Source organism: Zhongshania guokunii, assembly GCF_040892635.1.
Lineage (GTDB): Bacteria > Pseudomonadota > Gammaproteobacteria > Pseudomonadales > Spongiibacteraceae > Spongiibacter > Spongiibacter guokunii.
Genome location: NZ_JBFRYA010000001.1, coordinates 403,701 through 461,371 on the forward strand (window position 1 = coordinate 403,701; position 57,671 = coordinate 461,371).

Below are 57,671 nucleotides of genomic sequence, written 5' to 3' on the forward strand. Positions count from 1 at the left end.
ATCTCAGTAGCGCGAAAATAAGGGGTTACAACAAAGCGTGAATCTTTGTCGCCTTCGCGCTCAAAGCGACTGTAAAACCGTAGGCTTTTACTATTGCGAAAGGCTTCGGGATTAGGGTTTTCGCGCTTGCGGCTACTATCTTTATAGGAATCTTTGCCAATTAAATAGCCCGCGGTTTCTTGGTTCAGGTTGCTTGCTGCCAGTAGGGACTGAATAGACCATGTGTCGCCACGATAGTTATGACGCAAATTCAATTTTTGTTGATCAAAGCCAGAGTCATCTTTGTAGCCGTCGTCGTGGTTACCTTGAGCGCTCAGGCGGTAGCCGTGTTTGCCACTGGTGTCGCTGTGGCTGAATTTTACGCGGCCGTATTCATGAGGGCCGCCCTCAAGGGAAAAATGGGTTTCCGGCTCAGCGCTAGGTGCGGCGCTAATAACGTCGATCACGCCGTTTAAGGCATTGGAACCGTGAACTGCGGTGCCTGGGCCGCGAATAACTTCTATGCGCTCGGCTTGCTCGGCGTTTACGTCAAAGAGACCGTTAACATTGCAAAAGCCTGGTGCGCGCAGCGGAATGCCATCTTCGGCAAAATAAAATGCTCCACAGCTGCCGGTGCCGGTGAGTACCGCCGAACGAATCGCGGTGAGGTGTTCCTGGCCGTTGCCGCGACTAACCCACACGCCGGGAGTTTGGCTGAGAATTTCGCTGATATGGGTGTGGCCCATATTATCGATGTCTTGCTTGTCGATAATACTGATTGCTACGCTCTGCTCCTTAAGCTGTTTTTCGATGCGGTTGGCGGTGACCGATACAATTTCTGGATCGGCTTTCGCATCGTGTTCTGTAGCCAAACTGACGCTGGTAAATGCACTAAGCGTTAATAATAAATAAGAAGTGGATTTAGTTGTCATTCGAAAGCTTGTCCTGTAGCTGCTGCGCGGGTGTTTATATGGTGCGTAAAAGCATCGTTTGCGTAGCTTTGTCGGGAAGTATCACAATAGCATTCACCGCGAGTGGGTGGCTGTCGCACTTTGCCTTGCTTACTTACAACGTCCGGCACTATGCTATCGTTACACGATTCAGTTGGTGCGCAAGAGTGTAAAGGCAGTAGGGCGTCTTGGAAAGTGTTGGCGTGTTGTTAGCTAGCAATTAAATTTAGCGATAAGAAAGGCTGTGGCGGTTTTCCCGTTTGGAAAACCTAGTCTTGGGGGTGCTGATATTTAAAAATATCAAGATTTTCTAAAGATGGTACCAGTGGGCGGACTCGAACCGCCACTCCCGAAGGAACCAGATTTTGAATCTAGCGTGTCTACCAATTTCACCACACTGGCATGTGATTGGGGCGCGATTATAGCAAGCTTTTTCGTGGCGTCAATCGACCATTACAGTTTTCTTAATATATCTCGAAATACAGGGCTTATTTACTGAAATTTGGTCGGCGGTGGAGTCCATCGCCAATTTCCGCTAATCTTGCGCCCTTTCTATTGAATACCGACATTATGCAGCGCAGCGATTTCCATTTTGAGCTTCCCGAAGCACTTATTGCCTATCATCCCATGCCTGAGCGTGACGGTAGTCGTTTATTAGTGCTCGGCAGCGGCGGGCAGTGTGAGCACCAGCAATTTAAATCTTTGCCAGATTATCTTCGCGCAGGGGATTTGCTGGTCTTTAATAACACCCGCGTTATTCCCGCGCGTTTATTTGCCTGTAAAGAAAGTGGCGGACGGGTTGAGATTTTAATTGAGCGGATTGTTGATGAGCGGCGCGCCTTAGCGCACGTGCGGGCGAGTAAGGCGCCGAAGGCGGGTGCGAAGTTGCTGTTGGCCGCTAACAATGAAGCGGCAGCGGGCAGCGATGTGGTTGTCGTGCAAGGCCGTCAAGGCGCGTTATTTGAACTGGAGTTTGCCGAGCCAATACTGGCGGTTTTAAATCGCTTGGGCCATATGCCTCTGCCTCCCTATATAGAGAGGGAAGATGCCGCTGAAGATCGCGAGCGCTATCAGACCGTTTACGCGAGTCGCGATGGCGCCGTTGCTGCACCTACCGCCGGTCTGCATTTTACCGAAGCCTTGATTCAGCAGTGTGTTGATAAAGGGGTCGAGATTGCGTTCGTGACTCTTCATGTTGGTGCCGGTACGTTTCAACCGGTGCGGGCAGATGATATTCGCGATCATCAGATGCACGCCGAATATATTGAGGTGGATGAGGCCGTTTGTGGGCAAGTGCGCGCGACGCGCGCGCGTGGCGGCAGAGTAGTGGCGGTGGGTACGACGAGTGTGCGCAGCTTAGAGTCAGCTTCGCAGTCAGGCGAGATCGCCGCGTTTGCGGGTGATAGTCGAATTTTTATCTACCCAGGCTATCGTTTTAAAAGTGTTGATCTAATGATTACCAATTTTCACCTGCCAGAGTCAACGCTGATTATGTTGGTTAGTGCGTTTGCTGGGCAACAGGCGGTACTGGCCGCGTATGATGAGGCTGTGCAGCAGCAGTACCGATTTTTTAGCTATGGCGATGCCATGCTGGTGTACCCCGCCTGCGACGCCGCGACAACAGGAAGCAAAGTATGAGCGAGTGCCGGATGAAGTTTGAGCTAGATACCACCGATGGTCTGGCGCGGCGAGGACGTTTGGATTTTCCGAGGGGTGTGGTCGAAACCCCAGCGTTTATGCCAGTGGGTACCTACGGTACGGTAAAAGGCATGTTGCCGCGGGATATCCATGAGATCGGTGCCGATATTATTTTGGGCAATACCTTTCATCTTAGCTTGCGACCAGGTACCGAGGTGGTTAAAGCGCACGGTAGCCTGCACGATTTTATCGGCTGGAAGGGGCCGATACTAACCGATTCCGGCGGCTTTCAGGTGTGGAGCTTGGGTAAGTTGCGCAAGATCACTGAAGCTGGCGTGTCGTTCAAATCGCCAGTCGACGGCAGCAGTGTTTGTCTTGATCCGGAAACCTCGATGCAGATTCAGCGCGATTTGGGTTCTGATATTGTGATGATTTTTGATGAGTGCACACCGTACCCTGCAACCGAGGCCGAGGCGCGCACTTCAATGGAGTTGTCACTGCGTTGGGGTGCGCGCAGTAAGGCCGCGCACGCAGGCAATGACGCGGCGCTGTTCGGAATAATACAGGGCGGCATGTACCCTGAGTTGCGCAGGGAATCCCTCGCGGGTTTGGCTGAAGTGGGTTTTGACGGTTATGCCATTGGTGGTCTGTCAGTTGGCGAGCCTAAAGATGAGATGCTGAAGGTGCTGGACTCCCTTGCCGATCATTTGCCCACCGATAAACCGCGCTACTTAATGGGCGTGGGCAAGCCTTCGGATATTCTCGAAGCCGTTATGCGCGGCGTGGATATGTTCGACTGCGTAATGCCGACCCGCAACGCGCGCAATGGTCATTTGTTTACCTCTACTGGGGTGATTAAAATTCGCAATGCGGCGCATAAGACCAGCATCGCGCCACTGGATGCGAACTGTGATTGCTATACTTGCCAAAACTTCAGTCGCGCTTATTTACACCATTTGGATAAGTGCAAAGAGATACTCGGTGCGCAATTGAACACCATTCATAATTTACGCTATTACCAAAATCACATGGCGGGGATTCGCCTCGCGATTGAAGAAGGGCGCTTAGCGCAATTTGCGGCGGAGTATTACGCTAGCCAAGAGGTGCGGCCCGACCAGGCTGAGCAGGTCGTTGGGGTTCAGGCAGATACTGATGATGAGCCCAATGCTTAAATTGGTGTTTTTTGTGCCGGCTAGCCACCTCGATGAGGTGAAGCAAGCGGTATTCGCGGCAGGTGCTGGCCAGCAGGGCAATTACGAGCACTGTTGCTGGCAGGTGTTGGGGCAGGGCCAGTTTCGGCCGATGGTCGGGAGCTCGCCCTTTTTAGGCGAACTGGGTAGTCTTGAGTCTGTTGCTGAGTACCGAGTGGAAACCCTTTGTTCGGCCGGCAGCGCGAGTGCTGTGAAGGCGGCGCTGGTGGCGGCGCACCCTTATGAAGAGCCTGCTTATGAGTTTTCTGCACTTGTTGAAATCTAAGTTGAGTTTTGTCGCTTGCGCGTCGGTGTTAAGCTGTTGTCAGGCTGGCGAGAATGAAAGGAATTGCAATGTTATATGAACTGGGTGAGCGCCGAGTGCGACTAGAGGGTGACGGTCATTTTGTCGCTGACAATGCCACTGTTATTGGTTCGGTGGTGCTCAAAGACGAGGCCAGCATCTGGTTTAATGTAGTCATTCGTGGCGATGTAGATCAGATTGTGGTCGGCGCGCGCAGCAATATTCAGGATGGTTCGGTGCTGCATGTCGACGGCGGTTTTCCAATGCATATTGGCGACGACGTGACCGTAGGACATAAAGTTATGTTGCACGGCTGTACGATTGGCGACGGTAGTTTGATCGGTATTAACTCAGTGATTTTAAACGGCGCCAAAATTGGTAAGGGCTGTTTAATTGGCGCAAATTCGCTGGTTACCGAAGGTGCAGTTATTCCCGATGGCGCCTTGGTTATGGGTGCGCCAGCGAAGGTTAAGCGTTTGTTGACTGAGGAGGAGCAGGCGGCATTGATCCTCTCCGCAGCGCATTACGTTGAGAATGGTCAGCGTTTTAATGCCGGTTTACGTCCGCAAATGACGCCAGAAAAATGAGTGTCAAAATTAAAGAAAAGCCGGTCGCCTCTCCTTGTGTGTCGGTGTGCGCGTTGGATGAAGAAGACATTTGCATGGGCTGCTATCGCAGCTTGCGCGAAATTGGTGATTGGTCGGAGTTGAATAATGCCGCTAAGCGCGAGGTGATTGTGCTTGCTAGTCAGCGCTGCCGCGCGCGCTACGGTAGTTAGCGCGGCGTTATTGCTTGGCGGCGCTTAGTGACGTGCTTTGGGTTTAACGTAAGCGCGTACCGATTGAATAAGGTTGCCTTTCATTTCGATTATTTCAAAGCGGTAGCGGCCGATAGACACGCCAACTGATGCCTCGGGGAAGGACTCTAACTTCTCAAGCAGCAAACCATTGAGGGTCTTGGGGCCATCGGTGGGTAGCTCCCACTTCATGCTTTTATTTATATCGCGAATTGTGGTGGTACCGTCGACTAAATAACTGCCGTCGGCCTGATGAATGATGTCTTCGGTGTCGGTGCTGAGGTTAGACGTAAACTCGCCGACAATCTCTTCAAGCAAGTCTTCTAAGGTCACAATACCCTGCATGACTCCGTATTCGTCAACTACAATGCCGAGTCGACGTTTCTGTTTCTGAAAATTAAACAACTGGGTATTTAGTGGCGTGCCTTCTGGAATGAAGTAGGGGTCGCGAACCGCCTGTAATAGCGCGTCGCGTTGCACCCGGCCCTGCTCGTCAACGCTGCTGATAATGTCGCGCTGGTGCAGAATGCCAACAATGTTATCGATGTCGTTCTGGTAAACCGGGATGCGGGTGAATTCGGCGTCGCGCAATTTACGAATAATGGCGTCGGTATTGGCGTCGATATCAATGCCGAATACTTCGTTGCGGGGAATCATAATATCGTCGACGGTGATCTGTTCGAGATCGAGGATGTTCATCAGCATCCCTTTGTGATGCTTGGGTATGAGATGGCCGGCCTCGCCAACGATGGTGCGCAATTCATCTAGGCCGATGTGTTCCGAGCCATCATTCTTTTCAATGCGGGTTAGGCGCAATACAAAGTGGGTTACATGGCTGACCAGCCAAATCACCGGAAACAATAAGGCTTTCAAGGGCAGTAAAACGTGGCTGACGGTGTAGGCAACGGCTTCAGATTTATAGGCGGCAATGGTCTTGGGGATGATCTCCGCAAATATTAAAAATACCAAGGTTAGCAGTATTGAGGCTGGCACTACGGCGTTGTCGCCGTACATGCGAATCGCAAGAATGGTGGCTATCGAGGCGGCTAAATTATTGACCAGATTGTTGCCAATCAGGATCGTGCTGATCAGGCTGTCGGGTTCTTCAAGCAGTTTGGATGCGCGCTTGGCGCCGCGATGACCGGATTTGGCACGATGACGCAGACGATATCTGTTGAGGGACATCATTCCAGTTTCGGAGCCGGAAAAGAATCCGGACAGAATGATCAGTGCAGCTAATATGCCAAAGAGAAGACCCAGCGGTGCCTCGTTCAAAAAGCCCAGAACCCCTTAATATGAAATGAGTGCCAATCTTGAAGAAAAATGTGGGGCACGACAAGCGTAATCTCAGCTTCGGTATTAATGAATGATTAGCGAGAGAGCAATCTTGGTGCCAAGGTAGCCCAGCAATAAGCAGGCAAAGGCCCATAGCGTCCAGCGTATGGCGATATTGCCGCGCCATCCAAGGGCGGCGCGACCCCATAATAAAATTGCAAGTAACACCCAAGACAATACTGAAAACACTGTTTTATGAAGAAGGTGTTGAGCGAGGATGTCGTCTACGTAGACTGTGCCGGTAGTAATGGCCAAGCTTAAAAGTACGAACCCTGCCCAAATTAATTCAAACAGCATGGCTTCCATGGTTTGCAGGGGGGGTAAAATACTGGGGAGTCCTTTTAAGCGGTGGTCGCGGAGCATTCTGTTTTGCAGGGCGAGTACAATGGCTTGCACTGCGGCAATAGTGAGCATGCTGTAGGCGAGTATCGACAGCAGGATGTGGCTTAATACTCCAAGGGTCTGGTGATCTAGTAATTGTTGTTTACTTGGTATCAGTAATTCTGCGATCAGACTAATTGCGGCAAGAGGGTAGAGTGCAATCAATAAATTGTGCAGCGGCCTGCGCAGGCTGGCGCTGAGGGTAATAAGGCAAATAAGCCAGGTAATAAGAGATAAAACCTGTATGACACCGAGGTCCATGCCAGCCGGGGTCGAAATGGCGGTAAACGCAGCAAGAGCATGGCACAGGGTGGCGAGCAGGCCTGGCGCTAGGCTGCGGTAGCTGATTGGCGAATTAATTAAGCGGTATTGAATTCCCGCGGCAACAAGATAGAGCGTGATGGCTGCGATGCTGCTGTATAGATTCATAGGTTCGGTATGGCCAATATGTCGTTGATGTGTGCACTGAGCGTTGGGTCTGTCTTGAGACTCGGTTATACTGCTGCGCTATCGTGTAAAGCCTGCGTATTTCTAGGTGCACAAGTGAATAGGATTGTAAGCGGGTTCACGCAAGAATGTCGACTCGAACCGCGATTTCCTTATGCTACCGGCAGAATCTAAGAGATTGAGAGAGTTTAAGCATGTTTGAGAATTTAACGGAACGCTTATCGCAAACCCTGCGCCATGTTACTGGGCAGGCGCGCTTGACCGATGACAATATTAGCGAGGCCATGCGCGACGTGCGAATGGCGCTGCTAGAAGCAGATGTTGCTCTGCCGGTAGTAAAAGATTTTGTTGAGGCGGTGCGCAGCCGCGCGGTGGGCCAGGAGGTGAGCAAAAGCTTAAGCCCCGGTCAGATGTTTATTAAGATCGTTCAGCAAGAGCTGGAGCAGATTATGGGGCTTAAAAATGAAGCCCTTAATTTAGCGACCCAGCCGCCGGCGGTTATTTTAATGGCGGGTTTGCAGGGTGCGGGTAAAACGACCTCGGTAGCCAAGTTAGCCAGGTTTTTGCAAGAGAAGCACAAGAAGAAAGTATTGGTGGTTAGTGCCGATATTTATCGGCCGGCTGCAATTAAGCAGTTAGAAACCTTGGCTGCCGACGTGGGTGCTGGTTTTTTCCCAAGCAATATTGATCAGAAGCCGGTCGCAATTGCGCAAGCGGCGATTGCTGAAGCTAAGCTGCGTTTTTATGATGTGCTTATTGTGGATACTGCCGGTCGCCTTCATATCGATACTGATATGATGACCGAGATCAAGGACCTTCACGCCGCGATAAAGCCGGTGGAAACCTTGTTTGTGGTCGATGCGATGACCGGCCAAGACGCTGCCAATACCGCCAAGGCCTTTGGCGAGGCGTTGCCCCTCACGGGGGTTATTCTGACCAAGGCGGATGCTGATAGCCGCGGTGGCGCGGCATTGTCGGTGCGCCATATTACAGGCAAGCCAATTAAATTCATGGGGGTTGGCGAAAAAATCGATGCCCTCGACCCTTTCTACCCTGATCGTATTGCTTCGCGCATCCTTGGTATGGGCGATATTCTGTCGCTGATCGATGAGGCAGAATCGAAGCTCGACAAAGATAAAGCCGAAAAACTGGCCAAGAAGCTTAAGAAAGGTAAGAAGTTTGATCTGGAAGATCTTCGCGACCAGCTTCAGCAAATGCAAAATATGGGCGGTATGAAAGGTTTGCTCGATAAATTGCCTGGCATGGGCAATATGGCGCAAATGGCTCAAAGCCAGATGGATACCAAAATGTTTACCCGTATGGAGGCTATTATCAACTCGATGACTCCAGCGGAGCGTCGCAATCCAGATTTACTTAATGGCTCGCGCAAGCGTCGTATTACTGTTGGTTCTGGTACCGAGATTCAGGATCTGAACCGTTTGCTTAAGCAGCACAAGCAGATGGCTAAGATGATGAAGAAAATGGGGCAGAAGGGTGGTATGACCAATATGATGCGAGGCATGGGCGGAATGATGCCCCCAGGTGGTGGTCGTTTTCCCGGGATGTAAACTGTCTTTTGTGGGGTGAGTTGTTCGCTGTGGCTAATTCAGATTTTATGCTGGTGCGGCAGTACTTCTACATTTTGCTTCACAAAAGTGATTCAATATACTGAAATTATTGTATTTATTAGGTTTTTGTAAGGTCTGAGTGTTGGTGGCTTAGCAGTAATTATGTTTAGGGTGCTGCGCTCAGAAGAAAAACTGCGCTAAGTGTTTCATATATCGCTTATTTCCCTTATAATTCCGCGCCTTTATGGCTTCGGCCAGTAAATGCTTCGAATTTTTCGATAAGCAGGCGTTTGTTGCCTGCCCAAATGCTAGGAAATGGAACAAGAATGGTCATTATTCGTTTGGCACGTGGTGGTTCTAAAAAACGCCCATTTTATCATCTGACAGTTACTGACAGCCGCACTTCACGCGACGGTCGTTTTATTGAGCGCGTTGGTTTCTTCAACCCGGTTGCCCGTGGTAATGAAGAGCGTTTGCGTGTCGATAATGCGCGCGTTGAGCATTGGGTGTCTAAGGGCGCACAACTGTCTGACCGCGTTGCAAAGTTGCTGAAAGACGCACCTGCTGCAGCTTAAATGTCAGCGCTTGCCCCGCAAGGCCGGGTGATAATCGCTAAGATTACAGCGGTTTACGGGGTAAAAGGATGGGTGAAGATACATTCATTCACCGATCCCTTAAGTAATTTTTTTGGCTACAGTGATGTTTACTTTTGCAAGTCTGGAAAGTGGCAGCGCGCCGAGTTTGACGAGTGTCGGCCTCACGGCAAAGGCATCGTCGGCCACTTGGTGGGTGTAGATGACCGCGATGCAGCTGCTGCATTCTGTGGTTTAGAGCTGGCTGTAGCTGGAGACGCCTTACCGGCATTAGAAGAAGACGATTTTTATTGGCATCAGTTGATTGGCCTCAAGGTTAATACGCTGCTGTCCTCCGGTGAAAGCTGTTTGCTGGGTGAGGTGGATCACCTCCTTGAAACAGGTGCCAACGATGTGCTGGTGGTACGTAAGTGCGCGGGCAGTATCGACGATAAGGAACGTTTGATTCCTTATGTGCCGGGACAGTTTGTAAAAAATATCGATCTTGATGCCAAGGTGATATCGGTGGACTGGGACCCTGAGTTCTAATTTTAGGGGCTTAGGTTTGCTGGTAAGGGTGCTGGGCCAACAGGGCTGGGCCATAAAGGCTGAGTCATAGGGGACAGTGTCGTGGAAATATCGGTGATTAGCCTGTTTCCCGAGATGTTTGCCGCAGTGCGCGATTACGGCGTTACGGGGCGAGCAGTTCAGAACGGATTGCTAAGTATAACGTGTTGTAATCCGCGGGATTTCACCACAGATCGTCATCAGACTGTGGATGACCGGCCCTATGGGGGCGGCCCTGGTATGGTGATGAAGACTGAGCCTCTGCAGCAAGCAATTGCGCTCGCAAAGGCTTCGGTAGCGCCAGGCGCGACAGTGATTTATCTGTCACCGCAGGGGCGACCGCTAACGCAAGCCGGACTGGCTGAGTTGGCGGCAAAGCCTTCGCTAATATTGTTAGCGGGGCGTTATGAGGGTGTCGATGAGCGCCTGATTGACAGCGAAGTCGACGAAGAGTGGTCGATTGGCGATTACGTATTAAGTGGCGGTGAGTTGGCTGCCATGGTGATGATCGATGGTTTAAGTCGTTTGTTGCCAGGTGTTCTCGGACACCATTTGTCGGCAGAGCAAGATTCCTTTGCTGAAGGTTTGCTGGATTGTCCGCACTACACGCGGCCTGAGCACTACCGCGATATGGCGGTGCCAGACGTGTTGTTAAGTGGCAATCATGAAGCGATACGACGCTGGCGGCTGAAACAGTCGCTAGGTCGGACATGGTTACGGCGCAGAGATTTACTTGAAAAAGTAGAGCTTGGCGACGAACAAAATAAACTGCTGGCGGAATTTATCCGTGAGCTTGACGATTAATTGACATCTAGCTGCGAAGCTACAAACCTTTGAATTTAGGAGCATGCCATGAGCACCAACAAAATTATTGCCGAACTGGAAGCAGAGCAGGCCACCAAAGAGCTGCCGGAATTCAGCCCCGGTGACACCGTTGTCGTTCAGGTTAAAGTCAAGGAAGGTGCCCGTGAGCGTCTTCAGGCTTTCGAAGGCGTTGTTATTGGCATTCGTAATCGTGCCCTGAACTCTGCTTTTACCGTACGTAAAATCTCCCACGGTGTTGGTGTAGAGCGTACTTTCCAGACTTACAGCCCGCTGATTGAAAGCATTCAAGTTAAGCGTCGCGGTGACGTTCGCCAAGCAAAACTGTACTACCTGCGTGAGCTGAGCGGCCGTGCAGCACGTATCAAAGAGAAGTTGGGCGCCAAAGCTTAATTTTTTCTTTGTTCCGCAAAAAGGCAGCCATTGGCTGCCTTTTTTGTTTTAGCTGATCAGAATCCTCTGTACCGAATAATCTTGCCGACGCATTATCTCCTGTAGTTATTTTGCGCTAGACGAATCTTTTTAATGCCACGTTACGTTTTTACAACATTTTTGATAAATCATGGCGCTCGCTTGCCTGTCGTGCAATTATTATTGGCTTGCTGTTATTGGCATGGTGCGCGGATGTATATTGCATCGCAGGCGTAGATTAATGCGTGTGCGTAGTGATTATCCTAGTGCTTAAATGGACCGAAGCTGCCGCGAGAGGCTGAACTTGTAAGCTGGGTGATGCTCTTAAGATCTAGTTTGGCAGTACTAAGAAGTTATTTTGGAGATCTTGTTTGAATAATTTAATGAAATACATAGTTGGTCGGTCGCTGCGCGCTTTAGTTTTGGCGGGCGTAATATTACCCCTGAGTCATGCTCAGGCAGCAAGCGTTGTGGTAGATAAGGCAGCTGAGGCGGCAATTAAGGCGTCCTTTAAAGCCACTAGACCGGATATTGTGATTAGCAATGTTGAGGCCAGTCCGGAATTGCCTGGGGTTTATTTGGTTACCATGCAAAATGGCCCAAAAGTCTACGCCAGCGCCGATGGCAAATATTTTATTGTTGGCGATATGTTTGAAATCAGCGCTGCAGGTATTGAGAGCGTTGCAGAGAAGAAGCTCGCTCCTCAGCGCAAGGAATGGCTGAGTGACGTTAAGCGTGAGGATATGATTATTTTTAGTCCCAAGGGCGAGCCTAAGGGAGTGATTTATGTGTTTACCGATGTTGATTGCGGTTATTGCCAAAAGCTACACCAAGAAGTGCCGCAGTTAAATGCTGCAGGAATCGAAGTGCGGTATTTGGCTTATCCGCGAGCGGGCTTGGGAACGCCAACCTACGATAAAATGGTATCAGCCTGGTGTGCAGATGATCGCAAGGCGGCAATGGATACATTGAAGACGGGTGGTGTGGTTGCGCCTAAGAAATGTGACAACCCGATAGCGGCGCAATACCAGTTAGGTGCGGCCATGGGGGTGACCGGCACGCCGGCCATTGTTTTGGAAAGCGGTAGTTTAATACCGGGTTATAAACCCGCTGCACAACTTATACCGATGGCGACACGCTAGGTAGGCTGTATCGGTCCGCATTAAGCTGCAGTTTGCCTTGATTAACGCAAGCTGCAGGTTCACATCGCATCAAAGCCGCGGTTGAATTCTGCCGGTAAATAGTCCGCGGCGATGCGTGGCGGCGGTACTCGGTAGCGATTCAGTTCATCCCAAGTTAATAGTGAATAATAGTCGCGAATATTGCGCACATAGCGAGCGGCTTCGTCGCCTCGCGCATAGCCGTAGCGGGTGGGTTTATACCATTTCCGTTGGCGGAGCAGAGGCAGTCTTTCGCGTACATCATTCCATAAATTGGGGTTGCCACCATTGGCCTCAGTAATAACTCTGGCGTCTTCCACGTGACCTAGGCCGATATTATAAGCTGCTAATGCAAACCAACTGCGATCTGAAGGTTCTATGCCGCTAGGTAGCCTACTCAGCAATTTTTTGTAGTAGCGAGCGCCGCCTCTTAGGCTTTGCATCGGATCAAGGCGGTTGTCGACGTTTAGTTCTTCAGCGGTAGCGCGGGTTAGCATCATCATACCTCTGACCCCTGTCGGTGATCTTGCTTCAGCGTCCCAGTGTGATTCTTGATAGCTAATGGCGGCGAGTAAGCGCCAGTCTAAATCGTATTCAATAGCCACTTGCTCGATCATGCCTTTTACTTCAGGGAGGCGTTCTTCTTTGAGCTGTAAAAAAGTTTGAGTGCTAATAAATGTGCGGCGCTCATTAAAGGTAAAATGCCGCTCGATTAGGCGGGCTAGCTTGCCATTGTCGGTCACTATCTTAAAAAAATCGGCGATGGCTTTGGTCAAGCCGGCGTTGCCGTGCGTTGCTTGGATAGCCCAAGCTAATTTGCGGGGTTTACCTGCGCTAAAGCCAATACGAAAACTGGGGTAAAAGGCGCGGTTTGCATAAAACTCGCTGGAGTTGATGATGGTGGCGTCAATCTGGCCGTCGGCAAGTTGCTCTAGTAAGTCTATCGTTTCGAAGTCGCGGCTTTCTGCCCACGTTAAATTGGGGTATTCCTGTTTTAGCTCCTTAAGCACATTGACGTGGGCGGTATTGCCTAAAACCCGGATTTGCTTGCCAATTAAATCTGCGGCGCTACTTATGGGCTCGTTTAGATCGCGGTTGTAGATGATGAACTGTTTAATACTTAAATAGCTGGGGCCAAAGACTAAGGTTTCTTGGCGTTCTGGGGTGATGCTTAAGCCAGCGGCTGCGATATCGGCGCTGCCTTCGGCGAGTCCAGTAAATACTTCATCGAGGCCTACTACAGGGATCATTTCGAGTTTAACCCCTAGGTGATCGGCGAAAGCCCTGGCTAATTGGTACTCAAACCCCGCTGGAGCACCCTGGCTTTCGTAGTAGGTGGTGGCGCCGTTGCGTGTTAATACCCGCAATACACCATCTTTGCGAATTTGTTGGAGTTTGTCGCTATTTTCACTGCAGTGTGTAAATAAACCGATAAAAAGCACTGACAGCAGTGCGCGCAGTAGAAATCGTCGTGTTTTGGGGCAATCTGGCAAGTGTGCTGCTCCGATAATATGGGGCTCGATTGTATCGCTTAGCGATTGATCGCACCATAAAGAGTATTTGGGATAAAATTTCCTGCGTATTTCCTTTACAATGGCCGGCTTCAATCCATTCGATCAAGGTTGTCGCCCCGAATGCTCATTATTCCAGGTGCTCCGGCGCTTTCAGATTTTCGCATAGCTAAATTAGTGGCCAGTTTGACAGGTGATATTCCGAGCCTGCGCGGACTGAGCGCTCAATATATTCACTTGGTAGATACCGCGGTGGCGCTCGATAGTGAGCGTACTGCAGTACTAAGCCAACTCTTACAATATGGGCCGCGCGCCGAATTTGTAGAGGGTGATGGCCTGAGCTTCTTTGTGGTGCCGCGGCCCGGCACCATTTCGCCGTGGTCGAGTAAGGCCAGCGATATTGCCCGCAACTGCGGGCTCGATATGATCGCCCGTATTGAGCGGGGGGTTTTGTATCGGGTCGATCTTGCTACGCCCCTGCAGAAAGAGGAGCGCAAGGCACTACTTGCCGCAATTCACGACCGTATGGTTGAGTCGGTATTGGCCAGTCCTGACGAGGCGCAGGCTTTGTTCAGTCGGCAGAGCCCTAAACCCATGCAGGCGGTTGATGTGCTTAGCGGCGGGCGTGAGGCCTTAGCGGTGGCCAATAGCGAATTAGGCTTGGCCTTGGCCGAGGATGAAATCGACTATTTGCTGGAAAGCTTCCTGCAATTGGGGCGCAATCCAAGCGATGTTGAATTGATGATGTTCGCGCAGGCGAACTCAGAGCATTGCCGGCACAAAATATTCAACGCTAGCTGGACTATTGATGGTGAAGAGCAATCCCATTCTTTGTTTGGCATGATTAAAAACACCTTCGAGCTTGGCGGCGAAGACGTATTAAGTGCCTACTCAGACAATGCTGCCGTAGTTAAAGGCCATCGCGCCGGTCGTTTTTACCCAGAACCTGGCAGTGCTGAATACCGCTATCACGAGGAAGATATTCATCTTCTGATGAAGGTGGAAACTCATAATCACCCAACTGCGATTTCGCCTTTTTCAGGCGCAGGCACTGGTTCGGGTGGTGAAATTCGCGACGAGGGCGCGGTGGGCCGTGGTTCTAAGCCCAAGGTCGGGCTCTCTGGCTTCAGTGTTTCCAATTTACGGGTACCGGGTTACGAGCAGCCTTGGGAAGCGGACTACGGCAAGCCCAGTCGCATTGTTTCTGCGCTCGATATTATGCTGGAAGGCCCCATTGGTGGCGCTGCCTTTAATAATGAATTTGGTCGGCCTAATCTATGCGGCTACTTCCGCAGCTTTGAAGAAAATGCCCTTGGCGCCAATGGCCAAGAGCGGCGTGGCTACCACAAGCCCATTATGATTGCAGGCGGCTACGGCAATGTTAAAGCCGAACATGTTATTAAAACTGAATTCCCCGCCGGCTATAAGTTAATCGCCTTGGGCGGCCCAGCCATGCTGATTGGTTTGGGTGGTGGTGCGGCGTCGTCGATGAGTAGCGGCGCCTCTACCGAAGATCTCGACTTCGCCTCAGTACAGCGTCAAAACCCAGAAATGGAACGCCGCTGCCAAGAGGTGATTGATCGCTGCTGGGCCATGGGTGAGGGCAACCCGATTGCCTTTATTCACGATGTTGGCGCCGGTGGTTTGTCTAACGCCTTTCCTGAACTGGTTAAAGACGGGGGCTGCGGCGGTGATTTTGATCTACGCAAAGTGCCGAATGACGAGCCGGGTATGTCGCCACTCGAAATTTGGTGTAATGAATCCCAAGAACGCTATGTGATGGCGATTGCGCCCAAAGATTTAGCGACCTTTGAAGAAATTTGCGCCCGTGAGCGGGCCGCTTACGCGGTCGTCGGTGAATCCACCAGCGATAAGCGCCTGCGCCTTGGCGATACCTATTTTGACAATAATCCCGTTGATCTGCCGATGTCGATACTATTTGGCAAGCCGCCAAAGATGAACCGGGAATTTAATCGCCAAAAGCTAAGCTTACCGAGTTTTGATCCCGCGGCTATTAAAGCAGATGAAGCCTTGGATCGCTTGCTGGCACTGCCGACCATCGCCAGTAAAAGCTTTTTGATCACCATTGGCGATCGCTCAATTACCGGTCAGGTTCATCGCGACCAAATGGTTGGTCCCTGGCAGGTGCCCGTTGCGGACTGCGCAGTAACCACGGTGAGTTACGACTCCTATGCCGGCGAAGCCATGGCGATGGGCGAGCGCACGCCGCTAGCCCTGATTAATGGCCCTGCGTCTGGTCGGATGGCGGTGGCCGAAGCCATCACCAATATTTCTGCCACGCGCATTGAAAAGCTGTCAGATATAAAACTGTCGGCCAACTGGATGTGTGCGGCGGGTTACGGCGGCGAAGACGAAGTGCTGTTTGATACCGTAAAAGCGGTCGGCATGGAGTTTTGCCCAGCCTTGGGAATTACTATTCCGGTTGGCAAAGACTCCATGTCAATGCGCACCACTTGGCGTGACGATGAGGCCGACAAAGCCATTACCGCGCCAATGTCCTTAATTATCACCGCATTTAGTCCGGTGAGTGATGTGCGCAAGACGGTTACCCCGCAATTGCGTACTGATTTGGGCGATACCGCTTTACTGCTGGTCGATCTCGGCGCAGGCAAGCAGCGCCTCGGTGGTTCTTGCTTGGCGCAGGTTTATCAGCAGATTGGTGATACCGCACCGGATATTGACGACCCTAAATTGCTATCGGGCTTCTTTAACGCCGTGCAGCAATTGCTCGAAGACCAAAAAATAATTGCCTACCACGACCGTTCCGACGGTGGCGCAGCAATCACTCTGCTGGAAATGGCCTTTGCTGGCCACTGCGGCTTGGATGTGGATTTGGGCTCAGCGGGCTCTGTTCACGGCGCCTTATTTGCAGAAGAGGCCGGTGCGGTACTCCAAGTTAAGGCGAGTGATCTTAGCGCTGTAATGGCGGTATTTGCGGAGCACGGTCTAGGTGATCTTGTTCAAAATATCGGTCGTGCGGTGGCGGGCAATGACGTGCAGATGCGTTTTGCAGGCAAGGACGTATTGCGCGGCCAACGTTTAGAGCTGCATCGCAAGTGGCAGGAGCTTAGCTACCGCATGCAAGCGCTGCGGGATAATTCTGAATGTGCACAGCAAGAGTTTGATGGTCTTGTTGAAGCAGATCCAGGTTTGAGTAGCAAGCTCAGCTTTGATGCGCAGCTCGATATTGCCGCGCCTTATATTAAAACTGGGGTGCGGCCACGGGTAGCAATTCTGCGTGAGCAGGGTGTTAATGGCCAAATGGAGATGGCAGCGGCCTTTGATCGCGCTGGCTTTAGCGCGGTTGATGTGCACATGAGCGATATTCTCAGTGGCCGAGTGAGCTTGGCCGACTTTAAGGGCTTGGCTGCGTGCGGTGGTTTCTCTTACGGTGACGTGCTGGGCGCGGGCGAGGGCTGGGCAAAAACCATATTGTTTAATGCGCGGGCGCGTGATGAATTTGCCGCCTATTTCCAGCGTGAAGATACCTTCTCGCTGGGTGTTTGCAACGGCTGCCAAATGATGTCGAATTTGCATTCGCTGATTCCTGGGGCTGAATTTTGGCCGCGTTTTGTGCGCAACCGCTCAGAACAGTTCGAGGCGCGGGTTGCGCAGCTTGAAATTCCAGAATCACCCTCCATATTACTGGCGGGCATGGCGGGTTCGCATATGCCTGTTGCGATTGCTCACGGTGAGGGTCGGGCGGAGTTTGCCGATGCAGCTCAGCTCGCTAATTTGCAGCAGGCGGGCAAGGTCGCTCTGAATTATATCGACAACAATTTGGCAGTAACCGAGCAGTATCCTGCGAACCCTAATGGTTCACCAGCTGGTATTGCTGGCGCGAGTAGCGCCGATGGTCGCGTTACGATAATGATGCCGCATCCAGAGCGGGTGTTCCGCACGGTTCAGAATTCTTGGATTGCCGATAACTCAGTGGAAGACAGTGGCTGGATGCGCCTATTCCGCAATGCTCGGGTTTGGGTTGATTGAGTTAATTTTTAAAGAGAGCCGGTTTTTACCGGCTTTCTTATAAGTGTTTAAGTTGGGGTGTTAGGGGTGTGTCGCCCAGTGTTAAACGGACACCGTCGCAACAGGCGGTTTTGGTGGAAATACAATGTTAAATAAATATCCGCTCTGGAAAAATCTGCTTATTGTGGCGGTTTTGGGCTTTGGTTTGCTTTATGCAGTACCTAATTTATATCGTCCAGATCCCGCATTGCAGATCTCTGGGGAAAGCAGTGGTGTGGTTATTGATCAAGCTCAAATGGAGCGCTTGTCGGCGGCCTTGGAAGCTAGTGGCATAAAACACTTTGGCGAGAAGGCCAATGAATCAGGTAAAAGTGGTCTGATTCGTTTATATGACGCAGAAGTGCAGCTGAGTGCGCAGCGCGTGGTACAGCGCGCCTTGGGCGATGGTTATATTGTGGCCTTAAATTTGGCTTCCAACACGCCAGAGTGGCTGAGTAATCTTGGTGCGCAAGCTATGAAGCTCGGTCTTGATTTGAGCGGCGGTGTGCACTTCTTACTCGAGGTCGATACCGATTCAGCCATCGCGACTAGGCTTGAACACTACAACTCAGGCATTAAAAAGAAATTGCGTGAAGAAGGTGTGCGCGGTTTTATCAGCTTGGGTGACGACGGCGTTATTAAGGGTAAGTTTACCTCGGAAGAGCTTCGTGATTCTGCGCTTTCCTTAATTCGTAAAGAATACTCAGAATTAACTGGTCAGCGTCTGGATTCGCCGGCAGGGGATAGTTCGTTTTATCTCAGCGCTTTGATTAGTGAAGCAAAGCGTAAAGAGATTGAAGATTACGCCGTGGGTCAAAACTTAACGACCTTGCGTAATCGGGTGAATGAGCTTGGTGTGTCTGAGCCCTTGGTGCAGCGTCAGGGTCGCAATCGCATTGTAGTTGAATTACCTGGTATTCAGGATACAGCAGAAGCTAAGCGTATTTTGGGTAAAACAGCCAATCTCGATTTCAGATTAGAAGCCCGTTACGATGCGCCGGTGTCAGATCGCGAGCAATTTGAGTTTCGCAACCCTGGCCCTGGCGAACCGAGCGCGTGGCTAGAGCGCGATGTGGTGATTACCGGTGAGCGTGTTGCCAACGCGCAGGCCAGTTTTGACCAAAACGGTATGCCGCAGGTAAGTATTACTCTCGACAGTGAAGGCGGCACCTTGATGCACCGCATGACTCGCCACAATATCAACCGCCGTTTAGGGGTGTTGTTTATTGAGCGCAAGAGTCGTACTCATTACCAGATGGATGCTGACGGTAAAGAGCAGATCGTTAAAGTGCCTTACGACGAGAAGAAAATTATAAGCCTTGCGACGATTAAAGATGCTTTAGGTGTGCAATTTCGGATTACCGGTTTAGACGCGCCGGGTGAAGCAGCCGAGTTGTCCTTATTGCTGCGCGCCGGTGCACTTGCGGCGCCGATCGACTTTGTTGAAGAGCGTACGGTTGGGCCTTCTTTGGGTGCAGAGAACATTGCCCAAGGTTTTAACGCGGTAAAGATCGGCCTGGGTATGGTTGCTGTCTTTATGGTGGTTTACTACCGAGTGTTTGGTCTTATAGCCGTCGCCGCGCTGGGCTTTAATATTGTCTTGCTCACAGCTTGTATGTCACTTCTTGGTGCTACGCTGACCTTGCCGGGTATTGCTGGTATTGTTCTAACGGTGGGTATGGCGGTAGACGCTAATGTGCTGATTTTCTCTCGAATACGAGAAGAGTTAAAAGCGGGGCTATCTGTGCAGCATGCGATTGAAGCCGGCTATGGCCGCGCCTTCGTCACTATTATGGACTCTAATATTACCACTCTGCTGGTAGCGGTAATTCTGTATGCCGTAGGTACTGGACCGGTGCGCGGTTTCGCGGTGACCTTGTCGCTGGGGATAATCACCTCCATGTTTACTGCGATTATGGGTACACGGGCTATTGTGAACATGCTTTACGGCGGTCGTCGCGTCACTAAGCTGGCGATCTAGGGGAAATACATGTCTGAGAATACAAAAATTATTGATTTTATGGGCCTGCGTAAGCTCGCCACTGTACTTTCTATTAGTCTTGTCTTGGTAGCTGTTGGTTTACTTGCTTTCAAGGGTTTGAATTTTGGCTTGGATTTTACCGGCGGCACTTTAATAGAGGTTATTTACGAAGAGCCCGTCGCCCTACCGGAAGTGCGGGATCAGCTTAAAACAGCTGGTTACGATAACGCGGTGGTAGTTAACTTTGGTTCCGATACCGATGTTTTGGTGCGCTTGCCACAGGGTATGAGCCCGACTTTAGGGGAAGAGGTTCTAAAAGTACTGAAAGCTGGTACTGCTGGCGAGATTGATTTGCGCCGCATTGAATTTGTCGGCCCGCAAGTGGGTGAGGAGCTTCGGGAGCAGGGTGGTTTAGCCGTACTGTTGGCTTTGGTGGTGGTGTTAATCTACGTTGCGATGCGCTTCCAGATTAAGTTTTCACTCGGTGCGGTAGCTGCTTTGGGTCATGATGTCATCATAACCTTGGGTGTATTCGCTTTAGTGGGCTGGGATTTCGATCTCACCGTATTGGCGGCCGTTCTTGCGGTAATTGGTTATTCCTTAAATGACTCGATTGTTGTTGCTGACCGAATTCGTGAAAACCTGCGAAAGCTGCGCAAACATGACGCGACGGAGGTTATCAATATTTCTTTAACCGAAACCCTAGATCGCACCTTGGTAACGTCTGGCACCACCTTATTGGTATTGGTTGCTCTAGCGGTGGTTGGTGGCGAAATGATCCACAGCTTCGCCTTGGCGCTGCTGGTTGGTATTGGCGTGGGTACCTATTCTTCGATCTATATTGTGGCCAGCTTATTAGTGACCATGAATATCAGTCAGGACGATTTGATCGTGCAGGAGAAGGAAGGGGCAGAGGTGGATGATTTGCCATAAAGGCGCTTAATGCTGCACGGGAGACGGGAGACGCTAGGGCAGGTCTTTTGCCTCTCTCGTCTCCCGTCAAGCCTCTCCCGAGGCTAGCGCAATTTCTCTAAATGCGGACGCACTGCCTGCAGCAATCCCTTCAAGCACTTAGGGTTGGCAGCAACGATATTGCCACTTTCAAAGTAATTGCCGCCGCCGCTGAAATCGCTGACCAAACCACCGGCTTCGCGTACGAGCAGAATACCAGCTGCAATATCCCATTTACTCAGACCAATCTCCCAAAAGCCATCGAGGCGACCGGCAGCGACATAGGCTAGGTCGAGTGATGCCGCACCGGCACGGCGGACGCCCGCCGTTTCAGCGGCTACCGCTTCAAGGCTGGCCATGTAAGCGGGCAGGTGCTGAGCGTTATGGGCTTTAAAGGGGATACCAGTGCCGATTAGGGCGCCTTCTAGGCCGGGGTTCATGGTGACCCGCACGCGGCGGCCATTGAGCTGGGCGCCGCGACCACGGCTGGCGGTAAATTCTTCGCGTCGAATGGGGTCGAGAATCACTGCGTGTTCAATCTGGCCTTGGAATACACAGGCAATTGAAATAGCAAAGTGGGGAATGCCGCGCACGAAGTTGGTGGTGCCGTCGATCGGGTCGATAATCCACTGGTAGTCGCTGTCGGCATTACCTGAGGCGCCAGACTCTTCGCCCAGAAAACCGTGCTCGGGATAGGCTTTTTGCAGGTGATAAATGATTTCCTGCTCGGCCTTGCGGTCGATTTCAGTCACAAAATCATTTTCGCCCTTGGACTCAATTTGGACGCGGTCGAGTTGTTCAGAGGCGCGCGAAATGAGGTCTCCCGCTTTACGGGCGGCGCGCAATGCGATATTCAGCATGGGTTGCATAGTACTAAGGCCTTGAATGTGCAAGCAATTGGAGCCGCATTATAACAGAGAGTCGGCGCGCGACGGAGGCCTAATTTCATTGTTTCGCTATGGCCTTCCTGTTAGACTGACGTCCCATCTCAAGGGGCAAAGAAGCACCGCTTTTTCCAGCCCTATATCTTATCGCACTATTCAAAAAGGCATGACATGGCGCGTTTTATATTCGTCACCGGCGGTGTTGTTTCGTCTCTCGGTAAAGGCATCGCTTCAGCATCGCTGGGCGCTATTCTCGAGGCTCGCGGCCTCAAAGTGACTATGTTGAAACTGGACCCCTATATTAATGTAGATCCAGGTACCATGAGTCCATTTCAGCACGGCGAGGTGTTTGTCACCGAAGACGGCGCAGAAACAGACCTTGATCTCGGTCACTACGAGCGCTTTGTGCGCGCTAAAATGGCCAAAGGTAATAACTTTACCGCTGGTCGAGTGTATGAAACCGTATTGCGCAAAGAGCGTCGCGGCGATTATCTCGGCGGCACCGTACAGGTAATTCCCCATATTACCGATGAAATTAAGCGCCGTGTGCTAGCTGGTGCCGGTGATGCGGATATCGCGATTGTTGAAATTGGCGGCACGGTTGGTGACATCGAAGGCTTACCGTTCTTTGAAGCTGCGCGTCAGCTAAAAGTAGAATTGGGCGCCAAACGCTCAATGCTGATGCACCTTACCTTGGTCCCCTATATTGCCACAGCAGGCGAAACCAAAACCAAGCCCACCCAGCACTCGGTAAAAGAGCTGCGGTCCATCGGCTTGCAACCTGACATCTTGCTGTGCCGCTCAGATCATGAAATTGATCAGAGTAGCCGTCATAAAATCGCTCTGTTTACCAATGTGGAGTCTCGTGCGGTCATCCCGTTGAGAGATGTTGACTCAATTTATCGTATTCCTTCTTTGTTAGCTGCTGAGGGCTTAGATGAGCTCGTAGTTGAACGTTTCGGATTAGACTGTCCGCCAGCGGATCTTACCGAGTGGGATACTGTTATTGAAGGTGACCTCCATCAAGATCAAACCGTGACGATTGCCATGGTTGGTAAGTACATGGAGCTGCTTGATGCGTATAAATCGCTTAACGAAGCGCTGAAACACGCTGGAATCCACAGCCGCACAAAGGTTGCCGTTCGTTATATCGACTCAGAAACGATTGAGAAAGAAGGCTTAGGCGTTCTTGACGGCGTCGACGGTATTCTGGTTCCCGGTGGCTTTGGTAACCGTGGCGTGGAAGGCAAGATTCTCACCGTGCAGTACGCCAGAGAAAAGAAGATCCCTTACTTGGGGATCTGTTTAGGTATGCAAGTCGCGGTAATTGAATTTGCCCGTAATGTCTTGGGTATTAGCGGCGCGAATAGCACCGAATTTGATGAGAAATGCAGTGACCCAGTAATTGGTTTAATTACCGAGTGGGTAACGGCAGAAGGCGGCGTTGAGCAGCGCAATCAAGATACCGACCTAGGTGGCAGTATGCGTCTAGGTGCGCAACAGTGTCACCTTGTTGAAGGTTCTGCGGTTAGCGCAGTTTACGGTAGCGAGTTGATTACTGAACGTCATCGCCACCGCTATGAAGTGAACAATAAATACGTAGAGAATATGCAAGCTAATGGCTTAAAAGTTGGTGGCTGGTCTGCCGACAAGAGCTTGGTAGAGGTGGTGGAAATACCAGATCACCCTTGGTTTATCGCCTGCCAATTTCACCCGGAATTTACTTCTACACCACGTGATGGGCATCCCTTGTTTAGCGGTTTTGTAAACGCAGCATTTGCCCATAGCAAAGCGTAATACACGGTTGGACAGTGTGTTGATCGGAATTGGGATTTAGGAAATACGTAGATGAAAGATAAAGTAGTAAGTGTTGCCGGTATTGATGTGGCGAATGATAAGCCCTTTGTTTTATTTGGCGGCATGAACGTGCTTGAATCCCGCGATATGGCCATGTCGGTTGCTGAGCATTATGTGACTGTTTGCGCAGAGCTGGGTATTCCCTATGTTTTTAAAGCGTCTTTCGATAAAGCCAATCGCTCGTCTGTACATTCCTACCGCGGTCCAGGCATGGATGAAGGCCTGAAAATTTTTCAGGAAATTAAGCAGACCTTTAATATTCCAGTGATTACCGACGTACATGAAATTTATCAGGCTGGCCCTGTCGCTGAAGTGTGTGACGTTATTCAGTTACCCGCTTTCCTCGCTAGACAAACGGACTTGGTGGCGGCGATGGCGGCCACCGATGCAGTTATTAATATTAAAAAGCCGCAGTTTTTAAGCCCCGCACAAATGAAGAATATTGTCGAAAAATTTGCCGAATGCGGTAACGACAAAATTATGCTGTGCGAGCGCGGCAGTAATTTTGGCTACGACAATCTGGTTGTCGATATGCTTGGTTTTAAAATTATGCGCGATGTCAGCGGTGGTGCGCCGCTGATTTTTGACGTTACCCACGCACTGCAGTGCCGCGACCCGATGGGCGCGGCGTCGGGCGGACGTCGCAATCAAGTTGCAGAGCTGGGTCGCTCGGGCATGGCTTTGGGTATCGCTGGTTTGTTCCTCGAGGCTCATCCCAATCCCGATCAAGCCAAATGTGATGGCCCCAGCGCACTGCCTTTGTCTGCGCTTAAAGGCTTCCTAGAACATATGAAGGCAGTGGATGATGTTGTGAAATCCTTGCCGACCCTCGATATTCAATAGATTTTTAATTTTATAAAGACTGACACGGAGAAAACTCACATGGCAGAGATTGTCGATATTAAGGCGTATGAGATCCTGGATTCTCGCGGTAACCCCACCGTTGAAGCGGATGTTGTACTAGCATCTGGCGCTGTAGGTAGTGCTTGTGCACCCTCCGGGGCATCGACGGGATCTCGCGAAGCCCTAGAGTTGCGCGATGGCGACGCCAGCCGTTACCTAGGCAAAGGCGTGCTTAAAGCCGTTGCCAATATCAACACCACGATTCGTGATTTGTTGCTGGGTATGGACGCTGAAGATCAGCGCGCTATCGACAATGCCATGATTAAAGCAGATGGTACCGAGACCAAATCTAATTTGGGCGCCAATGCCATTTTGGCCGTGTCTCTCGCCGCTGCAAAAGCGGTAGCGATTGAGAAGGGCATTCCTTTGTATCAGCGTATTGCTCAAATCAATGGCACCGAAGGCCAGTACACCATGCCCGTACCAATGATGAATATCATTAACGGTGGCGAGCACGCTGACAATAATGTCGATATTCAAGAGTTTATGATTCAGCCCGTTGGCGCGCCGACCTTTGCTGAAGCCCTGCGTCAGGGTGCGGAAATTTTCCACTCTCTGAAAAAAGTATTAGTTGCCCGCGGCCTGAGCACTTCAGTGGGCGATGAGGGCGGTTTTGCGCCGAACCTGCCATCGAATGAAGCTGCACTTGAAGCGATTGCCGAGGCCGTTGCCAACGCCGGTTATGAATTGGGCAAAGACATCACTTTGGCGCTGGATTGTGCCTCTTCTGAGTTTTACAAAAACGGCAAATATGTATTGAGTGGTGAAGGCAAAGAATTCGATGCCGAGGGCTTTGCGAGTTATTTAGACGAACTGAGCCAAAAATACCCAATTATCTCCATTGAAGATGGCATGGACGAAAGCGATTGGGATGGCTGGGCAACCTTGACTCGCAAAGTTGGCGACCGTGTGCAGTTGGTCGGCGACGACTTGTTTGTAACCAATACCAAAATTCTAAAACGTGGCATTGATAACAAAATTGCTAACTCAATTCTGATTAAATTCAACCAGATTGGTTCGCTGACTGAAACCTTGGACGCGATCAAAATGGCCAAGGATGCAGGTTACACAGCGGTTATTTCTCATCGCTCGGGCGAAACTGAAGACACTACCATTGCTGATCTGGCTGTGGCGACGTCTGCGGGCCAAATTAAAACCGGTTCACTGTGCCGTTCAGATCGCGTCGCTAAATACAATCGTTTGCTGCGTATCGAAGCTGAGTTGGGCGCGGCATACCGAGGCCGCGACGAATTCCGCGCCTAGTTATTCTCTGGGCAGCGAACGCTGCCCCTTGAATTAAATTGCGGGTATTGGGGACCAGTATGGGTGTGAGTGAGATGGCAGCACGATGACGCGCCGGCGACTGCTTTTATTACTGCTGGTCATTCTGGTTTTGCTGCAATTTAGGTTGTGGACGGGCACTGGTAGCTGGGAGCAAATTACCAGCTTGCGACGTGATATTGCCCAGCAGAAAAAGGTTAATGAAGATCTTAATTTGCGCAATGAACGGCTTTACGGCGAAGTGCGCAGTTTAAAAAACGATCTTGATAGTATTGAAGAGCGCGCCCGGAATGATATGGGCCTAATTAAAAGCAATGAGACTTTTTATCTCATAGTTGAAGAATAGTTGAAAAATAATAATAGCGCGCATACAGACAAACGGTTTTATCATGGCGATTAATAAAGCGCCCGCTACAGGGCTTTGGGCAGTGGTGCCCGCCGCTGGTCAGGGCACTCGCTTTGGTGCGGAACTTCCTAAACAATACCTTAAACTCAATGGCAAAGCCGTTATTGAGCACAGTCTCGACGCTTTGCTGGGCTGCTGCGAAATTCGTGGTGTGGCTGTTGCGCTAAAAGCAGACGATCCAATATTTGCGGAATTAGCCTGCGCTACTAATCCCATAGTGCGGCGGATTACCGGCGGTGCCGAGCGTGCCGAGTCGGTTGAGCTAGCCTTGGCTAGCTTGAGTGAAGCGCAGGATGGCGACTGGATATTAGTTCACGATGCAGCAAGACCCTGCCTAAGTCAGCGGGATATACAAATGCTGCTAGCTAAAGGGCGCGCGCATCCGGTAGGTGCATTGTTGGCTGCGCCGGTGGTGGATACCATGAAGCGTGCTACAGACCAAACTGAGGTTGCCGAAACTGTCGATAGACAAGTGTTATGGCGGGCGCTTACGCCCCAGTTGTTTCGCTATGGTGCGCTGCGTGACGCGCTTAAATACTGCCGTGAACAGGGTTTGCCGGTTACTGATGAAGCCTCGGCTATGGAGCACTGCGGCTTGCAGCCACTACTGGTGCAGGGCAGTCATCGCAATATTAAAATCACCTATCCTGATGATCTGTTGATCGCCGAGGTTTTTTTGGCAGGAGCCAATAATGACTAAGATTCGTATTGGCCACGGCTATGATGTACATCAATTGGCAGCGGGCGAGGGTATTCATCTCTGTGGTGTGTGGATTCCCTGTTCATATCAGCTAGTTGCCCATTCGGATGGCGATGTCGCCCTCCATGCGCTCTGTGACGCCTTGCTTGGCGCCTTGGCGTTGGGCGATATTGGCAAACATTTTCCCGACACCGATCCGCGCTATAAAGGTGCTGATAGCACTGAGCTACTTGCCCACTGCTATCAGCTAATTCGAGCGGAAGGCTACGCACTGGGCAATGCGGATATAACGATTGCCGCGCAAAAACCTAAGCTCGCTAGTTTTATTCCCGCCATGCGCGCCTCGATTGCCAAGGTCTTGAAATTAGACATGGGCCAGATTAGCGTGAAAGCGACCACCACCGAAAAATTAGGTTTTGTTGGTCGCAGCGAAGGTATTGCGGTTGATGCGGTGGTGTTATTGGAGCGTAGTAATGTTGCCTGAATGGCCCCGTGTGCTTGGCACTCCGCTGGTAAACGGGGTATTAAAAGCCCAGCCGGAAGATTTTGTGGTGGAGGAAGTTTTCCCCGTAGAGTTTAGTGGCGACGGCGAATTTGACTGGTTGTGGATAGAAAAACGCGGCGACAATACCGAGTATGTGGCCAAGCAATTGGCGCGTTTAGCCGGAGTACAGCCCAAGGCGGTAACGTATTCTGGGCAGAAAGATCGTCATGCGGTCACGCGCCAGTGGTTTTGCGTACATCTGCCAGGTAAAAACTTCCCTGCTTGGGAGGTGCCAGAGTCCGAAACTTGGAAAATTCTGCGCAAGGGGCGTCACCGCCAAAAGCTGCGTTTAGGCAGTCATCGTTATAACCATTTCACCCTGTGTTTAAGCGATTTAGCAGGTGATATCGACGATCTTAATCAGCGCTTGTCGATGGTACTTGTACAGGGCTTCCCTAATTACTTTGGTGAGCAGCGCTTTGGTCATCACGGCGGCAATATCGATGCCTGTCGGCAATGGTTTGCCGGCGAGATAAAACCGGCGCGCTTTGAGCGCAGCATGTATTTATCGGCGGCGCGGTCATTGCTGTTTAACGAGGTGCTGGCCCAGCGGGTGCTTGATGGCAGTTGGAATACGGGGCTAGACGGCGATGTGTATGCCCTGCGTGACAGTGGCAGTGTGTTTAGCGCTGAGCGCGACAATGAAACCATCGCCCGCTTGGCCAGCGGCGATATTCAAGCCACTGGGCCATTGTTCGGCAAGGCAGGACGTATAGTGGTAAATGGCCTAGCTGCGGAACGAGAGGAGACCGTGTATGCGCAGTATCCCTATTTCTGCACTGGCCTACTTAAACATGGTTTAAGCCTTGAGCGGCGGGCCCTGCGCTTGATAGCTAAAGATTTTCAATGGCAGTTTACAGGTAATAAGTCGCTGGAGCTGAGCTTTTCCCTGCCAAGGGGCTGCTTCGCCACAGCGCTTGTGCGAGAATTAATCAGCTACCCACTGGCGAGTTAGAGGCGGCGTGCGAGTCGTTGTTCATTAAAGTTAACAGAGAAAACTGGGTGACAATCTTAAATTTGCAAGGCATCGGGATGACATCCCAGAGAACTCGGGATCGCTTAATCGATCGTTTAACTGAGCGCGGTATAACAGATAACGCAGTTCTTAATGTCATTCGGGGTACACCCAGGCACATTTTTCTCGATGAGGCATTGTCCCATCGTGCCTATGAAGATAGCTCGCTCCCAATCGGCTTTCAGCAAACTCTTTCGCAACCCTATATTGTTGCTCGTATGACTGAGTTGTTACTGGCAAGTGGCCCGCGAGAGCGGGTTTTGGAGGTCGGTACCGGCTCTGGCTACCAAACCGCGATATTGGCGCAATTGGTTGGCCGAGTATTTAGTGTTGAGCGAATTCGACCGCTGCAAGAAAAGGCCCGTCAGCGCCTGCGGCAACTGGGTTTAAATAATGTTCAGCTGCGTCACGCCGATGGTGGTATGGGCTGGAAAGATCGCGGCCCCTTTGATGCTATTTTATCTGCAGCAGCACCAGCCGAAGTTCCTCAGGAATTACTCGAGCAATTGGCCATGGGCGGCCGCTTAGTGATTCCCATTGGCCCGCAAGGCAAGCAGCAAGCCCTCTATGTTTACGATAAAACCGAAGAGGGTATTCAACAACAAATGATCGAGCCGGTACTTTTTGTACCGCTACTTTCTGGTTTACTGTCGTAATTGTAAAAACTCGCGCTTTTAGTGCCGCTGTTTCAAGTAATAGGATGTTGTATGAAGGGATTTTATCCTGCGGTTTATCTTCGCGGAATGGCCATGGGCGCGGCCGATTTAGTGCCCGGTGTGTCTGGCGGTACTATCGCATTTATCACTGGTATTTACGATGAGCTCATTGAGAGTCTGAAATCCTGTAATTTAGAATCACTTGTATTATTGTTCAAGTCGGGCCCCGTCGCATTTTGGCAGTATATCAACGGCAGTTTCCTAATTAGCCTGATGCTGGGAATAGTAACCAGCGTGCTGTCTTTGGCGCGGGTTATTTCATTTGCGCTAGATGAATACCCGGTGCCTTTGGCCGCGCTTTTTTTTGGTTTAATTCTGGCTTCGGCGCTGATTGTTTATCGGCAAATCCCCGGTGCCGGCAAGCAGTTGCTTTGGCTATTTTTTGGATTGGGCTTTGCAATTTTGATTGGTGAAATTCGGCCTGCCGAAATTGCCGCTACGCCGTTAAATTTGTTTTTATCTGGTGCACTGGCAATCTGTGCCATGATTTTGCCGGGAATTTCCGGTAGTTTTATTTTATTGCTACTTGGCATGTACCAGCCAGTGATAGATGCGGTGAAAAGCATCGATATTGTTGCTTTGCTTAGTTTCGTAGCGGGCTGTGGGGTGGGCTTAATGCTATTTGTGCGGTTACTGTCGTGGTTGATGCATCATCATCGAGGCCCGCTACTAGCCGCTTTAAGCGGTATTCTTGTAGGGTCCTTGAGTATTATTTGGCCGTGGAAACTCGACGGAGAAGGGCAGTTACTTAGTGAGTCTCTTGCGTCTGGCTGGCAGAATGTATTGCCTTGGGACTACGCTCAAAAAGCGGATCCTCAGCTAATGCTCTCGCTGGGTTTGGCTGCTTGTGGTGTGGTTTTAGTGTTGCTCATAGAGCGATTTGCCAAAAAAGCCTAACTTTTTAAGACTATTTTTTTCTATAGCATAGACTTTAAAGCTCATATTGTGCTCAAAACCAAAGTGACATCGCGCTCAGCGCCCGTGAAAGACTGAGTCAAAACGGTATAGGAAGCTTACCCTAAACGAAAAAAGGCTTAACCTTGTGGATTGTCGGCCCTGAATATGAAGAGTAAGTTACTGCGACTCTTGTGCTTTTACTGCTTGATTTGTGGTTTGGTTTCTTGCTCAAGCAATGGCGGTTTCGCGCCTGTCTCAGATCGTTATAACCCTGCTGAGCGCACCCCTCCATATTATATAGTTAGTGCTGGCGATACCTTGTTCTCCATAGCTTGGCGTTATGGTTTCGAGCTTAAAGGGTTAGCGACCGCTAACGATATTGCTTCTCCGTACACAATTTATCCTGGCCAAGCTATCCTGTTACAGGAGAGTAGCCAGGCCCCTGTCAAGCAGCGCGCCCAAGCTAAAGCGCCTGCGGCGCCGGCGCCACGGACAGCGCCTGCAGTTGCTCAAAAACCGTCGATTGCTGTGCAAAAAAACGTATCCTTGCGAACAAATGAACGTTGGCGCTGGCCGGTCAATGGCCGAGTAGTGCGTCCTTTTGTGGCAACTGGGCAGGCGCATAAAGGTATTGATATAAAAGGTAAAATGGGAGAGCCTGTACATGCATCACGCAGTGGCGTAGTGGTATATGCGGGCAGTGGGTTAGTCGGTTATGGCAACCTACTGATACTCAAACATTCTGATCGCTATTTAAGTGCTTACGGGCATAATCGACGTTTAACGGTAAAGGAGGGTGATAAAGTTAAAGTGGGTCAGGTGATTGCAGAGTTGGGAGATAGCGGCACTGATTCAGTTAAATTGCATTTTGAAGTTCGTGTAGAAGGAAAACCGGTTGATCCTTTAAAGTTGCTGCCGCGGCGCTAAATTTACAGACCCGGAAGACACTTGGAGTATCACTTAGTCGAGTAATAACAAACCAAATAAGGATTCGACGATGCGGGTATATGAGAATGACGATCACCGCTCAAGTGTGATCGATGTGTTAGTGAGTGATAATAATAACGATGACGACCGCGAGCATGCTGTTGCCAAAGACAAGGCTATTAAAGGAATCAAGTTAAGCCGCCCACGACGGCAGTCAAAAGACCTAGATGCCACCCAGTTATACCTTAGTGAAATAGGCTTTTCGCCGCTGCTCAGTGCAGAAGAAGAAGTGTACTTTTCGCGTTTAGCTAGAAAAGGTGATGAGGCTGGCCGCAAGCGAATGATTGAGAGCAATTTACGCTTGGTTGTTAAAATATCGCGCCGTTACTTGAACCGTGGTTTGAGTCTGTTGGATTTGGTTGAAGAGGGTAATCTCGGCTTAATTCGTGCGGTAGAAAAATTTGATCCAGAGCGCGGCTTTCGTTTTTCAACTTATGCGACATGGTGGATACGCCAGACCATAGAGCGGGCAATAATGAATCAAACCCGCACCATTCGTTTACCTATTCACGTGGTAAAAGAACTTAACAGTTATTTGCGTGCGGAGCGCGAGCTTACCCAAAAACTAGATCACATGCCTTCTCCCGAAGAAATGGCAGCAGCGCTCGATCGGCCGGTAGCTGAAGCGAAGCGGTTATGTGGCCTAAAGGATCGAGTTGGCTCAGTTGATGTGCCGGTGGCGCAGGATTCAGATCAGGTATTGCTTGATACGCTTGCCGATAGCCAAGCTTTAAACCCCAGTGATATTTTACAGAGCGAAGACCTCTCTAGCAGCATTGACCTTTGGCTGGGGGAGCTAAGTACTAAGCAGCGAGAAGTGGTGGTGCGCCGTTTTGGTTTGCGCGGTCATGAACCCGCAACACTGGAAGAAGTCGGTCGCGAAATTGGTTTAACGCGGGAGCGCGTGCGACAAATACAGGTTGAAGCCCTGAAAAGCATGCGTGTTTTATTTGAGGCCAATGGCCTTAATGCCGCATCGCTGTTTTCTGAAAATGCCTAAGTTATTTTACTGGCAATAAAAAAGCCCGCAAATGCGGGCTTTTTTATGTGCTGAATTTTAACTCAGCTGTGCATGAATAGCTTAGCGCTCAAGATACTGAAGTTTATTAGGCTTGTTGGCCCATTCTTCTGCATCTGCCGGTGCCGGCTTCATTTCGGTGATATTTGGCCACACTTCCGCAAGTTCTGCGTTCAGCTCCAAGAATACCTGTTGGTCTTCGGGGAGTTCATCCTCAGAAAATATCGCATTTACTGGGCATTCTGGTTCACACAGTGCGCAGTCGATGCACTCGTCGGGATGAATGACGAGAAAATTCGGACCTTCGTAAAAACAATCTACCGGACAAACTTCAACACAATCAGTGTGTTTGCACTTAATGCAATCTTCGCCTACAACAAAAGTCATTTTTGGTCAGCCCCTTTTAAATCCTGACTGTGGGTTGGGTTACTCGCAGAGCGCGGTATTGTAACACCAGTGAAAAATATGGGTATAGCTTTCGTCTTACCTTTAATTTAGCTGTGTATTATCGCTTTTACGTATTAAGGACGCCAGTTTCACTATAAACCCCGCTATTGCAGCTGGGCCTTGAGCTTATACAGCAGCTCATGGGCTTGGCGTGGGCTGAGGTCGTCGGGATTGATGTCGTCTAACTCGCTCAACACCGGGTGGTCGGCACTTAGCGGCGGAGCAAATAAGTCGGGCTGCGGTCCAGCGGTATTGAGCTGGGTGTGGCCAATAGCCTGTGATTCTAACTCGCGTAGCTTTATTTTGGCGGCGCTAACCACCTTAGGTGGTATGCCCGCCAATTTAGCGACCTGTAGACCGTAACTGCGGTTGGCGGGGCCTTCTTCAACGCGGTGTAAAAATACAATATGGTCATTGTGCTCGGTGACGCCAAGGTGAACATTTGCCGCCTTAGGGTAGGTTTCTGGTAAAACCGTCAACTCAAAATAATGGGTGGCGAACAGCGTGAAGCCGTGAACTCGGTCGGCCAGATCAATCGCACAGGCCCAGGCCAGAGAAAGCCCGTCGAAGGTGCTGGTGCCGCGGCCGATTTCATCCATTAGGATCAAGCTTTTGGCGGTGGCATTATGAAGAATATTGGCAGTCTCGGTCATTTCCACCATAAAAGTAGAGCGCCCGCCGGCGAGGTCGTCTGACGAGCCGATACGGGTGAATATTTGGTCCACTAAACTCAGTTTTACCGATTTGGCGGGCACAAAGCTGCCGATGTGGGCCAAGAGTACAATTAGCGCAGTTTGGCGCATATACGTCGATTTACCGCCCATGTTCGGGCCGGTAATAATCAATGTGCGGCGGTCATCGGCAAGTTTGAGATCATTTGCAATAAAGGGCTCGTCGAGCACGCTTTCTACCACTGGATGGCGGCCTTGCTCAATATCCAATAGCGGACTATTGCTGAACTCTGGCTGGCAGAGATCAAGCTGAACAGCGCGCTCCGCCAAGTTTGCGATGACGTCTAGTTCGCATAAGCCTTGTGCCGCATTTTGTAAGTCGGCCAGCTCGGCATTAAGGTTGTCTAGCAATTCGTCATAGAGCATTTTTTCGCGCGCAAGAGCGCGGCTTTTACTGCTCAGTGCTTTGTCTTCAAAAGTCTTTAACTCTGGCGTAATAAAGCGTTCGGCATTTTTTAAGGTCTGTCGGCGAATGTACTCAACAGGTGCTTGGCCCGCTTGCAGTTTGCTTATTTCAATGTAGTAGCCATGGACCCTGTTATAGCCCACTTTCAAGGTGCTCAGTCCCGTTTTTTCCCGCTCGCGGCGCTCCATTGCCAATAGAAACTCACCGGCATCAGTGCTCAGGCTGCGCAGTTCGTCGAGTTCGCTGTCGAAGCCCTCGGCAATTACGCCGCCGTCGCGCAATACCATGGGTGGGTTTTCTGCCACCGCTCGGCCGAGTAAATCGGCAAGCGTAGGGAATTCGCTGATTTGCTCTGCTAAATCCTTTAAATAGGGAATGTCAAAGGGTTTTAATTGGCTTTGTAGCGCAGGTAAGGTCGCCAGCGAGCGCTGCAAGCGCGACAAATCTCGCGGGCGGGCCGAACGCAGGCCGACGCGGGATAGAATACGTTCTAAATCGCCGATTTGCTTGAGTGTGGCGCGCAGGGTTTCGAACTGATAATTATCAATAAGGCCGACTACGCCACTTTGACGTGCGCTCAGAATAGCTTGGTTGCGGAGGGGGCGGTGTAGCCAGCGCCGTAGCAAACGCGAACCCATGGCGGTTTGGCAGCGATCAAAGACCGAGGCGAGGGTATTTTCAACGCCACCACCAAGATTTAGGTCCAGCTCTAAATTGCGACGAGTTGCGGCGTCCATTGCAACTGCGTCATCGCGGTTCTCGTGCTTGAGCTGGCGAATATGGGGCAGGGCAGTGCGCTGGGTGTCTTTAACGTAATGCAGTAAGCAGCCAGCGGCGGAGACACCTTGAGTAAGTTGTTCGCAGCCAAAGCCGGCCAAGTCTTGCACACCAAAGTGTTGGCACAGTCCCCGCGTTGCAGCGTCAAAATCAAACTCCCAGGGCGGAAGTTTACGTAGACCAGGAAACTTGGGCATTTCCTCTACATTGAGATCGTCGGCAACCAGTAGCTCGGCGGGGCGCAGGCGCTGTAACTCGCCAACAAATGCTGTTTGACCTTTTACTTCTAAAACTTGAAAGCGACCGCTGCTCATGTCTAGCACAGCTATGCCGAACAAGCCCGAGTGCCCACAAGCGGCAACAAGTAGCGCGTCGCGACGTTCATCCAGTAGCGCCTCGTCACTGATGGTGCCTGGCGTAACTATGCGCGCGACAGCGCGTTCTACTGGCCCTTTGCTGGTCGCCGGATCGCCGATTTGCTCGCAAATCGCCACTGACTCGCCGGCTTTGACTAATTTCGCTAAATAGCCTTCAACAGCGTGGTAGGGCACGCCACACATCGGAATTGGATTGCCGCCTGTTTTGCCCCTAGCCGTAAGCGTAATGTCCAGTAATTCGGACGCTTTTTTGGCGTCATCAAAAAACAGTTCGTAAAAGTCACCCATGCGGTAAAACACCACCTCATTGGGGTGTTCAGCTTTAATTTTAAGGTACTGAACCATCATGGGCGTGTGCTGTGTTTCGGCAACAGTATTGGTAGTGGCTTTGCTCATCATTGCTCTATGTTGGCCTTGTTGGTTAGGCGGTAAATTTGTGGTGTTCGGCGTAAATTGGCGGACAAAATTAGGGGCTGGCTAGCGGCATTAATGAATTAGGCAAGAATAGCAAAACGTATAAAAAACCACTAATAGCATACTGCTGTTATAGATTGCCTCGGTCGGCGGACTGCCACGGCTTTTGGGCAAGAAAAATAGTGTGGCGGCTGCCTTTGCCAGGGCGTGCGCGAACAGTGTGTATAGTGACCTTAAAGCGGGCTTTTTTAAGGCGAATGGCGAACATAGAGTCGGCGCCCGCCGACCAGATCGCTAATACACCTTCGGGGCGTAAAGTGTTAAATATTGCGTCTAGTCCAGCTTGAGAATACAGCCAGTTATTGTCGGTTTGCGTTAGTCCTTCGGGGCCGTTATCAACGTCGAGTAAAATGGCGTCATAGGCGCGGGGATTGTTGTTCATTAATTCGGCAACGTCACCGACATGGACCTTGGCTCTAGCGTCGCGCAGCGGATTGCCAGCGCATTCACCCAGTGGGCCGCGGTTCCACTCCACCACGGCGGGAATGAGCTCCGCCACGGTAACTGTAGTGCTGGCGCCAACGCCGCGAAGTGCCGCTGCTAAGGTGTAACCCATGCCTAGGCCGCCGACTAGTATCTCGGCGCCTAAAACCTCAGCGCTGCCGTCGCGCACTTTTAACCGCGCACAGGCCAGATCGGCAAGGGCTTCCTCTGAATTGAACATTCGACTGTTCATCAGCTCACCGCGCACGCCCGACAGGCGGATAGAGAACTCATCGCCGCGCTGGGATAATTTAAGTTCGCCGCCATTATTGGGGATCTGCGCGGTGCTAAGTTGTTTCCAGGGGATCATGATGCCTCGGGCTGCGGTTTTGAATGCGGACTGCACTTTAACACAGCCACTTTTAGGTGTAATAGTAATGAAATCCTGGCAGTGGCTTAATGGTATGTGTTGCTGGGCGTCGAGGATTTTGAAAACGCTAAAGAATTTGGCGTACGGCATTGACAATGGGGCTGATAATACTGATTATACATACAGTTGTTTGGCCAGTGGTTCAGCCAGCCATTATTCATTTTAATATCAGCATTCACAAAGGTAGAGAACATATGGATCCCAATAAGCAGAAAGCACTGGAATCGGCGCTGAGCCAGATTGAGCGCCAGTTTGGTAAGGGTTCAATCATGAAAATGGGCGATAGCTCACGGGAAGTGATGCCATCTGTCTCTACCGGCTCGCTGGGGCTGGATATTGCGCTTGGTATCGGTGGTTTACCCTACGGCCGAATCGTAGAAATCTATGGCCCAGAGTCGTCAGGTAAAACTACACTGTGTCTGCAGGTTATGGCTGAGGCTCAAAAAGCGGGCAAAACAGTGGCTATTGTCGATGCAGAGCACGCTCTAGACCCCCAATACGCTGAAAAGCTTGGTGTAAACCTAGACGATCTATTGGTTTCTCAACCTGATACTGGCGAGCAGGCATTGGAAATTACCGATATGCTGGTTCGCTCTGGTTCGGTTGACGTTATTGTTATCGACTCGGTAGCGGCGTTAGTGCCTAAGGCTGAAATTGAAGGTGAAATGGGCGATACCCATGTCGGTCTGCAGGCGCGCTTAATGTCTCAGGCGCTGCGTAAACTCACCGGTAATATTAAGAACGCTAACTGCCTTGTTATTTTCATTAACCAGATCCGGATGAAGATTGGTGTAATGTTTGGCAACCCAGAAACCACTTCTGGTGGTAATTCACTAAAGTTCTATGCCTCGGTTCGTCTTGATATACGCCGTATTGGTGCGGTTAAAGATGGTGAGGAAGTGATTGGCAATGAAACGCGAGTGAAGATCGTTAAAAACAAAGTGTCACCTCCGTTCAAGCAAGCAGAGTTTCAGATCCTTTACGGACAGGGAATTTATCGTCTTGGCGAAGTGATTGATTTGGGCGTAAAGCAGGGCTTGGTCGATAAGGCTGGTGCTTGGTATGCCTATAAGGGTGATAAAATTGGCCAAGGTAAAGCAAATGCCGCTAAGTATCTCAGTGAGCATCCTGAAATAGCTGCAGAAATCGAGGGGCAGATTCGCGAAGCGATGCTTCCTAAACCTAGCGCAAAGAAAGCACCTGAAGAACCGGTTGCCACTGAGAAGTAGTAATCTAATAGAGTAATACTGCAGTTATCGTGTACTGCAGTATTACTCTTAGCAAAGCGTCTATTCAGGTAGTTCCTCTTCGTTATTATCCATTTCTAAGCTTAAACTCATTGCCGACACAGGTTTTTTCTCGTCATTACCGGTCTCTTCTGCAGCGTCTGCTGGTATACCGCGCTTGCTGTGCAACTTTATGCGCAAGCGGAGGTTGTTTGCTGAATCAGCATTTTTCAATGCTTCTGCAAATGAAACTTTGCCTGCTTCGTAAAGATTGAAGAGGGCGAGATCAAAGGTTTGCATGCCCACGTTTTCAGATTTATGCATGATTTCTTTGATTGTTTCAATTTCACCCTTATGAATTGCTTGGGCGACTGTCGGCGTGCCGAGGAGAATCTCTATAGCGGCTGCTCGTTTGCCGTCTTCGGTGGGTACTAGGCGCTGAGATACAAAACACTTTAAATTCAACGAGAGATCAAGCAATAGCTGGTTTCGCCGTTCCTCGGGGAAGAAATTAATAATCCGGTCTAGAGCTTGGTTGGCGTTGTTAGCGTGTAAGGTTGATATACAAAGGTGGCCCGTTTCAGCGAAGGCCAATGCGTGCTCCATCGTTTCTCGGTCACGGATTTCACCAATTAAAATTACATCAGGCGCTTGGCGCAGGGTGTTTTTTAACGCCTGGTGAAAACTGCGAGTATCCATGCCAATCTCGCGTTGGTTTACGATGCTGCGCTTATGACGGTGGATAAATTCAATAGGGTCCTCAATGGTAATGATGTGGCCACTACTGTTGGTGTTACGGTGATCGATAAGCGCAGCGAGGGAGGTGGACTTACCCGAGCCAGTCGCCCCAACAAACAACACCAGCCCGCGCTTAGTCATAATGACTTCTTTTAATATCGGCGGCAGGCCTAAAGCATCGACATTGGGTATGTCGGTAACGATATTTCTGGCTACCATGGAGATTTCATTGCGCTGTTTGAAGATGTTGACCCTAAATCGTCCTACGCTTGGTATGTGGTAGGCGAGGTTCATTTCTAATTCTTGCTCGAATTCCTCGATTTGGGCCTCATCCATAATGGCGTAAGCGATTTTCTTAATATCGCCAGCCGCAAAGCTTTCTTTGTCTAGTGGCTTGAGCTTGCCGTGGAACTTGGCGCAGGGTGGAGCTCCAGTGCTAAGAAAGAGGTCTGAGCCATCATTTTTGGCGAGGACGGTAAGGTAGTCATTAAACGTCATGGCTGCTTCTCTTAAACTGGCAGTGATTAGGCTATTTACGGAGAGCAATTAGGCAAATACTTGGTCTCTAGCGGCATTGGTATTGGGCTCGGGGACGAAATGACTGTCACCGTTTAATACCTCGCTGGTTCAAATGACCAAGTGTAGCGCGCCTCTCAAAAATGTTAGCAAGGACTACAAACGTCAGTCTTGTCTATAAGCTTATTATGTTGGCAATTGCTATCAGAGACAAGATAAGCGCTAATTTTCCAAATCAAGGCGGTTGAAATGATCGATAAATAGCCATCAATGGCGTAGTGCCAGCCGAGGTGAACCGAACCCAATAAAATTAATAGTAGAAATATAGCTCCAAATAGCCGGAAAGCAACACGATTGGTGCGCCAGCATACAAAAAGGATCAAGGTCGCAATGGAAATGTGCATGCTGGGCATCGAGGAAATTCCGCCGCCGGCGCCTACAGCACCGCTAGAGTGCCAACCCCAAAGGAGCTGTTGTGCTTCCAAGGCTAATAATGGGTAGTTAGAGTTAGCTACGTTTAAATAGGCCATCAATCCATGGTAAGGGTTGTTAATGGCAGGATAAATATTTTCGAAGAAAGCGGGGCCTACCGAGGAAAAAATAAATGCTAGAATTGTGCCGTTTACCGTCCAGGCCATTAGGTAGCTAAGTAGAAACCGTTTTCGTAATATTTCATTTTTTGATAAAAATATAAACCATACAAGTACTGTTAACATTGCGATGAACCAAGAGGCGTAAATCATATCAATGAAACGAGTAATTATGGGTTGGCCAAGGAAAGGCTGAAGTATTTCCCATGGAGCGTAACCCCCATGTAATTTTCGGTCAAAATTATCAAGTGCAAGATCCCAGCTAAATGGATTGATCTCTGGAATTAGGAATTTAAAAGAAGTCATTGTAGATAAAAATATACATATTGCTAAATAAGTTAAAATTCCTCTGATAAACACATAGCTTGTCATTGATGACTTCAGCTGGAAAAACATATGCAAAAATAAGTTCTTGGGCCGAATTTTTATCATGATGTGGAATGTGTAAATGGCATAAAAAATCATTCCGACTGGAATGAATTGGAGCGTAGCCGGTTTGATATACATAAATATTGAAAAACGGTCACTAAGGCCATGATAGTGAATAAAACCCAAGGTGCAAATCACATACGCCGCTACAAATAGGAAAAAAGCCTGGTTTGTAGCGAGAGAGATGGCGGTATGTGTAGTTATTTTATTCATATTGATTGGGTTTCTCTCTCGCGCGCATGCTTAGTGATTAGATCGGATTAATAAATATTTTGAGTACTAATCCGCACATGCTTACTGTGAAACTGTCCTAAATATTATATGGCAATAAGCAGCTATCTTGTCGACATAAAGCAGAACAGAGTTCAATTAACCAATCTTACGGTATCATTTTCACAAGTGAGCGCCGCACCTATTTCCGCTCCCGCTATACTCACGCCGAGTGTATTTAATAAAGGATTTATTATCGGCGTCAGAAGAGTGCTGAGCACGGTTGATAAACTGCTTGTTAAGGTTGAGACCGTAGCTGATACGAGACTTGTAACGAGGGGGATTACTGGGGTGAAGCTGACGGCCGGTGTAAGCGCGAGAGCGCTGCTAACACCGGTAGTAGGTTGAAACGCGTTATCGGTAAGCATTACAGCGACTTCCGGTAGCTCTTCGTCGGTGTCGTTGGTATGGATAATTAAATTATTGAAGTTAGACGCGAGATCCATCGTTGCTTTAAATAAAATTTGGATTTCTGGTGTTAAAAGTATTGCTGGGATACGGATTATGGCGGTTGGTGATAGTATCGGTGAGCCAGAAAAAACATTTGCATAGGCATTGCTCGGCGTACTGCCAAAGCTACCAACTTTCACTGATACAGCTGAGGTATTTGCCAAGCTATTCAGTTGTTTTTCATTATCTGCGGCGCAAACATAATCATCTACAGTAGCATCTGCTTCCGCGGCATCAACGAGGACATCAATTTGTGCAGGTATAAGATTGGATAGGCCTAAGGGAAGGGTTGTCGTCAGCGATATAAATACCCGAACTTGTGCCGTTTTTACACTGATGGTGTCAGACTCTGGGTTACCGATAGCCGATATTTGGGGCGGAGATATGATTTTTACCCCGATTTTTCCATTGACCAAGCCTAATACACTGACAGTCTGATCGAGACTAATAGCGCTATCTCCGGCTGCAATTTGCATAAGCCCTTGAACCAAATCAAAAGCGTTAATATTGGTATTCAGGGACGCTTTTGATGCCTCCGCCTGAACGTTAATCAGATCTCCCAGTGTAATAGGCAGTGTTGGAATTTCTAGGGCTAAGCTATCTAAGGAGTTCGCCGCAGTTATTGACGCTGTGCTGCCTTCGGTATTAAGCACATCAGCTGCAATCGACAGTAGCGTTGGGAGATTGATGTTGGTGCTAAGTATCGAGTTGTAGTCGCCCGCGGTTGCACCAAGTTCAATCAAGTAGTTCAGTAAGTTTATGTCGGCATCTATTAGCCCCTGCCAACCAGCGGCACTTAGTGTCAAGGTTGAGCCGGTTAGTCCACCCAGTACTGAATTGAGCATCCCTCCGTCAACGGAAACCAAACTATTACGGATGGTAAGTTGCGCTGTTGGCTCGCATGCTTTTGCGGTTGCCGTGGCACTCAGATTTATTTCATTGTCGCCAGTTGGCATTAATTGTGCGAAAAGTGATGTGGGTACCTTATAAGCAAGATTGACAGTAATTGCATTGCCATCGCGGCTAACCGCAAGGCTGCTATTGGTGTTGTTTCCTTTGAAATCATTACGGGTAGCAGAGAGAACATACATGTCAGCAAGAGTCATAGACTCTACATCGAGCGTTTGGTCCCGGCAGTAGATTAGTGCAGTTTCCATAGCCGCTAAATCGGCATTCTTTTGTAAGGTGCGCTTCTCAAGATAGAGCCGTCCAGTGTCAGCGACCACTGCGACAAAAGTGAATAAACTCAGCATCATCAATACCGCGAGGATTGTAGTGACACCCGCTTGCCTAGCAGGGTGATACTGATTTAACTTTTGCTGTGGTCGCATATTGCTTACTCTGCTTTGAATGAGTCGCTACCGAAACGCTCGGGAATTGGGTGTGAGAAGCTTTTAACATAGCGGTTATACACTTCGGTGCTGACCTTGCCACTAAGGTGTTGTTCTTGGCTGCTGGCGTTTTGACCAGAACTTTGCTGGGCTAATAGTCTGCTTGTCACTGTTTGAAACTTAGTATTTGGTGTATATACGACTTCTGGCTCGGCCAGAGTCTGCATTGACGTGGCGAAGGCGCTAAACGCTAGGGCAAATATTACTGGTTTCATAGTGGTGCTCCATCATAGATATTGTTACTACCTGCTAAAGCAGGTTGTTTGAACGCATTGGCTTGACTAAGCAGGTATTTAAATTCTGTGGAGTCAATACCATTATTTTTCGCCATGCGCACTGCTGTGCGGCTGTCACCATCTAATATCAGGCTGATGACCATGTTTCTAATGGCGACGGGGTGGCCAGGCTGTAATTGGAGCGCGGTCATAAATTCACGCTGGGCGTCTTTAAAGTTTTTATGGGCAAGTAAAATAAAGCCGTAGTCATTGCGGATATCGGCATTACTTGGCGCTAGACGACGTGCTTTTAACATTTGCTGGTGGGCCTGAGGCAAATCACCTCGCGTCGCGAGAATCTTTGCCATACCGGCGTGGCCGTAGGCGGTCAGGCAGGTCAAGCTAAGGTTTCGGTAGCTTACGTAAGCTTCACTGAGCATGCCGGTATTGCGCTGTGCCTCTGCCCGGAGCCGCAGAACCCTTGGGTTCGCATCAGAGGCTTTTTCTAAGTAGGCTAAAGCGGAATAATACTGTTTTTCTAGCACCTGCTGTTCGATCAAATCTAAAGAAATACTCTCTTCTTTACTGGTCGGAACGTTACAGTTACTTGCGTTTGTTTGGCGGCTCGATGCGGTGCTGGCGCAGCCCGTTAGCAGCACAATGAGCAAACCAGTTATTGAAAGTGTCAGTATTTTCATTTCACACGCTCCTGCGTTATTGTCCTAGATTGCCTATTGCTGTGGAGATCGACATAAGTGCTGGGCCGGCGACAACAATCAACAGTGCTGGGAATAGGAACAGCATCATTACTAAGGACATTTTCCCTGACATCTTGTTAACTTGTTCCTGTAAGTCTAATTTCCGACGGTTTTGCAGTAAGCGATATAATTCGTCTAAGGCTTTATCAATACTGCCGCCAGTGATCGCTTGTTGGCGAACAACGATAAGGTATTCCTTGAAACCCTCGGCGTTAGTGCAGCCAATAAGTTCATAGAGCGCTTCTTCTTGGCTTTGGCCAGACTCAATTTTATTTACCGCTAGCTGTAATTCTTGGGAACAGGTAGGAGCGAGGTTGCGAAGCTGATCGCATATTATCGCCAGTGTTCTCGGTAGTGAAAGTCCCACTCGCCATAGCATCCTTGTGGTTTGAACCAAAATCAGGGTTTCTTGATTTAATTTTTCTTGGCGGCTTTGAGCAATTTTTTTCAGGAAAAAATAGGCTAAGTAAACCAGTGAAATAAAGCCAAGAGTAATGATAAACAGTATCGTCGTAGGCGGGGTGCCATTGAAATATGTATATATACCAAGGCATATAGCGGTGCCGATAATCGCGATTAAGGTAATTGAGATCGTGTTGACCTGTTGCTCGGTATTAAGCAAGCCAGCGCGGCGTAAAAGTTGAGATAAGGAGGCGATGTGGGTGTTTTCTTCCCGCAATTGTCGCCACATATCTTTGGAGTTGAATTCAAACTCTTGGTTTTTACCTGGTGCAGCAGTTTCCAAATGGGCAACGGCGAGTAATATTACCGGTGCAGTGCAAAGTATAACCGCGCCGATAATGTAATAGAGGTGATGTACTTCCATGATCTGTTCCTCAGTTGCCTATCGACTTAATCATACGCCACAGAATAATGACACCCATTAATTGCATAATGACCGCGACAATTAAGGTTTGTTGGCCGCCAGCGTCCTGCCACATATCGGTTAGAAATTTAGGGTTGTTGTAGAAAGTATAGGCGGCAATGCCTGGTGGCAAGGCCGCTAATATCGCCGCTGTAACTCTGGTTTCACCTGTCATGGCACTTAATTCACGTTTACCCGAGTCCTGCATTCTGAGTATGTCTACGATGTCATCAAGAATTGAACGAATACTGCCGCCGTATTGCTCGTTGATACGTAAGGCCGTGGCGAGAACATCAAATTCATTTAATTGGTTGACTCTGGCTTCCCGTTCAAATGCTTGGTGAAGGTCGTAGCCAAAGTGAACTCGGCGTACTACGCGACGCATTACAGTGCCGAGCGGGCGCTCAAGTGTTTCTACTGAGTCAGCAAAAGCATTTTCTACAGAGACCCCCGCAGACAGCCGCCGAGTTACCTGATTAATGAAGGAGGGCAGCTGGTCTAGCATTTTTGCACGTCGTTGTGCGCCAATAATTTTTATTAGAGATACCGCCACCAGTAAAACGCCAACAGCGGCGATAATATTTATTTTTACGGGCAGGATCAGAAAGCAAAGTGCGATAGCTGTTACGGTGATCGCAATACCTGCGTAAACAATACTTGGTGGCAGTTCGACACCATTACTACCAAGATAATTCTCTAAGAATGCAGGCAGTTTTTGCCCCAATTCAGGTATAAGCTCATCTTCTGGAATAGCTTCGCTTGATTCGCTGCTAATCATTAGCACGACAAAGGCCAGTCCAACCAAAAGTAGAGCTAGTGCAATCCATAACATAGCGGTTATTCCTTTGGCTCAGATGTGTGCGGGGTCCGGTGACCGCGCAGTATTTTTAACACCGTCAACGCGCAAAACTTTTCTGGTAGCGTCGTCGTAAATGAATATATCTTTCAGGGTAAGCTCGTTGTTAACGACATGTAGCTCGGCAATTTGCAACACGCAGCGCCTTCCGTCTGCTTTGCGACCAATATGCACGATTAAATCCAATGCGCTGCCTATCATTTTAAGAATAAGGTCGCCGCTACCTTTGAAACCAGAAATTCCGACCATCATTTCTAAGCGGGTAATAGCGTCGCGGGCGGAGTTGGCGTGAACGGTGCTCATAGAGCCGTTGTGCCCCGTGTTCATCGCTTGTAAAACGTCAAGAATTTCACCGCCGCGACTCTCGCCAACAATGATGCGATCTGGGCGCATGCGAAGCGCATTTTTAACGAGTTCGCGGGCGGTCACTTCCCCGACACCCTCATTGTTTTCGGGGCGAGTTTCGAGGCGCACCACGTGGCCATTGCGGAGCTGCAGTTCAGCGGCATCTTCGATGGTGACGATACGCTCAGTGGCGGGAATAAACTGACTCAAAATATTGAGCAGTGTAGTTTTACCTGAACCGGTCGCACCGCTAATGAGAATATTGGTTCTGTTGGCAACGGCGTTAGTTAGATATTCAAGTACGTCTTCGCTAATAGAGCCTGTCGCTAATAATTCTTGAGCAGTGAGCGGGTCCTTTCGGAATTTACGGATCGATAAACATGGCCCGTCTAGGGCCAGTGGCGGAACGATTGCGTTGATACGGCTGCCGTCCTCCAAACGTCCATCTACAATTGGGCTGGACTCGTCAATGCGGCGTCCGAGTGGTGAGATCATGCGGCGTATTACCCGCAACACATGGCGGTTGTCGAGGAAACGCATGTCGGCTTTTTCAAGCACACCCGCGCGCTCTATGTAGATGTTCCGTGGACCGTTAATGAGTATGTCATTGATGGTCGGGTCGTCGAGCAGGCCTTGAAGAGGACCATAACCAACAATTTCATTCAACATGTGTTTTTCTAAAGCTTTGAAGGTTTCCCTATCAATGACCGCTTCATAAATTCGGCAGTACTGACGAATATAGGCTGAAATAGCTTCTTCAAGTTTCTTTTGATTGTCATCGTAGATGATTTTGTCATCTTCAATGCGATCAATAACAAACTTATGGAGCTCAGATTTAAGCTTTTCATAGTCATCGCTGTGCTCAGCTTTGCTAGGTACTGCTCTGCGTTCAATTAATCTCATGGCGCTATACCTACCCAGTAATTAGTTGGCGAAGCCGACACCGGCGGAGGATGGCTTGGCTTGCTGTGCTTTAGACCCTTTCTGAGGGTCGCCAAACAGCATAGAGGTAAATGTTGGGGTGTAGTCTTGGTAGGTTTCGCCAGGCAATTCTCTGAGTTCAGTGTTTTTTGCCATGGGTTTCACTAAGTGGGGCGTTACCACCATGACTAATTCTTTGTCGTCTTGCTCGAAACGAGTAGAGCGGAAAAGGGCGCCAAGAATGGGGATGTCGCCCAGACCTGGAATTTTGTCGGCGTTGTTATAGGTGTTGCGAGTTACCAAGCCACTAATGATAAAACTTTCGCCTGGCGCGAGCTGAATCGTGGTGTCGGTTCGGCGTACCCGCAGTGCGGGTACGGATACACCGCTCGTTTGTACGCCACTACTGAAGTCTAAGTCACTTACCTCAGGCGCAACTTTCAACATGATGCTATTTTCGCTAAGTATCGTTGGCGTTAAGCGCAGGCGGACGCCGAATTCTTTAAACTCTATTTGGACCTGTCCATTCTGATTGGATACGGGGTATGGGAACTCACCACCTGCTAGGAAGCTCGCTGTTTGTCCGGATAAACTCACTAGTGACGGTTCGGCCAACGTGTAGGCATAACCGTTTTGCTGGAGCGCATTAACAGCGGCGCTAAAGTTTTTACCCGCATGACCAATGAGAATGGAGGAGCTATTTCCGGAAGTCACCAGACCGCCCATCACTGAGGCGATGTCGCTCATCCCCGAGATCGTTGGCAGTAAACCAGCTGCACCCATTGCCAAAGCGGTGTCACCGCCGCCATATGCGAGTGCGGTACCGATTTGTTTGAGCTGCGAGCGGCTGTACTCAATGATCCGAATATCCGTTTGTACTTGGATTGCCCCAGCTTGGACGGTATTGTCCACGGTATTCTTTCCCGCCGCCTCTAGCAGCTGAGCGTGCTGACTAAGAGAGTTTGTTTTTCCCTGAAGAATTACTTTGTCACCAGCGGTATCGATAGCAATACCGCTAGTACTTGAGCTGGCAATATCTGGGATCACGTCAATTTTAAAGGTCGTCGGTTCGCTACCACCTTGCCATAACAGTAATTGAGTAGAGCCAATTTGCTTTGCGGTAATTAAAAACTGCTTAGAGTTAAGTACTTTAAGGCTGGCGACCCCGGGGTTGCCAATAGCGCTGCGTTTAACACTGTATTGCGTTGTTAGCGCCTGTTGTTCGCCTAGGGTCATCCGTAGGGTTTTGTACGGGGCTGCCTGCACGACACTAATGAGCGTGAGAAGCAAGCCGAAAATAATTCCGTTTTTCATCATGGATACTCCTTTGCCTTTGGTTTCGCTCGCCTTCATTAGTTTCTTACCTTAATGGTTTCTACAGAGTCGCCGCTGTATACATAGACAGACTTAGGTGCTGGCGGCGGTTTGAGCCCGGTGACATCACGAATAAAAGCGGTTTTGTCAGCGTCGCTGATGTGCTTGCTTGGTGTAGTGTTTGGGTCCAATGTGCTTGGCTCGCTATCTCCCACAAGGCTTTCTTCGAGCATATCTGTTTCGCCTATGGCAACCAGTCGTAATTCACCACTTTCTTCCGCTAGAGTGAGCAGCGCGATATCGTCGAGGGCAATTTCGAGTACCGCCGAACGACTGCTTTTGCCCGATTCTTTGTCTTCTTTTGTCTTTGACGTTTTCTTGCCGCTGGTAACTACCACTGCTTTATCGTCGCGCTCAAGATCGGTGCCAAAGGCAAGCAAACGAATATTCTGTAATAAGCGGCGCGACATACTCTTGTTATAAGTATCTTTCGACGCTCTGGCGGTGAATATAATGTCGACGTGGTCGCCTGGTTGTAAAAAGCCGCCAGCACTCGAGGTCTCATTGACCTTAATAGCGAGTGCGCGATAGCCGGCATTAATATGTGGTGCAAGTTTGCTTTGCTTTTCAAAATGACTTTGACGTATGACCGCGCCCACGGGAATTTTTGATTCTAGCTTTTTGTTTAAGATGTCTTCAGCCTTGTTATAACTATCTTCTACCAACAGCGGGTAGGGTATGAGCTGAACATCTTCCGCGGTGATCATTTCGCCCTTTGCCATACCGCGGTTAACAATAAGCAGCTTTTGCGCGTAGGTGAAATCACTTGGCTGGGAAGAAGTGTTGGTCGCGACTTGTGCGCGATTCTTCGACGTGTCTTCCTGGCTTATTTTGTATCCGATTACCCCCATAAACACTGCACTAATAATAAGCAGTGCCGCGATGATTTTTAATGTCCTTGCTTGCATAGTCGTGTCCCTGAAAGGTGTCGATAACGTTGTTGCTAATCGTTTCTACTGCGTTAACTCAATACTAAGTGCTGTGTCATAGTGTTGCTATTGTGAGTGCTACGTATACTACTTACGGCTATTACCCTGTGCTGAATCGTAAGTGTTGATAATCATATTTAGCGCAACGGAGGCAGGGTGATTACACTAAAATAAAAGGCTGGCTTTTCCGGTCAGTTGAGCAGGTAAATTTGGCAGCTTACCGAAGCCCGGCATCGTAATTCCGTCTAGCAACGGCGCAGATCTCACAATTACTTCGCATATAATGCCATCTAGTGCAGGCTCACCATCGGCGGGAGTAGCCGCATCGCGGCAATCACTAGACCAGCTCAGTGAGTCGGGGGAATAAACGAGGAGACCATCTAAATCGTCTTTTTTTAATCTTACGCTGGCGATGGTGTTAATTTGGGCTTCCCACTCCTCGGGACTTGAACAGTCGTCGCAAACCAGGGCCGCACGGAGCACTTCTTCGCTGGCGTAGGTGAAGTTCTGCACCAGCATGAAGGCAAGGCCATATACAATAATAGCGTAGCAGATAACGAAAAATACGGGGAAGATGAACACAAATTCGATGGCGACAGCACCTTTTTGCCGCTGCTGGATAGCGCGATAAAAGTTCCGGATTGCCATTGTCGTGCTCCATGCTGTGCTCGGTGTTACAAAGTTGCCACTTAAAGTGGCGCTGCCTTAAAAAATACTTAAGATATTTAAGTATAGTGCTCCTAGAGCGATTGCGCTGCCCAGTGGCAAGCCGCGCTGAAACGGGCTCTGATGAGCGGCAAGTGCTGGGCAATATGCTTTTGTTAATGACATTCGCTGCGCGAAATGTAGGAATGTCATTAAGAATAGTAAACTGCCAATTCCAATCGAGAATACTAATAGCAATTGTAATGGTGTGTAGAAAGGTGCTAACACCAGCATTAATTTAACATCTCCGCCGCCAAGCACTCCCTTGATATAACCAGGTAGAGTGAGTGCTAGGGCAATGATGATATTAATGATTACAGCAGTTAAAGTACTACTCGCCAATACAATATTTGAGTAAATACCTAGCCCCAATAAAACTAGTAAGTAACTATTGGGTATTCGACGATGCAACCAATCGATATACCCAATAGCAAGGAGAGGGACTATGGATAGCATTCTAAACTCAGCTGCCTTCTAATTTGTCACCGATTGTGCTGAACGCAGAACCAATACCTGTCGATTCACTGCTGCCAGAGCCAAGTAAGCCAATACCAAACACGATTATTACAACGAGTAAGGCAGCCATAACTGCATATTCAATCGCGCTGGCGCCACTTTCGTCATTTTTTAGGTTGGCCAGTTTGCTAGTAATTTTGTTTAACATGGGTCATTCTCCGTGAATAATAGGTTGAGCCGAACAGCGCAGATTTTCCCTCTCGGCCTTGGTAGTTACTTTGTTCTTTACACACTTCGATTGAAATAAGTAGTTGCCGAAGTTTAGTTAGGGAATTTCGAGGCTTACGTAGCATTTTGAGGATTTAGTGAGGCTTACGTCACACTTTGAGTGAAGTTATGTCGAAAAATATTCGCCACAAGGCGATGGATCTACTTGCGCGGCGCGAGTATTCTCGCCGCGAATTGGCAACAAAGCTGATGCGGAAATTTCCAGATAGCACCGAAATTGATTCAGTTTTAGATCTCCTAGAGGCTGAGGGCTTGCAATCGGACAGTCGATTTGCGGGTTCTTTTTTCCGGCTGCGGGTGCAGGGCGGGTTTGGGCCTCAGCGAATTAGAGCTGAATTGCGCCAGCGGGGTATAGGCGACGAGTTAATTGCACAGCAGTTTAGTGAACATGAGGTTGATTGGTTTGCAGCGGCGCGAGCTTTATTTGAAAAAAAATACACTGGTTTAGATACGACTGAAACCAAGGCGAGAGCCAAATGTATTCGTTATCTACACTACAAAGGCTATGATGCTGAGCATATTAATGCCTTGTTTTAAATGTAACTGTGTGGACAGTGGAATCGGCAGAAGTAGAATTACTGTGGCGAGCTAGGGCAAAATAACAGTTTGTGCAGGCCTTTTATTGTTTTAAAAATCTAGGAATGGAATTCATGAACAGAGTAAAAAAAATAGTGTGCCTTATTGTGCTCGGTTTTAGCGTAATGGTGGGCTTTAGTCCAGCGCAGGCGCAAAGCCAAGGTGTCGACTTTGGCGGTGCAAGACTGGATGAGCTGACCATTAAGCTTGGTTTAAGTGTGAGCCAGCAAGAGCAGGTCAAGGCGCTGTTAGAAAAGTATTCGATTTCGGCAGGGGGGATTCGGGAAGGACTTGTTCTCGTACAACAGAATATTCGCAGTGCCAACTTGGGACGTTTAACGGACGCCAATATTGAGCGGCTCAGCAATGAAACCGGTCGTCTATCCGCAGCTCACACTGAAAGCTTATTAACGACCCAGCGCGATTTTTATGCCTTACTCACCGTTAAGCAGAAGCGGGAATATAATAAAATGCGTTCAGCGGCGCTTGCCGCTCAAGCTGGTCAATTGCCCAACAAGTAGCCTTAAGTCATTTCAGCAAATTTTAATGAGAAGCCCCATTAAGACGACAGCAGCGCCGGAGTAATTGCTCCTCGGCGCTGCGATCCCCCTAAATTACTCTCCTTCAGTTGCAGTGTGCAATTGCTCGACACTGAAATTTTGCACGCTTAACCAGTCACTTAACTCGGCCGCTTTGGCGGCATTGCTTAGCACCGCGACACTAGCGTTTTCGTTCTGGAGGTATAGTGCGCAAACCCGTTGTAAATCTGCTGCATTTACTGCTAAGACCCGCTGACGGAAGCGGCGACGCTGACTCAGGCTGCGACCAAAGATGGTGCTGTGATAGTCCTGTTTAGCTTCGCCAGCGGGGGAACCCGGTTTGTCGATACTGCTGACCACCCCTAGTATTGCCTCTTCTAAGCCCTGGGCTGATACTGCGGTGTTAAGCATCCAGTCTATGGACTTGTCGAAATCGCTAAGCGTGTCTTGCAGGCGTGGGTCGCGGTAGGAATAAAAGCGGAAGGCGGCAATATTAGAGTCTTGCGAGGCTCCGCCGCCATAGGCGCCGCCTTGCTCGCGAATAACGCGGTGTAAAAAGCCATTTTTCATATACGTTGCGAGCACGGTGAGTACTGGAGCATCGGGGTGGTCTGAAGGTACGGTTGGGTAGGCCTTGGCACAGAAATTCACCTGTGAGTTGGCTATCCAAAATTCCTTTTTACATTCTCTCACCTCAGGTTGCTTGAAGTGGCTTAGCGTGGTGGCGTTAAAGTCCTGCCACAGTGGGTCGAGTTCGTTGCATAGCGCGTCGAGCCGGTCGTCTTCCGCCACTATCAGCAGCTGACGCTCTGCACCTAGCATTTTCTGGTGTATGACGGCTAATTGCTGAGCCAGCTCAGCTAAATTGGCGGGATCGGCGATTCGCTTGTTTAAGCTGGTTAGGTGGCGGATGCCACGTAGCCCGCCAAGGGCTTCGTTGATCTTGGCGACAGGGCTCATACCGGCGCTGGCCGCGGTCATGGCAAGGCTGTGACCATTGCCGGTGATGCCAGACTCACGGCGAGCGGTTAATTGGCTAACCAGGTCTTGAATGCGCTCACATTCATCAAAGCGCAGGGTTTCAAGGGTGTCGCGCATCAACTGAGTTTGGGCAGCGGCGTTGCGCAGCAGCGCTTTGGAGGACAATACTAAATACGCTTTTAGGTCTTGCTCATTATTTGTATCGCCGCGCATGGTGGTAAACGCACTTATTCCGCCGCAGACCTGTGCTTGGCGGGCTTGTACTTGCAGGTAATCTTGATCGCCAAGGCCGAGTTCGGTTAACACTTGGGTATAGATCGACAGCAGCGACAGCTCCTCATCGCCTAACTCGGGCAGGGCAATCACTAATTGCTGGTATACCAGGCCGTTAGTGCCGCGGCCGTAGGTGGTGTAAGGCAGGCTGCCAAATTTGGCTTGCTCGCTATGCAGCGCGGGAATGTCAAGGGGTACATCATCGAGCGTAACCTTGGGCAGAATACTGTCATCCTCTTCCATGGCTTGGCGTTCGGCTAGCGCCGCCACTTGCTCAATAATGGCTTGTTTTTGCTCGGCATTTAAACTGGCTTTGATGTTGGCTAAGCGCTGTTTTTCGGCCTGCTCGATACGGGTTTGAATGTTTTCGTCGGGGCTCAACACCAAGGTGACGCGATGCGGATTGTCTAATAGCGCTTGCGCCAGTTGCTTAATGTATTCGGGCTTTGCAGCGCGCTCGCGCAGGGCTTGCAGGGCGGGGTCTAAATTGAGCAACTCAATTGGCTTGCCGCGATGGGTGGCACTGCCTAGTGCTGTTAAAATAAGCTGCAGTCCGTAGGGGTAACCGTCACCGCCAATCTCGCGCTGTTGCAGCTCTAGTTGGTGCAGAACCGCGTCGACATTGTCTTTGGCAATACTGTTCGCAGCAACCTCGCGCAGAGTATCTAAGATTAGCGCTTCAACTTCGTCGACCTTTGCCGCGCTGCTGCCTTCTAGGCCGCAGGCAAACACCATTTCGCGCATGGAGTCTTCCAGCCCGCACATGGGGGATGGCGAACTGCCTAGGGTGCTGGTTTCTAGGGCGTGAAGCAGTGGGCTGGCGCTATTGTCGAGTAAAACACCCGCGAGTAATTGCGCTTCTAACAGGGTTTCTAATTGGGTGCTTTTGCCCAGTAACCACGACACCACAATATGGGTTTTGTCACCCTTGTTTTCGGCTGCGGGCAGTGGATAGCTTTCTTGCACACGAATCGGTGCGTGATAGCGCTTTTCGTCGCCAACGGCAATGTGGCTGTCGATGGCCTCAAATCGAGCCAAGCCCAGTTCTTCAAACCGGGCTTGGTGTTGCGCGGCGGGTATATCGCCAAAAGTCATGAAAATTGCATTACTGGGGTGGTAATGGCTCTGGTAAAAAGATTTGAGTTGTTCGTAGCTGAGGTCTGGAATCGCCTCTGGCTCGCCGCCGCTATTGTAGTGATAAGTGGTGCTGGGAAATAAGTATTTGCAGAGCGTGTGCCAGAGCTGGCTAGAAATAGAGCTCATCGCGCCTTTCATTTCGTTAAACACCACGCCCTTAAATTCGAGTTCGGATTCGGGGTTGCCCGGCTCTTTAAATTCAACTCGGTGGCCTTCTTGCGCAAAGTCTAGGGGGTGCAGGCGCGAGAAAAACACCGCGTCCATATACACCTGCAAGAGGTTTTCAAAATCTTTGCGGTTGCTGCTGGCAAAGGGGTAGGCGGTCCAGTCTGAGCTGGTAAAGGCGTTCATAAAACTGTTCAGTGAGCGCCGAATCATCATAAAGAATGGGTCGCGCACAGGGTATTTTTCGCTGCCACACAGCGCAGTGTGCTCCAGAATGTGGGCTACGCCGCTAGAATCTTTAGGCACGGTACGCAGCGCCACTAAAAATACATTTTCAGGATTGTCGCTGGCAATATGGTAGTGGCTGGCGCCGGTTTTAATGTGCTGGTATTCAGCGATACTGACACCAAGTGCGGGTATTTCTTCGCTGCTGATTAAGGTAAAGCTCGGGAAGGCTGCTGGTGAAGTGTTATTAGCTGTTGCGACAGGCGCTGCTTGAGTCATGCTTTATCCAAATTCCAGTGGGTGGGGCGGCGTATCAAATAAGTCTAGCATTCTAGCCGGTGAAAAAGGCCTTGCCTATGACTTATCGTACAGCTGCTTTTTGTAGATCCTTGACTTTGCTCAGATCAAATTTAATGCGATAAATTTTTGGCCAAAGTTTGCCGGTGATTAGCCAGCTATCGTCGCCAGGGTCATAGGCGATGCCATTGAGAACGGCCTCTGGGTCTAGCGTGGCGGACTTGGCGGCATCGAGGGCGAGGGCGCTGAGATCCAACTTGGCCAATACATTGCCAGTAACGGCGTGAATAATGAGTAAATGCGATTTATGCCATTGATTGGCAATAATGTAATCACCGTGGCACTCCAGCTCATTAAGCTGATCCACTGGTTGTCCAGCGTCATTAACGCTCACTTTGTGGCTGAGTTTTAGGGTGTTGGCATCAATCCATTGCAGCTGATCGCTGCCATTGCTCATTACCAGAAAATCACCGCGATCTTTATTCACGCTGGCGCATAAGCCCCAGCCTTGGCCCGCGTAGTCAAAGACATCAAGTAGCTTGAAATGGTAGGGGTCGAGTATCAAACCTTTGCCCGCCCGCCATGTGAGCATATACAGTTTGCCGCGGTATAAGCTTAAACCCTCGGCAAATAGGTTGCTGGGTAGTACGGTGCCAGTGATGCTGTCTTCGGGTTTGGGCGGAAAAACCCGTGACACGACTTTTGAATGGCCATATAAACCGCTGCTTTCAAATAGCCGACCTTGGTAGAGCTCTAGGCCTTGGGTGAATAGCGCGGGCTGGTGTGGATAGCTTGTTTCCAGTGTGTAGGGCAGCGTTTGTGCTGCCAAGGTTACTAAGGGGCTAAGTAGCAGGCTTAAAAAGGCAATTAAGCGCAGGGTGGTATGGGGAGCTAAACGGCGCAAATGCCGAACTGCATTGATCATGGCAATTTCATTGTCAGGGTAGTATTTCCATCATACAGACTGCACAGGCTTTCGCCAGTAGGCCCTTGATGCTCCTTATAATGCTTGTTTACGGATGAGCTTGCGAATAATAAAGCGCGCGGGAGACAAGGCTTGGCAGAGTTGCCGAGGTAGAGGCCTAATTTCATTGCCAATGTAGCTGGCCAGCAATTCCGCGCACAGCGGAGTCGAGGTTAATCCCCGCGAGCCGTGTGCGACATTAATATATAGATTGGGGTAATTGGCCGCCGCAATAGGTATTTTGCTGCGCGCGTCCTTGCCTAGCGCCTTATAATTCTCGGCGAAGTTGGCAATTTGCGGTACCGCGCCAACAATCGGCATGTAATCAGGGCTGGCGCAGCGGAGCGCGGCGCGACCGCCAATCGGGCTAATTCCAGGCCGCACAAGGTTTGGCGCTAGGGCGCTGAGCTGTTCAAGGTTCCAATCATGATCAGCGCTACGCAGCTCATTACCTTTGTTAATAAGGTCAAAGCTGGCACCGACACAGAGTTGCCCGTTAATGGGTGGCGCCAAATAGCCTTCGTGGCAAATAACACACTGGGGCGATTGGCTAAGGCTGGCTTCGGCCAGATAGCTCAACTGGCCGCGAATACTCTTGAGGAGTAGGTAAGCAGTTTGTGCAAAGTGCGTGGCGTCGTTGCTATTGGCGATCACAACCGTGTCTGCACGGACAACACACTGTTGTTGTTCGTCAAGTATCTGCCAGTTTAGATCATTATGTTCTAGGCGCAGAGCGCTGGTGTGATTGACAAGCTTTATATTGGGGTGGTCAAGCAGGGCGGCGCAGACACTGGGCGGCGATAACCAGCCCGCTTGGGGGTAGAAAAACCCTTGGCCGTCTAGGGCAATGCCCGAACAACGGTGAAGCTCGTCACCACTAAGAAATTGCAGCCAATCTTGATCTTCTAAGATGCCTTTAAGTTTTAGAAATTGACTGATTTCTTTTTGTGTTTTGGCAAGCTGCAATACCCCGCAGAGTTCGCCAGTTACCCATTTTTGATCGAGTTGCTCGCGATAATGGGCAAGGGAAAATAAGAAGCTGGCCAAAGTAAATTGATTGAGGTCACCAGGGTCTGCCGAGAGCTTGGTGTATAGAATTCCTTGGGGGTTACCTGAGGCGCCGCTGGCAGGAGTGTCGCGCTCAATGACAGTAACCTTGTAACCGCGCTGGGCAAGGGCCATGGCGGTGCTGCAGCCAGCGAGTCCGGCACCGATGATGGCGATGTGTTTAGTCGGTAATTGGGCTGCGGGACGGTGCCAGGGCACTGCCACGGGCGCGGGCCGAGGGGCATCGCTGGCGACAGAGTGCGTAACTGTGCCTCGCAACATGTCGCGCTTGCGGCCAAAACCGCTTACTTTTGCAACACTAAAGCCCTGAGCACGCAAGCCGCGCTTAACAAAACCCGCAGAGGTAAAGGTAGCAAAGGTCGTGCCTTCCCTGCTGAGGGCGCCAATGCAGGCGAACAGAGTGTCGTGCCACATATCCGGGTTAGTTGCGGGTGAAAAGCCGTCTAAAAACCACGCGTTTGCACAAGGTGTTTGAGTGGCGTCAGCATTAGGTTCTGCAGCAACTACAGAATTTGGCGCGTCGAGCAGGGCCGGAAAACAGTTAAGTGCATCGCCAAACAATAAATCTAGGCAAACTTGTGCACTATTCAACAATCTACGATGCTGGCCGAGTAACAGCGGCGGATAATTGTACTGTAGTATAGCTGCTAGAGACGCGAGTTCGGGCCAGCTTGTTTGAGCGCGGCGCAAGTCCTCTGCCTTGAGTGGGTGTTTTTCTACCGAGATGTAGTGAAGCTGCCAATTTTTAGGTGCAGTTTGCTGCCATAGCTGCCAAGCCAGCAGAAAATTAAGGCCAGTGCCAAAACCCGTTTCAATAATTGTGAATCTTCCCGTGCTTTCTCTGTCCAGAGCACACCAGCGTTCGGCAAGATTATTATGATTTAGAAAAACATGGCGGCTTTCGTCAATGCCGCTCTCTTGGGAAAAGTAAATGTCGCCGTAGTCTGCGGCGCGTGGTGCGCCATCATCGCCCCATTGCAGGTTGGCACAGTGAATAGAATAGGGATTATCGTGCTGGCTTGTGGTCATTATAAAGTGACTGTCAGTACTTGAAGGGAGTGTATTGTAGCAGTGAAGAAGGCCAAAACCTCGGTGTATAAACTTTGTTGATATGGAAAGTGTGGTGTAAAGCGGTTGCGGTCAGTGTTCTCTTGCTGTGGGCGAGTCTAAGCGCAGCTCAGGCGGTAGACGCCGATAAAGCCAAGCTCACCTTGGCCCTTGCTACCGAGCCGCCGACCCTCAATAGTGCAGTGGCCACCGACACGATTGCGAGTTTTATTTTAGCTCATCTAATGGAAGGGCTGCTGGTTTATGGCCCTGATGGTGAACTCGCCCCTGGCGTAGCGCTGCGCTGGGAATTAAATGCCGATGGCGCTCGTTTCTGGTTGCGTGACGACGCCCGCTGGAGTGATGGCAAGCCAGTGACGGCCCATGATTTTGTGTTTGCGTGGCGTCATGCCTTAAGCCCCAAAACGGCCTCGCAATATGCCTTTATTTTTTACCCTATTAAAAATGCTGAAGCGGTTAATCAGGGTGTACTCGCCCCGAGTGAACTAGGTGTTACTGCGGTGTCTGACACCGAGCTCAAGGTTGAGTTTGCCAATCCCTGTCCGTATTTTCTTAGCCTAACTGCGTTCATGACATTTTTACCTCTGCGTGAGGATGTACTTGCCCAGTGGGGAGGGCGCTACGCCGCCGATGCCGACAAGCTAATGGTGAACGGCCCCTATCTTTTGAATAAATGGGTACACGGCGCGCGCATACAACTAAGTAAGAATCCGCAATATTGGCATGCGGATTCAGTGCAGATTAAAGAAATTGATATGCCCTATATCACGGCAGATCCGAGTGCCCAATTTAATTTGTTTCGCGATCAGCAAATCGCCATGGCGCCGTTAGACACAGGTCTGCTGAGCGAAGCGGTAAAGCGGGGCTATGATATTGAGTATTTTCATACCGGCTCGCTGTTTTTCTTGGAATTTAATTTCCGCGAAGGCCGTATCACCGCAAACCGCGCTTTCCGCAAAGCCGTTCAACGTTTGATCGATCCCGCTTTACTCGTGAATAAAATTATTGGTTTGCCGGGGATTCAGCCCGCGTACTCGCTGTTTCCGGTCACGGTAAAAGGGCGCAAAAACAGTTTTCGTGAGGAGTATCCCGTAACACGGGTCAGCCCCGATATTGCCGCTGCGCGGGCATATTTGCGGCAGGCCAAGGCGGAGCTGGGGATAAGCGAGATCCCACCGCTGATACTATTGG

53 protein-coding genes and 1 tRNA gene (2 of these 54 cut by a window edge) are annotated in these 57,671 nt (G+C 49.9%); 29 read left to right on the top strand and 25 right to left on the bottom strand.

Going from position 1 to position 57,671, the window contains the following annotated elements:
- Both AB4876_RS01845 and AB4876_RS01850 read right to left on the bottom strand, forming a co-directional pair.
- Positions 1-911: the 5' portion of a TonB-dependent receptor gene (locus tag AB4876_RS01845; RefSeq protein ID WP_368379950.1), read on the bottom strand. The gene continues 1,138 nt to the left of window position 1, outside the view; only the first 911 of its 2,049 coding nucleotides appear in the window; it begins with the start codon at positions 909-911; its stop codon lies off the left edge, out of view.
- Positions 912-1,246: 335 nt separating this feature from the next.
- Positions 1,247-1,331 (bottom strand) — tRNA-Leu (locus AB4876_RS01850).
- A gap of 168 nt (positions 1,332-1,499) precedes the next feature.
- Between AB4876_RS01850 and queA the strand changes: the two genes are divergently transcribed.
- From queA to AB4876_RS01875, 5 genes are all read left to right on the top strand, one after another.
- Positions 1,500-2,567, top strand: coding sequence for a tRNA preQ1(34) S-adenosylmethionine ribosyltransferase-isomerase QueA (gene queA / locus AB4876_RS01855; RefSeq protein WP_368380112.1), 1,068 nt, complete (start codon positions 1,500-1,502; stop codon positions 2,565-2,567).
- Between the two features lie 11 nt (positions 2,568-2,578).
- A complete protein-coding gene (gene tgt / locus AB4876_RS01860; RefSeq protein WP_438273396.1) occupies positions 2,579-3,739 on the top strand; it encodes a tRNA guanosine(34) transglycosylase Tgt in 1,161 nt (386 codons plus the stop codon).
- On the top strand, positions 3,732-4,043 hold the full coding sequence (locus AB4876_RS01865) for a YqfO family protein (protein ID WP_368380113.1): 312 nt from the start codon (positions 3,732-3,734) through the stop codon (positions 4,041-4,043). Before tgt ends, AB4876_RS01865 begins: the two co-directional genes overlap by 8 nt.
- 68 nt (positions 4,044-4,111) lie before the next feature.
- Positions 4,112-4,648 carry a gamma carbonic anhydrase family protein gene (locus AB4876_RS01870; RefSeq protein WP_368379952.1) on the top strand — a complete coding sequence of 179 codons (537 nt, stop codon included), beginning with the start codon at positions 4,112-4,114 and terminating at the stop codon, positions 4,646-4,648.
- On the top strand, positions 4,645-4,839 hold the full coding sequence (locus tag AB4876_RS01875; protein WP_368379953.1) for a DUF1289 domain-containing protein: 195 nt from the start codon (positions 4,645-4,647) through the stop codon (positions 4,837-4,839). The genes AB4876_RS01870 and AB4876_RS01875 overlap by 4 nt, the downstream gene beginning before the upstream one ends.
- A 24-nt stretch (positions 4,840-4,863) precedes the next feature.
- On the opposite strand, the gene AB4876_RS01880 is transcribed toward AB4876_RS01875, so the two are convergent.
- Together AB4876_RS01880 and AB4876_RS01885 are read right to left on the bottom strand one after the other, a co-directional pair.
- Positions 4,864-6,132 (bottom strand): HlyC/CorC family transporter, encoded by a 1,269-nt coding sequence (locus tag AB4876_RS01880; RefSeq protein ID WP_368379954.1) that lies wholly within the window; start codon positions 6,130-6,132, stop codon positions 4,864-4,866.
- An 84-nt stretch (positions 6,133-6,216) separates the two neighbouring features.
- The gene (locus AB4876_RS01885) at positions 6,217-7,002 is read right to left on the bottom strand and encodes a cytochrome C assembly family protein (protein ID WP_368379955.1); all 786 of its coding nucleotides are present in this window, start codon (positions 7,000-7,002) and stop codon (positions 6,217-6,219) included.
- 212 nt (positions 7,003-7,214) lie between these two features.
- Here AB4876_RS01885 and ffh point away from each other — a divergent pair, with 212 nt between their 5' ends.
- The 6 genes from ffh (at position 7,215) to AB4876_RS01915 (ending at position 12,102) form a co-directional block, all read left to right on the top strand.
- Positions 7,215-8,588 carry a signal recognition particle protein gene (ffh, locus tag AB4876_RS01890; protein ID WP_368379956.1) on the top strand — a complete coding sequence of 458 codons (1,374 nt, stop codon included), beginning with the start codon at positions 7,215-7,217 and terminating at the stop codon, positions 8,586-8,588.
- Between the two features lie 326 nt (positions 8,589-8,914).
- On the top strand, positions 8,915-9,163 hold the full coding sequence (gene rpsP / locus AB4876_RS01895; protein WP_301026731.1) for a 30S ribosomal protein S16: 249 nt from the start codon (positions 8,915-8,917) through the stop codon (positions 9,161-9,163).
- A complete protein-coding gene (gene rimM, locus AB4876_RS01900; protein ID WP_368379957.1) occupies positions 9,164-9,709 on the top strand; it encodes a ribosome maturation factor RimM in 546 nt (181 codons plus the stop codon).
- 81 nt (positions 9,710-9,790) lie between these two features.
- A complete protein-coding gene (trmD, locus tag AB4876_RS01905; protein WP_438273393.1) occupies positions 9,791-10,531 on the top strand; it encodes a tRNA (guanosine(37)-N1)-methyltransferase TrmD in 741 nt (246 codons plus the stop codon).
- 48 nt (positions 10,532-10,579) lie between these two features.
- Positions 10,580-10,942: a 50S ribosomal protein L19 gene (gene rplS / locus AB4876_RS01910; protein WP_301026733.1), complete on the top strand. Its 363-nt coding sequence runs from the start codon at positions 10,580-10,582 to the stop codon at positions 10,940-10,942.
- Positions 10,943-11,331: 389 nt separating this feature from the next.
- Positions 11,332-12,102: a DsbC family protein gene (locus AB4876_RS01915; RefSeq protein WP_368379958.1), complete on the top strand. Its 771-nt coding sequence runs from the start codon at positions 11,332-11,334 to the stop codon at positions 12,100-12,102.
- A gap of 59 nt (positions 12,103-12,161) precedes the next feature.
- On the opposite strand, the gene mltF is transcribed toward AB4876_RS01915, so the two are convergent.
- Positions 12,162-13,613 (bottom strand): membrane-bound lytic murein transglycosylase MltF, encoded by a 1,452-nt coding sequence (mltF, locus tag AB4876_RS01920; RefSeq protein WP_368379959.1) that lies wholly within the window; start codon positions 13,611-13,613, stop codon positions 12,162-12,164.
- 141 nt (positions 13,614-13,754) lie between these two features.
- On the opposite strand from mltF, the gene purL reads away from it, so the two are divergent.
- The 3 genes from purL (at position 13,755) to secF (ending at position 20,574) form a co-directional block, all read left to right on the top strand.
- Positions 13,755-17,642 (top strand): phosphoribosylformylglycinamidine synthase, encoded by a 3,888-nt coding sequence (purL, locus tag AB4876_RS01925; RefSeq protein WP_368379960.1) that lies wholly within the window; start codon positions 13,755-13,757, stop codon positions 17,640-17,642.
- A 124-nt stretch (positions 17,643-17,766) separates the two neighbouring features.
- A complete protein-coding gene (gene secD / locus AB4876_RS01930; protein ID WP_368379961.1) occupies positions 17,767-19,641 on the top strand; it encodes a protein translocase subunit SecD in 1,875 nt (624 codons plus the stop codon).
- Between the two features lie 9 nt (positions 19,642-19,650).
- The gene (gene secF / locus AB4876_RS01935; protein ID WP_368379962.1) at positions 19,651-20,574 is read left to right on the top strand and encodes a protein translocase subunit SecF; all 924 of its coding nucleotides are present in this window, start codon (positions 19,651-19,653) and stop codon (positions 20,572-20,574) included.
- 83 nt (positions 20,575-20,657) lie between these two features.
- Here the strand turns inward: secF and AB4876_RS01940 are convergent, their stop codons facing one another.
- Positions 20,658-21,461, bottom strand: a complete 804-nt coding sequence (locus AB4876_RS01940; RefSeq protein WP_368379963.1) for an inositol monophosphatase family protein — start codon at positions 21,459-21,461, stop codon at positions 20,658-20,660.
- Positions 21,462-21,647: 186 nt separating this feature from the next.
- Between AB4876_RS01940 and pyrG the strand changes: the two genes are divergently transcribed.
- From pyrG to rpoS, 11 genes are all read left to right on the top strand, one after another.
- A complete protein-coding gene (pyrG, locus tag AB4876_RS01945) occupies positions 21,648-23,273 on the top strand; it encodes a CTP synthase (RefSeq protein ID WP_368379964.1) in 1,626 nt (541 codons plus the stop codon).
- Between the two features lie 51 nt (positions 23,274-23,324).
- The gene (kdsA, locus tag AB4876_RS01950; RefSeq protein ID WP_368379965.1) at positions 23,325-24,176 is read left to right on the top strand and encodes a 3-deoxy-8-phosphooctulonate synthase; all 852 of its coding nucleotides are present in this window, start codon (positions 23,325-23,327) and stop codon (positions 24,174-24,176) included.
- 39 nt (positions 24,177-24,215) lie between these two features.
- Positions 24,216-25,499, top strand: coding sequence for a phosphopyruvate hydratase (eno, locus tag AB4876_RS01955; protein WP_368379966.1), 1,284 nt, complete (start codon positions 24,216-24,218; stop codon positions 25,497-25,499).
- A gap of 85 nt (positions 25,500-25,584) precedes the next feature.
- A complete protein-coding gene (gene ftsB, locus AB4876_RS01960; protein WP_301026743.1) occupies positions 25,585-25,863 on the top strand; it encodes a cell division protein FtsB in 279 nt (92 codons plus the stop codon).
- A gap of 43 nt (positions 25,864-25,906) precedes the next feature.
- Entirely contained in the window at positions 25,907-26,623 is a 717-nt protein-coding gene (ispD, locus tag AB4876_RS01965; protein ID WP_368379967.1) for a 2-C-methyl-D-erythritol 4-phosphate cytidylyltransferase, read from the top strand.
- On the top strand, positions 26,616-27,107 hold the full coding sequence (gene ispF / locus AB4876_RS01970) for a 2-C-methyl-D-erythritol 2,4-cyclodiphosphate synthase (RefSeq protein WP_368379968.1): 492 nt from the start codon (positions 26,616-26,618) through the stop codon (positions 27,105-27,107). The genes ispD and ispF overlap by 8 nt, the downstream gene beginning before the upstream one ends.
- Entirely contained in the window at positions 27,097-28,122 is a 1,026-nt protein-coding gene (truD, locus tag AB4876_RS01975; protein ID WP_368379969.1) for a tRNA pseudouridine(13) synthase TruD, read from the top strand. The genes ispF and truD overlap by 11 nt, the downstream gene beginning before the upstream one ends.
- Before the next feature lie 77 nt (positions 28,123-28,199).
- Positions 28,200-28,838 (top strand): protein-L-isoaspartate(D-aspartate) O-methyltransferase, encoded by a 639-nt coding sequence (locus AB4876_RS01980; RefSeq protein WP_368379970.1) that lies wholly within the window; start codon positions 28,200-28,202, stop codon positions 28,836-28,838.
- A 51-nt stretch (positions 28,839-28,889) separates the two neighbouring features.
- Positions 28,890-29,795, top strand: a complete 906-nt coding sequence (locus AB4876_RS01985) for a DUF368 domain-containing protein (RefSeq protein WP_368379971.1) — start codon at positions 28,890-28,892, stop codon at positions 29,793-29,795.
- Positions 29,796-29,999: 204 nt separating this feature from the next.
- Positions 30,000-30,722 (top strand): peptidoglycan DD-metalloendopeptidase family protein, encoded by a 723-nt coding sequence (locus AB4876_RS01990; protein WP_368379972.1) that lies wholly within the window; start codon positions 30,000-30,002, stop codon positions 30,720-30,722.
- 70 nt (positions 30,723-30,792) lie between these two features.
- Positions 30,793-31,782: an RNA polymerase sigma factor RpoS gene (gene rpoS, locus AB4876_RS01995; protein WP_368379973.1), complete on the top strand. Its 990-nt coding sequence runs from the start codon at positions 30,793-30,795 to the stop codon at positions 31,780-31,782.
- Positions 31,783-31,863: 81 nt separating this feature from the next.
- Here rpoS and fdxA read toward each other — a convergent pair whose 3' ends face one another.
- The 3 genes from fdxA to AB4876_RS02010 form a co-directional block, all read right to left on the bottom strand.
- Positions 31,864-32,187: a ferredoxin FdxA gene (fdxA, locus tag AB4876_RS02000; protein ID WP_301026750.1), complete on the bottom strand. Its 324-nt coding sequence runs from the start codon at positions 32,185-32,187 to the stop codon at positions 31,864-31,866.
- A gap of 164 nt (positions 32,188-32,351) precedes the next feature.
- Complete coding sequence (gene mutS, locus AB4876_RS02005) at positions 32,352-34,937, bottom strand: DNA mismatch repair protein MutS (RefSeq protein ID WP_438273394.1); 2,586 nt, start codon at positions 34,935-34,937, stop codon at positions 32,352-32,354.
- Positions 34,938-35,082: 145 nt separating this feature from the next.
- Positions 35,083-35,805: a spermidine synthase gene (locus tag AB4876_RS02010; protein ID WP_368379975.1), complete on the bottom strand. Its 723-nt coding sequence runs from the start codon at positions 35,803-35,805 to the stop codon at positions 35,083-35,085.
- A 254-nt stretch (positions 35,806-36,059) separates the two neighbouring features.
- On the opposite strand from AB4876_RS02010, the gene recA reads away from it, so the two are divergent.
- Positions 36,060-37,094: a recombinase RecA gene (gene recA / locus AB4876_RS02015; RefSeq protein ID WP_368379976.1), complete on the top strand. Its 1,035-nt coding sequence runs from the start codon at positions 36,060-36,062 to the stop codon at positions 37,092-37,094.
- A gap of 60 nt (positions 37,095-37,154) precedes the next feature.
- Here the strand turns inward: recA and AB4876_RS02020 are convergent, their stop codons facing one another.
- The 13 genes from AB4876_RS02020 to AB4876_RS02080 form a co-directional block, all read right to left on the bottom strand.
- Positions 37,155-38,327, bottom strand: coding sequence for a PilT/PilU family type 4a pilus ATPase (locus tag AB4876_RS02020; protein ID WP_368379977.1), 1,173 nt, complete (start codon positions 38,325-38,327; stop codon positions 37,155-37,157).
- Positions 38,328-38,491: 164 nt separating this feature from the next.
- Entirely contained in the window at positions 38,492-39,577 is a 1,086-nt protein-coding gene (locus AB4876_RS02025) for a phosphatase PAP2 family protein (protein ID WP_368379978.1), read from the bottom strand.
- A 152-nt stretch (positions 39,578-39,729) separates the two neighbouring features.
- On the bottom strand, positions 39,730-41,415 hold the full coding sequence (locus AB4876_RS02030; protein ID WP_368379979.1) for a pilus assembly protein TadG-related protein: 1,686 nt from the start codon (positions 41,413-41,415) through the stop codon (positions 39,730-39,732).
- A 5-nt stretch (positions 41,416-41,420) separates the two neighbouring features.
- On the bottom strand, positions 41,421-41,690 hold the full coding sequence (locus AB4876_RS02035) for a DUF3613 domain-containing protein (RefSeq protein WP_368379980.1): 270 nt from the start codon (positions 41,688-41,690) through the stop codon (positions 41,421-41,423).
- Positions 41,687-42,388, bottom strand: a complete 702-nt coding sequence (locus tag AB4876_RS02040) for a tetratricopeptide repeat protein (protein WP_368379981.1) — start codon at positions 42,386-42,388, stop codon at positions 41,687-41,689. The genes AB4876_RS02035 and AB4876_RS02040 overlap by 4 nt, the downstream gene beginning before the upstream one ends.
- A 16-nt stretch (positions 42,389-42,404) precedes the next feature.
- Positions 42,405-43,274: a type II secretion system F family protein gene (locus AB4876_RS02045; RefSeq protein ID WP_368379982.1), complete on the bottom strand. Its 870-nt coding sequence runs from the start codon at positions 43,272-43,274 to the stop codon at positions 42,405-42,407.
- Positions 43,275-43,284: 10 nt separating this feature from the next.
- Positions 43,285-44,145, bottom strand: a complete 861-nt coding sequence (locus tag AB4876_RS02050; RefSeq protein WP_368379983.1) for a type II secretion system F family protein — start codon at positions 44,143-44,145, stop codon at positions 43,285-43,287.
- A gap of 18 nt (positions 44,146-44,163) precedes the next feature.
- Positions 44,164-45,417, bottom strand: coding sequence for a TadA family conjugal transfer-associated ATPase (locus AB4876_RS02055; protein ID WP_368379984.1), 1,254 nt, complete (start codon positions 45,415-45,417; stop codon positions 44,164-44,166).
- 21 nt (positions 45,418-45,438) lie between these two features.
- A complete protein-coding gene (locus AB4876_RS02060) occupies positions 45,439-46,752 on the bottom strand; it encodes a type II and III secretion system protein family protein (protein ID WP_368379985.1) in 1,314 nt (437 codons plus the stop codon).
- 35 nt (positions 46,753-46,787) lie between these two features.
- Positions 46,788-47,717 (bottom strand): Flp pilus assembly protein CpaB, encoded by a 930-nt coding sequence (cpaB, locus tag AB4876_RS02065; RefSeq protein ID WP_368379986.1) that lies wholly within the window; start codon positions 47,715-47,717, stop codon positions 46,788-46,790.
- Between the two features lie 186 nt (positions 47,718-47,903).
- Entirely contained in the window at positions 47,904-48,386 is a 483-nt protein-coding gene (locus tag AB4876_RS02070) for a TadE/TadG family type IV pilus assembly protein (protein WP_368379987.1), read from the bottom strand.
- A gap of 57 nt (positions 48,387-48,443) precedes the next feature.
- A complete protein-coding gene (locus tag AB4876_RS02075; protein WP_368379988.1) occupies positions 48,444-48,899 on the bottom strand; it encodes a prepilin peptidase in 456 nt (151 codons plus the stop codon).
- Between the two features lie 7 nt (positions 48,900-48,906).
- Entirely contained in the window at positions 48,907-49,107 is a 201-nt protein-coding gene (locus AB4876_RS02080) for a Flp family type IVb pilin (RefSeq protein ID WP_368379989.1), read from the bottom strand.
- Positions 49,108-49,295: 188 nt separating this feature from the next.
- On the opposite strand from AB4876_RS02080, the gene AB4876_RS02085 reads away from it, so the two are divergent.
- Both AB4876_RS02085 and AB4876_RS02090 read left to right on the top strand, forming a co-directional pair.
- The gene (locus tag AB4876_RS02085) at positions 49,296-49,724 is read left to right on the top strand and encodes a regulatory protein RecX (RefSeq protein WP_368379990.1); all 429 of its coding nucleotides are present in this window, start codon (positions 49,296-49,298) and stop codon (positions 49,722-49,724) included.
- A gap of 113 nt (positions 49,725-49,837) precedes the next feature.
- On the top strand, positions 49,838-50,284 hold the full coding sequence (locus AB4876_RS02090) for a Spy/CpxP family protein refolding chaperone (protein ID WP_368379991.1): 447 nt from the start codon (positions 49,838-49,840) through the stop codon (positions 50,282-50,284).
- Between the two features lie 93 nt (positions 50,285-50,377).
- On the opposite strand, the gene AB4876_RS02095 is transcribed toward AB4876_RS02090, so the two are convergent.
- The 3 genes from AB4876_RS02095 to mnmC form a co-directional block, all read right to left on the bottom strand.
- Positions 50,378-53,362: an insulinase family protein gene (locus tag AB4876_RS02095; protein ID WP_368379992.1), complete on the bottom strand. Its 2,985-nt coding sequence runs from the start codon at positions 53,360-53,362 to the stop codon at positions 50,378-50,380.
- Positions 53,363-53,444: 82 nt separating this feature from the next.
- Entirely contained in the window at positions 53,445-54,305 is an 861-nt protein-coding gene (locus AB4876_RS02100; protein WP_368379993.1) for a glutaminyl-peptide cyclotransferase, read from the bottom strand.
- 75 nt (positions 54,306-54,380) lie between these two features.
- On the bottom strand, positions 54,381-56,441 hold the full coding sequence (gene mnmC, locus AB4876_RS02105) for a bifunctional tRNA (5-methylaminomethyl-2-thiouridine)(34)-methyltransferase MnmC2/FAD-dependent 5-carboxymethylaminomethyl-2-thiouridine(34) oxidoreductase MnmC1 (RefSeq protein ID WP_368379994.1): 2,061 nt from the start codon (positions 56,439-56,441) through the stop codon (positions 54,381-54,383).
- Positions 56,442-56,515: 74 nt separating this feature from the next.
- On the opposite strand from mnmC, the gene AB4876_RS02110 reads away from it, so the two are divergent.
- Positions 56,516-57,671: the 5' portion of a peptide ABC transporter substrate-binding protein gene (locus AB4876_RS02110; protein ID WP_368379995.1), read on the top strand. Its footprint extends 458 nt past the window's final position; the window shows 1,156 of its 1,614 coding nt (coding positions 1-1,156); its start codon is at positions 56,516-56,518; its stop codon lies off the right edge, out of view.

Coding starts and splice junctions, on each gene's coding strand:
- AB4876_RS02095 (WP_368379992.1), bottom strand. CDS start 53,362: ATGACTCAAGCAGCGCCTGTCGCAACAGCTAATAACACTTCACCAGCA.
- AB4876_RS01985 (WP_368379971.1), top strand. CDS start 28,890: ATGAAGGGATTTTATCCTGCGGTTTATCTTCGCGGAATGGCCATGGGC.
- rimM (WP_368379957.1), top strand. CDS start 9,164: ATGTCAGCGCTTGCCCCGCAAGGCCGGGTGATAATCGCTAAGATTACA.
- AB4876_RS02025 (WP_368379978.1), bottom strand. CDS start 39,577: ATGAATAAAATAACTACACATACCGCCATCTCTCTCGCTACAAACCAG.
- AB4876_RS02050 (WP_368379983.1), bottom strand. CDS start 44,145: ATGTTATGGATTGCACTAGCTCTACTTTTGGTTGGACTGGCCTTTGTC.
- kdsA (WP_368379965.1), top strand. CDS start 23,325: ATGAAAGATAAAGTAGTAAGTGTTGCCGGTATTGATGTGGCGAATGAT.
- rpoS (WP_368379973.1), top strand. CDS start 30,793: ATGCGGGTATATGAGAATGACGATCACCGCTCAAGTGTGATCGATGTG.
- AB4876_RS02070 (WP_368379987.1), bottom strand. CDS start 48,386: ATGGCAATCCGGAACTTTTATCGCGCTATCCAGCAGCGGCAAAAAGGT.
- mutS (WP_438273394.1), bottom strand. CDS start 34,937: ATGATGAGCAAAGCCACTACCAATACTGTTGCCGAAACACAGCACACG.
- recA (WP_368379976.1), top strand. CDS start 36,060: ATGGATCCCAATAAGCAGAAAGCACTGGAATCGGCGCTGAGCCAGATT.
- purL (WP_368379960.1), top strand. CDS start 13,755: ATGCTCATTATTCCAGGTGCTCCGGCGCTTTCAGATTTTCGCATAGCT.
- secF (WP_368379962.1), top strand. CDS start 19,651: ATGTCTGAGAATACAAAAATTATTGATTTTATGGGCCTGCGTAAGCTC.
- AB4876_RS02040 (WP_368379981.1), bottom strand. CDS start 42,388: ATGAAAATACTGACACTTTCAATAACTGGTTTGCTCATTGTGCTGCTA.
- AB4876_RS02075 (WP_368379988.1), bottom strand. CDS start 48,899: ATGCTATCCATAGTCCCTCTCCTTGCTATTGGGTATATCGATTGGTTG.
- AB4876_RS01875 (WP_368379953.1), top strand. CDS start 4,645: ATGAGTGTCAAAATTAAAGAAAAGCCGGTCGCCTCTCCTTGTGTGTCG.
- ispF (WP_368379968.1), top strand. CDS start 26,616: ATGACTAAGATTCGTATTGGCCACGGCTATGATGTACATCAATTGGCA.
- AB4876_RS01870 (WP_368379952.1), top strand. CDS start 4,112: ATGTTATATGAACTGGGTGAGCGCCGAGTGCGACTAGAGGGTGACGGT.
- pyrG (WP_368379964.1), top strand. CDS start 21,648: ATGGCGCGTTTTATATTCGTCACCGGCGGTGTTGTTTCGTCTCTCGGT.
- AB4876_RS01885 (WP_368379955.1), bottom strand. CDS start 7,002: ATGAATCTATACAGCAGCATCGCAGCCATCACGCTCTATCTTGTTGCC.
- ftsB (WP_301026743.1), top strand. CDS start 25,585: ATGACGCGCCGGCGACTGCTTTTATTACTGCTGGTCATTCTGGTTTTG.
- AB4876_RS02085 (WP_368379990.1), top strand. CDS start 49,296: ATGTCGAAAAATATTCGCCACAAGGCGATGGATCTACTTGCGCGGCGC.
- AB4876_RS01980 (WP_368379970.1), top strand. CDS start 28,200: ATGACATCCCAGAGAACTCGGGATCGCTTAATCGATCGTTTAACTGAG.
- AB4876_RS02055 (WP_368379984.1), bottom strand. CDS start 45,417: ATGAGATTAATTGAACGCAGAGCAGTACCTAGCAAAGCTGAGCACAGC.
- queA (WP_368380112.1), top strand. CDS start 1,500: ATGCAGCGCAGCGATTTCCATTTTGAGCTTCCCGAAGCACTTATTGCC.
- fdxA (WP_301026750.1), bottom strand. CDS start 32,187: ATGACTTTTGTTGTAGGCGAAGATTGCATTAAGTGCAAACACACTGAT.
- AB4876_RS02090 (WP_368379991.1), top strand. CDS start 49,838: ATGAACAGAGTAAAAAAAATAGTGTGCCTTATTGTGCTCGGTTTTAGC.
- AB4876_RS02080 (WP_368379989.1), bottom strand. CDS start 49,107: ATGTTAAACAAAATTACTAGCAAACTGGCCAACCTAAAAAATGACGAA.
- secD (WP_368379961.1), top strand. CDS start 17,767: ATGTTAAATAAATATCCGCTCTGGAAAAATCTGCTTATTGTGGCGGTT.
- ispD (WP_368379967.1), top strand. CDS start 25,907: ATGGCGATTAATAAAGCGCCCGCTACAGGGCTTTGGGCAGTGGTGCCC.
- cpaB (WP_368379986.1), bottom strand. CDS start 47,717: ATGCAAGCAAGGACATTAAAAATCATCGCGGCACTGCTTATTATTAGT.
- AB4876_RS02060 (WP_368379985.1), bottom strand. CDS start 46,752: ATGATGAAAAACGGAATTATTTTCGGCTTGCTTCTCACGCTCATTAGT.
- tgt (WP_438273396.1), top strand. CDS start 2,579: ATGAAGTTTGAGCTAGATACCACCGATGGTCTGGCGCGGCGAGGACGT.
- eno (WP_368379966.1), top strand. CDS start 24,216: ATGGCAGAGATTGTCGATATTAAGGCGTATGAGATCCTGGATTCTCGC.
- AB4876_RS02030 (WP_368379979.1), bottom strand. CDS start 41,415: ATGCGACCACAGCAAAAGTTAAATCAGTATCACCCTGCTAGGCAAGCG.
- rplS (WP_301026733.1), top strand. CDS start 10,580: ATGAGCACCAACAAAATTATTGCCGAACTGGAAGCAGAGCAGGCCACC.
- AB4876_RS02035 (WP_368379980.1), bottom strand. CDS start 41,690: ATGAAACCAGTAATATTTGCCCTAGCGTTTAGCGCCTTCGCCACGTCA.
- AB4876_RS02100 (WP_368379993.1), bottom strand. CDS start 54,305: ATGATCAATGCAGTTCGGCATTTGCGCCGTTTAGCTCCCCATACCACC.
- AB4876_RS01940 (WP_368379963.1), bottom strand. CDS start 21,461: ATGCAACCCATGCTGAATATCGCATTGCGCGCCGCCCGTAAAGCGGGA.
- rpsP (WP_301026731.1), top strand. CDS start 8,915: ATGGTCATTATTCGTTTGGCACGTGGTGGTTCTAAAAAACGCCCATTT.
- AB4876_RS01865 (WP_368380113.1), top strand. CDS start 3,732: ATGCTTAAATTGGTGTTTTTTGTGCCGGCTAGCCACCTCGATGAGGTG.
- AB4876_RS02020 (WP_368379977.1), bottom strand. CDS start 38,327: ATGACGTTTAATGACTACCTTACCGTCCTCGCCAAAAATGATGGCTCA.
- ffh (WP_368379956.1), top strand. CDS start 7,215: ATGTTTGAGAATTTAACGGAACGCTTATCGCAAACCCTGCGCCATGTT.
- truD (WP_368379969.1), top strand. CDS start 27,097: ATGTTGCCTGAATGGCCCCGTGTGCTTGGCACTCCGCTGGTAAACGGG.
- AB4876_RS02045 (WP_368379982.1), bottom strand. CDS start 43,274: ATGGAAGTACATCACCTCTATTACATTATCGGCGCGGTTATACTTTGC.
- AB4876_RS02010 (WP_368379975.1), bottom strand. CDS start 35,805: ATGATCCCCTGGAAACAACTTAGCACCGCGCAGATCCCCAATAATGGC.
- mnmC (WP_368379994.1), bottom strand. CDS start 56,441: ATGACCACAAGCCAGCACGATAATCCCTATTCTATTCACTGTGCCAAC.